We start from the raw sequence: 55,399 nt of genomic DNA on the forward strand, positions 1-55,399 counted from the left end.
TCCGCGCAAGCCCATGGTGATGGCCTACCTCTGGCTCGGCGCACTCCAGGAGACGCTCGTCGAGACCCTGATGCCGTAAGGGCTGTCCCGCAGGGCGCGTCCGGCGGATTCCGGGCGCGTTCCGACCGGGTTCGCGACGCCTTTTCCGTAGGCGGCCTCCGTTGGCACCGGGCCGCCCGTCACGTCGTGGCGGGCGGCCTTCGTTCGCTCAACGGACGCTCAGATCCGGGTAACGATCGCACCAAGTCATTCGGACTATTCGTCCCCCGCAGAGCCTCTTGCCCGCTTTTCCCTGTGGTGTGCGCCACAGAATGCCCCATGATGTCCCATGACGGCCGTGATAAATCTTCACGACCACCCGGGGGACGCCACCCCTGTTTCCCGGGGGCGCTACACACCGGCCGAACGCCGGTCGCACTCCATCCATATCCGGGGGGATCAGGACCTGATCCGCAGCCTTGTACGGCGCGGATCGGCGTGGAGAAAGGCGCACCACCATGACATCGGCGCACGTCGACGAGGGACAGGCCGACAAGGGGCGGCCCGGCGAGCATGCCGGGGACGCCGGGGCCGAGGGATACCAGCGTGGTCTCGGAGCCCGCCAGATCCAGATGATCGCCATCGGCGGAGCCATCGGGACCGGGCTCTTCCTCGGCGCGGGCAAGGCCATCGACCGGGCCGGACCCAGCCTCATCCTGGCCTACGTCATCGCGGGCCTGGTCATCTTCTTCATCATGCGGGCCCTGGGCGAACTTCTCATGTACCGCCCGGTCTCCGGTTCCTTCTCGGAGTACGCCCGGGAATTCATCAGCCCGTTCTTCGGATTCGTCACCGGCTGGACCTACTGGCTGTTCTGGGTCGTCACCGGAATCACCGAAGTCACTGCCGCCGCCACCTATATGACGTACTGGTGGGATATTCCGCAGTGGCTCTCCGCCCTGGTGTTCACCGTCATTCTCTACGGCGCCAACCTGATCTCCGTGAAGCTCTTCGGTGAGCTGGAGTTCTGGTTCTCCATGGTCAAGGTCACCGCCATCCTCGGCATGATCCTGATCTGCGCGGGCGTCCTCACCGTCGGATTCTCCGACGCCGGCGACACCGCGACCGTCTCCAACCTCTGGAACGACGGCGGATTCTTCCCCAACGGCATCACCGGCACCCTCATGACGCTCCAGATCGTCATGTTCGCCTTCCTCGCCGTGGAACTCGTCGGCGTCACCGCCGGTGAGTCCAAGGACCCCAAGACCGTGCTGCCCAAGGCCATCAACACCGTGCCGTGGCGCATCGCCGTCTTCTACGTCGGCGCGCTGATCATGATCCTCTCGGTCGTGCCGTGGTCCACCTTCAAGCCCGGCGTCTCCCCGTTCGTGAAGGCGTTCGAGGAGATGGGGCTCGGCATCGGCGCCGCCATCGTCAACTTCGTCGTCCTCACCGCCGCGCTCTCCTCCTGCAACTCCGGCATGTACTCGACCGGGCGCATGCTCCGCGACCTCGCCCTCAACGGCCAGGGCCCCCGCGCCTTCACCAAGCTGACGAAGAACGGCCTGCCGCTGGTCGGCACCACCTTCTCCGCCGCGCTGATGCTCGTCGGCGTCTGGATCAACTACCAGTGGCCCGGCGACGCCTTCACCTACGTCGTCTCCTTCGCGACCATCTCCGGCATGTGGGCCTGGATCATGATCCTGATCAGCCAGATCCGCTACCGCCGCATGGCCGACGCCGGGATGCTCCCGCAGTCCTCGTTCCGGGCCCCGGGCGCCCCGTACACGAGCTGGTTCGCGCTGCTGTTCATCGGCATGGTCATCGTGATGATGGCGATCGACGCGGACGCCAGGATCTCGCTCTACTGCGCACCGCTGTGGGCGCTCGTCCTGTTCGTCTCCTACCGCGTCCTCCAGGCCCGCACCCCGGACGCCGGGAAGACCCCCGCCGACACCCGCTGACTCCGGCCCGGGGCCGCCCCACCGGCCCCGGCCATGCGGCCACCCTGAGGACCGGAACCCATCGGCCCCCAGGACCGGACACCCCCACCGACCCCGAGGGCGGGCCCCACACCGCCCCCTCCCCGGACCGCCCCGGCTGCCCCAAAGGCCGACGGTTGTCCAGCATGCGGGCCCCCGCGTACCACGCACCGGTACGCGGGGGCCCGCTCCCCGATTCCCGGTCGGTCTTATCCTGGCGCCATGCTGACCATCACCCAGGCGCTCCACGACCAGATCGTCGCCCACTCCCGCGCCGACCACCCCGACGAGGCGTGCGGAGTGGTCGCGGGCCCGGCCGGGACCGACCGCCCCGAGCGCTTCATCCCGATGCTCAACGCCGCCCGCTCGCCCACGTTCTACGAGTTCGACTCCGCCGACCTCCTCAAGCTCTACCGCGAGATGGACGACCGCGACGAGGAGCCCGTGATCGTCTACCACTCGCACACCGCCACCGAGGCGTACCCCTCCCGCACCGACGTCACGTACGCGAACGAGCCCGGCGCCCACTACGTCCTGGTCTCCACCGCCGACACCGACGACGCGGGCCCCTTCCAGTTCCGCTCGTACCGCATCGTGGACGGCGTGATCACGGAGGAAGACGTGCAGGTCGTCGAGGCGTACTGAGCCCGGCCGCCCCACGAAGCCGCCCCACGGGTCTGGCACACTGCACCCCAGAACCCGACACAAGAGGCGACGGGAACCAGGAAGCCGGTGCGAATCCGGCACGGTCCCGCCACTGTGACCGGGCCCCTCCCCGCGCGGACGACCCCCAGGGCGACGCCGCACCGGAAGGGGCCCGGAAGCCAGGAACTGGCCCGACGCCTTCTCCGCATCGACCAGGGGACGCGGAAATCCCCCGGAGAGGCCCCGCCATGTCCCGGCGCACCCCCGCGCTCATAGCCGCCGCCGTGCTGCTCCCGCTCGCCCTCACCGCCTGCTCCTCCGCCGAGAGCACCGACGCCGGGCCCGAAGCCGCCGCCAAGAGCGACGGCTTCCCGTACACCGTCAAGAACTGCGGTGTCACCACCACGTACAAGGCCCCGCCGAAGCGCGTGGTCACCATGAACCAGCACGTCACCGAGATCATGCTGGAACTGGGCCTGACCAAGTCCCTCGTCGGCACCGCCTACCTCGACGACAAGGTCCTCCCGAAGTACGCGAAGGACTACGCCTCCGTCCCCGTCCTCGCCAAGGAGTACCCCTCCTACGAGCAGGTCCTCGCCGCCAACCCCGACTTCGTCTACGGCGGCTACGGCAGCGCCTTCACCGCCGCCGACGGCCGCGGCCGCGACGCGTTCGGGAAGGCCGGCATCGAGACCCGCCTCAACACCGAGAGCTGCACCAAGGGCGACCAGCCCATGGACACCCTCTACGACGAGATCCGCGAGGTCGGCCGCACCTTCGGCGTCCCCGACCGCGCCGAAGCCTGGGTCAAGCAGGCCGAGGCCGACAACGCCGCCACCGCGAAGAAGCTGGCCGGCGTCAAGCCCGTCTCCGTCTTCGTCTACGACAGCGGCGACAAGACCGCCTTCACCGCCGGCGGCGAGGGCATCGGCAACGAACTGATCGAACGCGCCGGCGGCACCAACGTCTTCGCCGACCTCGACAAGCCCTTCGGCGACGCCTCCTGGGAGAACGTCGTCGCCCGCAAGCCCGAGGTCATCGTGATCTACGACTACGGCGCCACCACCGTCGAGCAGAAGAAGAAGCGCCTCCTCACCGACCCCGCCCTCGCGGACGTCCCGGCCATCAAGAACAAGCGCTTCGCCGTCATGCCGCTCTCCGACGCGGTCCTCGGCGTCCGCGTCCCCGCCGCCGTCGAGAAGCTCGCGGCCCAGCTCCACCCGGCGGGCGAGGCGGCCTCCGCCTCGTGACCTGCCGCGCCTCCGCACCGCGGCGGCCGCTCGGCTACGCGCTGGTGCTCGGCGTGCTCGCCGTGCTCCTCGGCGCCGCCGTGCTCGCCGCCCTCGCCCTCGGCTCCGTCCGCATCCCGCCCGGCCAGGTGATCGACATCCTGACCGGGCGGGCGGAGGCGAGCCCGTTCCGCACGATCGTCCTGGACGTCCGGCTGCCCCGGGTCCTCCTCGGCATCGTCGTCGGCGCCGGACTGGCCGTCATCGGCACCGTTCTCCAGGCCCTCGTCCGCAACCAGCTCGCCGACCCCTTCCTCCTCGGCGTCTCCTCCGGGGCCTCCACCGGCGCGGTCCTCGTCATCGTCCTCGGCATCGGCGCCACCCTCGCCACCACCGTCACCATCCCCGCCGCCGCCTTCGCCGGGGCACTGCTCTCCCTGCTCCTCGTCTACACCCTGGCGCGCGGCGGAGGCGGCCTCACCACCAACCGGCTCGTCCTCGCCGGAGTCGCCGTCTCCTACGTCCTCTCCGCCCTGACCAGCCTCATCCTGGTCACCTCCGCCCGCGCCGACCACCTCCAGGAAGTCCTCTACTGGACCCTCGGCGGCCTCGGCGCGGCCCGCTGGGACATGCTCGCCCTCCCCGCGATCACCCTGGTCGCCGGCACCGCCGTCCTCCTCACCCTGGCCCGCCCGCTCGACCTGCTCCTGGTGGGGGAGGAGGGCGCGACCGTCCTCGGCCTCGACACCGCCCGCTTCCGCGCCGCCGTCTTCGTCCTCGCCTCCCTGATGACCGGGGCGCTCGTCGCGTACAGCGGGGCGATCGGATTCGTCGGGCTGATGGTCCCGCACATGGCCCGGATGGTCGTCGGCGCCGCCCACCGCGCCCTGCTCCCCGTCGTCGCCCTCGGCGGCGCGGTGTTCCTGGTCCTCGCCGACCTGGCCGCCCGGACCGTCGCCGCCCCGCAGGACATCCCGGTCGGCGTCCTCACCGCGCTGACCGGCGGCCCCTTCTTCCTGTGGATGCTGCGCCGCAGGCCGGAAGGTGCACCGGCATGAGGTCCGCGCCGAGCAGCACCGGGACCGGACCCGCGCCGAGCAGCACCCGCATGAGACCCGCGCCGAGCAGCGCCGTTCCGAGCACCGGGACCGGGCCCGCCGGAAGGAGCGCGGGCCCGATCCCCGTACGCCCCCGCCGGGGGAGCACCGGCACGACGACGCCACGCCCCGAGGGAGCCCGCCCGTGACCACCCTGCGCACCGAAGGACTCTCGTACGGGACCGGCGAGGGCCGCCACCTCGTCAACGCCGTCGACCTCACCGCGGCGGACGGCGAGACCGTCGGCCTCGTCGGCCCCAACGGCAGCGGCAAGACCACGCTCCTGCGCTGCGTCTACGGCACCCTGCGCCCCACCCACGGCCGCGTCCTCCTCGACGGCGACGACCTCGCCGCCCTCCCCGTGAAGGCCCGCGCCCAGCGCGTCGCCACCGTCCCCCAGGACGGCCAGGCCGGATTCGAACTCACCGTCGGCCAGGTCGTCGCGATGGGCCGCGCCCCGCACAAACGGTTCTGGGAGGCGGACACCGCCGCCGACGCCGCCCTGGTCGACGACGCCCTCGCCCGGGTCGGGATCGCCGCGCTCGCGCCCCGTACCTTCGCCTCGCTCTCCGGCGGCGAACGCCAGCGGGCCCTCGTCGCCCGCGCCCTGGTCCAGCAGCCCTCGCTGGTCGTCCTCGACGAACCGACCAACCACCTCGACATCCGCTACCAGTTGGAGATCCTCTCCCTCATTCGCGGACTGGGCACCACCAACCTCCTCGCCCTGCACGACCTCAATCTCGCCGCCTACTACTGCGACCGCCTCTACGTCCTCAAGGACGGCGCCGTCGTCGCGTCCGGCGCCCCGGAGAAGGTCCTCACTGCCGAGCTGCTGCGCGAGGTGTACGGGGTCGCCGCCGAGGTCAGCACCCACCCGGTGACCGGCGCGCCCACCGTCGTCTACCTCCCGGAGGGGACGCACAGCCCCATCCTGTCCACATAGCGGTCGCTCACCATCCACCATGTGGGATCACACTCGGGTTTCCGCACAGGGAATCGATACGATGCCCGCATGGTTCCCCATGACGTGAGCATCAAGACGCCGGGCACGCTGCTCGTCGCGCGGCTGCACGTCGACCTGTGCAGGCTGTCCAGCGCGATCTGTCGCACCCCAGCCCGCCCGTGAGCCGCCCGGCCTGAGCCGCGGTCCGCGCGCCCACCCACCGCACCACCCCCCGCGCGGGGGGCAGAAACGCGCGCCCCACGCCACTCCACGCTTTCGACAGGAGCCCACGCCATGGCCATCGAGGTCCGCATCCCGACCATCCTCCGCACCTACACCGACGGCGCGAAGGCCGTCGAAGGCAACGGGGACACCCTCGCCGACCTCTTCGCCGACCTGGAGAGCCGCCACACCGGCATCCGTGAGCGACTCATCGACAGCGCGAACGGCGACCAGCTCCGCCGCTTCGTGAACGTCTACCTCAACGACGAGGACGTCCGCTTCCTCGACGGCATCTCCACCAAGCTCAGCGACGGCGACAACGTCACGATCCTCCCCGCCGTCGCCGGCGGCATGCGCTGATGCGGTACGACTCCCCGCTGGCGGCCGTGGGGAACACCCCCCTCGTCCGCCTCCCGCGGCTGTCCCCGTCCGAGGACGTCCGCATCTGGGCCAAGCTGGAGGACCGCAACCCCACCGGCTCCGTCAAGGACCGCCCCGCGCTCCACATGGTCGAACAGGCCGAGAAGGACGGCCGGCTCACCCCCGGCTGCACCATCCTGGAGCCCACCAGCGGCAACACCGGCATCTCGCTCGCCATGGCGGCCAAGCTCAAGGGCTACCGCATCGTGTGCGTCATGCCGGAGAACACCTCCCAGGAACGGCGCGACCTGCTCGCCATGTGGGGAGCCGAGATCATCTCCTCCCCGGCCGCCGGCGGCTCCAACACCGCGGTCCGCGTCGCCAAGGAGCTCAGCGCGGAACACCCGGACTGGGTGATGCTCTACCAGTACGGCAACCCGGACAACGCGGGCGCCCACTACGCCACCACCGGACCGGAGATCCTCACCGACCTCCCCTCCATCACCCACTTCGTGGCGGGCCTCGGCACCACCGGCACCCTCATGGGCGTCGGCCGCTACCTCCGCGAGAACCGCCCCGGCATCCGGATCGTCGCCGCCGAACCCCGCTACGACGACCTGGTCTACGGCCTGCGCAACCTCGACGAGGGCTTCGTCCCCGAGCTGTACGACGCCTCCGTCCTCACCACCCGCTTCTCCGTGGGCTCCGCCGACGCGGTCACCCGCACCCGCGAACTCCTCCAGCAGGAAGGCATCTTCGCGGGAGTCTCCACCGGCGCCGCCCTCCACGCGGCGATCGGCGTCGGCAAGAAGGCCGTCAAGGCGGGGGAGAGCGCCGACATCGTCTTCGTCGTCGCGGACGGCGGCTGGAAGTACCTCTCCACCGGCGTCTACACCGCTCCGACCACGGAAGCCGCCATCGAGACCCTCCAGGGCCAGCTCTGGGCGTAGGCCCCGAGGGCGGTGCCCCGACCGGGGCCGCGACGCCTGCCACGGCACTTCCGGGCGGGTGAGGGGCGAGGCCCGGCCCCGGGTGCCGTCCCTCACCCGGGCCCGTGCCCCGCCCGTCTCACCCCGGCCCCGGGTCCCGCCCGTCTCACCCGGCCCCGGGTCCCGCCCGCCTCACCCCGCGCCCAGCCCCCGCACCCGCTCCCACAGCGCCGCGTCCACCGTGCCCACCCGCCGCCGGAACGCGGCCAGCCGCACCTCCCGCAGCTCGTCCGTCTCCAGGAAGCTCTGCCGCCCCTGCCGGTCCCCGACCGTCCCCGCGGGCAGCGCGATCACCCCGGGCCGCTCCTCGTGATGCTTGCTGGTGATCTTCGCGACCAGCACCGTACCGCCCCGGCCCCGCCCCCGTACCGAGAGCACCAGGCACGGCCGGTCCTTCGACCCCGGCCCGTCCTCGTACGGCACATCGGCCCACCACACCTCACCCGCCCGCGGCGCACGCCCGTCCCCGCGCCCCGCCGGACCCGACGGCCGGGACGAAGGCCGCGACGGCCGCGACGGAGGCCGGGTACGGGACGCCCCCGCCGGCCGGCGCGACCGCGGACCCCGGTCCGAGCGCCCCCGCCCGTCCACCACCGCCGCCACGAGCGCGAGCAGGACCACGGCGACCAGCGCCACCCACCAGAACGTGTTCATCCCCCGACCGTACCGGTGGCCGGAACACGCACACCCGGACGGACGCGCCGGACCCCGCCGTGGACGCGCTTCCATCGAACCGGTGACAGAGCAGGTGAGTTCCCCCACAACGGAGGGCAGCGGAGGAGCGACGCGGAGTTTCGCGCCTTACGCTCGACGAACCGCAGAAACAATCCCGCAGGAATTCCACGTGGCTCCGGCGGAACCGCACGAACCCTCCCGTTCCCGCGCCCCGGAGGTTCACGCTCCATGAAGCTCACCGTCGTCGGCTGCTCCGGCTCGTTCCCCTCCAAGGGTTCGGCTTGTTCGAGCTACCTCGTAGAGGCCGACGGCTTCCGGCTGCTCCTCGACATGGGCAACGGCGCCCTCGGCGAGCTGCAGCGCCACGTCGGTCTCTACGACCTCGACGCGATCTTCCTCAGCCATCTCCACGCCGACCACTGCATCGACATGTGCGCGTACTTCGTCGTGCGCTACTACCCGCACGGCGGCGGCCGCCCCCGCCCCCTCCCGGTCTACGGCCCCGAGGGCACCGAGCAGCGCCTGACCGCCGCCCACGGCGACACCCCCTCCGACCGGGCGATGAGCGAGGTCTTCGACTTCCACACCCTCAAGGCGGCGACGTTCGAGATCGGCCCCTTCGCCGTCCGGACCGAGAAGCTCTGCCACCCCGTCGACACCTTCGGCATCCGGATCGAGCACGGCGGCTCCTCCCTCACCTACTCCGGCGACACGGGAACCTGCGAGGCGCTGGAGGACCTGGCCCGGGACACCGACCTCTTCCTCTGCGAGGCGTCGTTCGTCGACGGCAAGGAGGACATCCCCGACCTGCACCTCAACGGCCGCGAGGCCGGCGAGGCGGCGGCCCGCGCCGGAGCGCGCCGGCTCGTCCTCACCCACATCCCGCCGTGGACGGACGCCGACCGCAACGCCGCCGACGCCCGCGCGGCCTACCCTGGCCCGGTGGAACTCGCCGTCCCCGGCGCGGTGTACGAGCTCTGAGACCCGGCCGCCGAACGCGCGGCCGCCCTGCGAGACTGCCGGGATGATCACGATCAGACCCGCCCGGGAAGCCGACCTCGACGGCTTCCTCACCCTGGCCTCCGAGGTCGAGCACTGGTTCGGGCCGATGGTCCACGAGCCGGGTTTCCACCGGGCGGTACGCGCCCACATCCGTGACGGGGCGGCCCTGGTGGCCGAGGCCGCCGACCCCGCGACAGCCGCGGAGCCCGGCCTGGCGGGCGGCCTGCTGTTCGGGCCCGAGCCGCCGACGTACCACGTCCACTGGCTCGTCACCGCCGCCCGCCTCCGGGGCGCCGGCGTGGGCCGCCTGCTGATGGCGGAGGCGCTGCGCCGGTACGTCACCGGGCCCGGCACCGTCGAGGTGATCACCTTCGGGCCCGACCACCCGGGCGCCGTGGAGAGCGGCGCCCGCGTCTTCTACGAGCGGCTCGGCTTCCGCCCCGGCGAACCCGCCGACCCGGGACCGGAGGGCGGCTCCCGCCAGCTCTACCGCCTCGACGTGCCCGTACGGCGGGGATGACCCGAGCCGCACACGGGTGAGGGCACACGGGCGTACGGAGGCGAGCCCGCGCGGCCGCACCCGAACGGCCCGGGAAACGCCGGAGCCCCCGCACCCGGGCGACATCCTCGGGTGCGGGGGCTCCGGCGTACCGGCAGCGGGCGGAGGCTTACTTCGCCTCGGCCTTGCGGAGCTCGGCCATCTCCTCGTCCGACTCCCGGCCCGGGGTCGGCAGGTTGAACTTGGTGATCGCGAAGCGGAAGACCACGTAGTAGACGGCCGCGAAGCAGAGACCGACCAGGACCAGCAGCCACGGCTTCGACGCGATGCCGAGGTTCAGCAGGAAGTCGACCAGACCGGCCGAGAACCCGAACCCGTCCTTCATGCCGAGCGCCCAGGTCAGGGCCATCGAGACACCGGTCAGCACCGCGTGGATCGCGTACAGCACCGGGGCGACGAACATGAACGTGAACTCGATCGGCTCGGTCACACCGGTGACGAACGAGGTCAGCGCGAGGGAGAACATCATGCCGCCGACGACCTTGCGGCGCTCCGGGCGGGCACAGTGGACGATCGCGAGGCAGGCCGCCGGAAGCGCGAACATCATGATCGGGAAGAAGCCGGTCATGAACTGCCCGGCGGTCGGGTCGCCCTCCAGGAAGCGGGCGATGTCACCGTTCTTGCCGTTGTACTCGCCCGCCTGGAACCACGGGAAGGAGTTCAGCAGGTGGTGCATGCCGACCGGGATCAGCGCACGGTTGGCGACACCGAAGATGCCCGCGCCCACCGCGCCCGAGCCGACCAGCCACTCACCGAAGTTGTGCAGACCGGAGCCGAGGACCGGCCAGATCAGACCGAAGACGATGCCGATGACGAGACCCGCGAAGGCGGACAGGATCGGGACCAGGCGGCGGCCGCTGAAGAAGCCCGCCCAGTCGGGCAGCTTGGTGCGGTAGAACTTCTGGTAGAGCAGGGCCACCACGAGGCCCATCACGACACCGCCGAGGACCTTGGCGTCCACCGGCGCCTCGGTCATGACGATCTTGCCGTCGATGACCTTGGCGACCTTGTCCAGGTTCGGGTCCGTGAAGGTGGCCAGCACGTTCTTGAAGACCAGGTAACCGGTGACGGCGGCGAGGGCGGTCGAGCCGTCCGACTTCTTCGCGTAACCGATCGCGATGCCGACGGCGAACAGCAGCGCCATGTTGTCGAGGAGCGCGTTGCCGCCCGCGGACATGTAGCCGGCGAGCTTCGTGATGAAGGTCGGGAACGAGTCGCGGCCCAGCATGTCGTCGTTGCCGAGGCGGACCAGGAGGGCGGCGGCCGGCAGCACGGCGACCGGCAGCATCAGGCTGCGGCCGATGCGCTGCATGACGGCCATCGCGCCGGCGCCCTTCTTCTTCTCGGCCGCGGGTGCGGTCTCAGCCGTGGTCATCAACTTCCTCCATGGGGGCACGGTGCCGCCCAGGTCGTTGATGAAGGGAGGCGGCGACTCGACAGACGGCGGCAGAGAGCCGTGGTCTGGACCACTCAGTGGTGTAGACCAGTTTTAGCACGGTGAGGGTTAGATAAGGAACCTGCAATTCTCGCTTTGATTCGCAGTAGCAGATCCGGCACGTTCGGTGACACGGCGAAGGCCCCCGGACCAGGTGGTCCGGGGGCCTTCGGCGGGCCGAGGGGCGGTGGGCTCCAAGCCCCGCCGCCCTGCGCTCCGACGCTACTTCGTCAGATCCTTCTCCATCTCCTTCTCGATCTCCTCCGGTTCGCGCCCCGGTGTCTTGAGGTCGAACTTGGTGATCGCGAAGCGGAAGATCACGTAGTAGACGACGGCGAAGCACGCGCCGATCGGGATGATCAGCCACGGTTTCGTGTCCAGATGCCAGTTCACGACGTAGTCGATCAGCCCCGCCGAGAAGCTGAACCCCGCGTGCACCCCCAGCAGCCAGGTGATGCCCATCGACGCACCCGTGAGCACCGCGTGCACGCCGTACAGCAGCGGCGCGACGAACATGAACGAGAACTCCAGCGGCTCGGTCACCCCCGTCACGAACGAGGTCAGCGCCACCGACGCCATCAGCCCCGCCACCTCCTTGCGCCGCTCGGGCCGCGCGCAGTGCGTGATGGCGAGGGCGGCGGCGGGCAGGCCGAACATCATGATCGGGAAGAAGCCCGAGGTGAACTGGCCCGCCGTCGGGTCCTCGGCGAAGAACCGGGAGATGTCCCCCTGCACCGTCTTGCCGTCCGCCCCGGTGAACTCGCCCGCCTGGAACCAGAAGAACGTGTTCAGGAACTGGTGCATGCCGATCGGGATCAGCAGCCGGTTGGCGAAGCCGAAGATCGCCGCGCCCCACGAGCCGAGGTCGATCAACTGCTTGGAGAACCAGGTCAGCCCGTCGCCCACCGGCTGCCACAGCAGCCCGAACAGGGTGCCGAGGATGACGCAGAGGAACGCCATCAGGATCGGCACCAGCCGCCGGCCGTTGAAGAAGCCGAGCCAGTCGACCAGCTTGGTCCGGTGGTAGCGCTGCCACACGACGGCCGTCAGCAGGCCGATCAGGATGCCGCCGAGCACGCCCGGGTTCTGCGGCTCGCCGTCCGGCAGCTCGTCGGTCACCGTGCCGTCGATCGGGAAGGCCGTCAGCACCCCCCGGTAGACCAGGAAGCCGACGACGGCCGCCAGCGCGGTGGAGCCGTCGGCCTTCTTCGCGAACCCGATCGCCACCCCGATGCAGAACAGCAGGGGCAGGCCCAGCTCGCCGTCGAGGATCGCGCCGCCGCCGTTGAGCAGAACCTTGGAGGTCTTCTCCCAGAAGGCGCCGTTCAGATAGGAGTCGAAGAGATTGCCGAGGCTGACGAGCAGACCGGCGGCGGGGAGGACGGCCACCGGGAGCTGGAGGCTCCGCCCGACCTTCTGCAGGCCCTGGACCGGTCCGTTCCACCATTTCTGCCGCGGTGCGGCCGCAGCGGCGCTCGAACTCATGGGCGTCCTCCCGGAACACTTCACGTTTGGCGGTCGTTGCAAACTGGTGTAGACCAGTTGCGTCACGGTCCGGAGTCCGTACCGGAAGGCAGGGCACCGGTGATCGTCATCTTTCGGGATCGTCCGGTTACCCGCCCGCGAAGTTGGGCCAACCGTGCGTTACCGTGACGAAACGGACCCGCAGCGGGCGGCCGTCTGCGCGTGAAACAGGGAGAAGGACATGGCCACCAAGGCTGAGAAGATCGTCGCCGGGCTCGGCGGCATCGACAACATCGACGAGATCGAAGGCTGCATCACCCGCCTCCGCACCGAGGTCCACGACCCCGAGAAGGTCGACGAAGCCGCCCTCAAGGCCGCCGGCGCCCACGGCGTCGTCAAGATGGGCACCGCGATCCAGGTCGTCATCGGCACCGACGCCGACCCCATCGCCGCCGACATCGAAGACATGATGTGACCGGCTGACCCCCGCCGGACCCCACGGGCCCCGACCTCCCCCCACGGAGGCCGGGGCCCGCGCCGTACCCCCTCTAGGGAGACCGGGGCTCCTGCCGTACCCCCTCTACGGAGGCCGGGGCCCGCGCCGTACCCACCAGCACGGCCCCACCACCACGTCCCCGCCCACGGCGACCCAGCCCGGCGCACCCGAACGGAGCCACCCCCGCCAACGGATAAAGTCGCCCCCATGTCTCGCATCGACGGCCGCACCCCCGACCGGCTCCGCCCCGTCACCATCGAACGCAACTGGAGCAAGCACGCCGAAGGCTCCGTCCTCATCGCCTTCGGCGACACCAAAGTCCTCTGCACCGCCTCCGTCACCGAAGGCGTCCCCCGCTGGCGTAAGGGCAGCGGCGAAGGCTGGGTCACCGCCGAGTACTCCATGCTCCCCCGCTCCACCAACACCCGCGGCGACCGCGAAGCCGTACGCGGCAAGATCGGCGGCCGCACCCACGAGATCAGCCGCCTGATCGGCCGCTCCCTGCGCGCCGTCATCGACTACAAGGCCCTCGGCGAGAACACCGTCGTCCTGGACTGCGACGTCCTCCAGGCCGACGGAGGCACCCGTACGGCCGCCATCACCGGCGCCTACGTCGCCCTCGCCGACGCCGTCGCCTGGGCCCAGGGCAAGAAGATCGTCAAGGCCGGCCGCAAGCCGCTCACCGACACCGTCGCCGCCGTCAGCGTCGGCATCGTCGACGGCACCCCCCTCCTCGACCTCTGCTACGAGGAGGACGTCCGCGCCGAGACCGACATGAACGTCGTCTGCACCGGCGACGGCCGCTTCGTCGAGGTCCAGGGCACCGCCGAGGGCGCCCCCTTCGACCGCACCGAACTCGGCGCGCTCCTCGACCTCGCCACCGCCGGCTGCGTCGACCTCGCCGCACTCCAGCGCGAAGCGCTCGCGAGCACGCGGGACGCGTAGCGACGCACCCCTCCCGGGTAAAGAAGCAACCACATACGCACCGCACAGCGTCGTTACGAGCACGGGCGTACGGGTCGAACCGTACGCCCGTCCACGTACGCGACCCCCGGGGAGGGACCGCACCATGGCCTCGCGCCGCCACCAACGCCTCGCACTCGCCACCGCCGCCGCCCTGCTGACGCTCACCACCGCCGCGGGCTGCGCCGGCCTCGACAAGGCACTCGACTGCGTCCGCACCGCCGACGCCATCGCCACCAGCGTCAACAACCTCCAGCAGGCCGTCTCCAACGCCTCCGAGGACATCACCCAGGCGTCCGAGTCCCTCGACGAGATCGACCGCGAGCTGAAGAAGCTCGACGACACCACGGACAACGCCGACCTCTCCCAAGCCGTCGACGACCTCCAGGCGGGCGTCACCGAGGTCCGCAGGTCCATCGAGGCCGGCGACGCCACCCCCGACATCACCCCGGTGACGGACGCGGCCACGGAGATCGGCAAGGTCTGCAGCCCGTAGCCCCGGGAGAGAAGTGGGGGCCGGGGCCCCCGCCCGGCGCGGGCGGAGGACCGTGCCGGGAAGGCCGCCGGGCCCGGCGATAATCGCCCCATGAAGCGCCTGATCCTCGCCACCCGCAACGCCGGGAAAATCACCGAACTCCACGCCATCCTCGCCGACGCGGGACTCGACCTCGACCTCGTCGGCGCGGACGCGTACCCCGACATCCCCGACGTCAAGGAGACCGGCGTCACCTTCGCCGAGAACGCGCTCCTCAAGGCCCACGCCCTGGCCCGCGCCACCGGCCACCCCGCCGTCGCCGACGACTCCGGCCTCTGCGTGGACGTCCTGGGCGGCGCCCCCGGCATCTTCTCGGCCCGCTGGTCCGGCACCCACGGCGACGACGAGGCCAATCTGAACCTGCTCCTGGCCCAGCTCGGCGACATCGACACCCCGCACCGCGGCGCCTGGTTCGCCTGCGCCGCCGCCCTGGCCCTCCCCGACGGCACGGAACGCGTGGTCGAGGGCCGCCTCAACGGCACCCTCCGCCACACCCCGTCGGGTACCCACGGCTTCGGCTACGACCCGATCCTCCAGCCCGAGGACGAGACCCGCACCTGCGCGGAACTGACCCCCGCGGAGAAGAACGCGATCAGCCACCGCGGCAAGGCGTTCCGGGCGCTGGTGCCGGTGGTGCGGGAGTTGGTGGGGTGACACGAGCGAGAGCGGCTGCTCTCTTCGTTTCGAAGGGAGCAGCCGCTCTCGACCTGTGGGCCCGGTGGGACTCGAACCCACGACACACCGGACCTAAACCGGCGCCCTCTTGGCCAGCTGGGGTACGGACCCGCGTGCCCCACTCTACTGTGCGAGGTGGCGGCGATTCGAGAAGGTTTGCGTCTGGCTGTGGCATGAGGGACACAGGTAACGGAGGTTCTCCCGGCGGTTGTCGAGCCGGTCGCCGTTGATGTGGTCGATCTCCAGGACGAGCCGCCTGCCGTGCCAGGTGTCTCCGGTACCGCACGTCACGCAGACATGCGGAACCCCGAGATCGTCCAGGGCCCGTCGCAGCCGAGCCGTCTTCGCCCGAGGAGTTCCGGGGGCCAGGCGACGGAGTGTCTCCGCCGCGGACCTGCGGTTCGGTGAGCGCGTTCCGCGACTGTGCCCCTGTCCGGTGAAGTGCTCCACGGACAAGCCGTAGGCATCGATGTCCCGCTTCACCCGGGCGCGAGCGGCGTTGTTCTTGTCGCTCAGGCCCAGGGCTCTCAAGACACCGGCCAGGCTGTGGGACGCGGCGACCGCCCGCGACAGGTCGGCGCGTGGAGTCGAGGGAGTTCCGTACCGGCGGCCACTGGTGAAGTGGGAGGTGTCGATGCCGAGCCGGTCCATCCTTTTGCGCAGGTAGCCGTAAGGGCTGTCGGTCGGCGGAAGGCCCAGGTACGTGAACATCTCCCGGATGCTCTGCGACCGGGCGGCGGCTTCGGCGAGGAGTTCACGCGGGTAGGCGCGTCGCGCTCGCGGAGGGAGGTCTTCGTCCACGAAGTGGGACGTGTCGACTCCGTAGTGCGCGAGCCGCGACCGGACGTAGCGCAGGGATCGGCTGCCCAAGGGGGCGCCGAGGCGGCGCAGGAGATCCACGAGGCTGCCCGATTCCGAGGCCGCGCGCGCCAGCAGGTCTCGTGGGTAGGCGGCGCTCACGCCGCGCTCCCGCGCTTGCGGCCACGGTAGGTGTCGGTCGCCGCATGGCAGTTGTGACAGAGAAGGCGCAGATTCTCCGGACGGTTGTCCCACCAGTCGCCGTTGACGTGGTCCACTTCGAGCCGGAGCGGCTGCCCCATCCACTCCCCGGTGTTGCCGCATCCGTCGCACTTGTCCTCGACACCCCTGCGTACGAGCTCTCTGCGGAGCCGTTCGCCGGGGACTCTGCCGTCCGCGGGAGTACGGAGAGCCAGGCGGTCGACGGCCGGGCCCGAGGCCCTTCGGCTGCCGAGCGACCCCGTGGTGAAGTGTGAGGTGTCGATGCCCAGAGCGCTGATGCGGCGGCTGATGTGGGCGTGGTTGCCGCCCACCGGGCTGATGCCCAACCTCCGTACGACCTCGGCGACACTTGTGGAGCATGCGACCAACTCGCGCAGTCTCTCTTCCGTGTGGCGTACTGACAGGTCGGCGAAGTGCGTGATGTCCACGCCCGCCTCGGACATCTTCTTGCGCAGATAGCTCCGACTGCCCGGTGTCGGTTTCCCGCCGCACCACAGCACGGCCTCGGTGGAGTTCGTCGTCATGCGCGCCGCTTCCTCCAGCAGCTCGCGCGTGTAGCGAACCGTCCCCATGCCCCCTCCGATCCCCGCCGCGCAAACGTTCGCGGCCCCGTACGGAGTAACGAACCGTCTATCGGACGGTCACGCGCGAAAAGCGGCGAGGGTGGTGGGGAGCCCGTGCAAAGCGGAACGGCCCGCGCCGCTCGACGCGAGCAGTGCGGGCCGTTCCGCCGAGGGTGCGGGCCGTTCCTCCGGGGGAGGGGCGGGAGGGGTCAGAACTTCGGTTCTGGGGCCTGGGCCTGGATCAGTTCCGCCGCTTCCTCGTCCGTCTCCACCGACGGCGGGGAGCCGATCAGCGGCTGCTGGGCGGTCTCCTTCATGCAGGCCACCGCGATCACGCCGATCAGGGCCGCAGCCATCGCGTAGTACGCCGGCATCAGGTTGGAGCCGGTCCAGCTGATCAGGGCGGTGATCACCAGCGGGGTGGTGCCGCCGAAGATCGACGCGGAGAGGTTGTAGCCGACCGACAGGGAGCCGTAGCGGACGTTCGTCGGGAACAGGGCCGGGAGCGCCGCCGACATCGTGCCGAGCATGCAGACCAGGGAGAGCCCCAGCATCAGCATGCCGATGGTGATCGGGAAGATGCCGTCGATCCGGATGAGGAGGAACGCGGGGAGCGAGAGGAAGAGGAAGCCCAGCATGCCGGCCATCAGCAGCGGCTTGCGGCCGAATCGGTCGGAGAGCTTGCCGACCTGGGCGATGATCAGCATGAGGAACACCATCACCGCGAGCAGGATCAGCAGCCCGTGCGTCTCGCTGTAGCCGAGCTCGTCGGAGAGGTACGTCGGCATGTACGACAGCAGCATGTAGTCGGTGATGTTGTACGCGCCGACCAGGCAGATGCAGAGGATCAGCGTCGGCCAGTACTGCCGGAAGATCTTCGCCAGGTCGCCCTTGGCCGTGGCCTCGACGCTGTCCGCCGCCTCCGTCGCGTGGGCGATGCCGCCCTCCAGCTTCTGGAACGCCGGGGTCTCGTCCAGCTTCAGTCGCAGGTAGAGGCCGACCAAGCCCAGCGGGCCCGCGACGAGGAACGGAATCCTCCACCCCCAGGCTTCCATCTGGGCGTCGGTCAGCAGGGCGTACAGGGCCGTGACCAGGCCCGCCGCGCCGACGTAGCCGGCCAGGGTGCCGAACTCCAGGAAGCTGCCGAAGAACCCGCGCCGCTTGTCGGGGGCGTACTCGGCGATGAACGTCGAGGCGCCGCCGTACTCACCGCCCGTGGAGAAGCCCTGAAGCATCCGGAAGAAGATCAGCAGGACCGCGGCCCAGACGCCGATCGTGTCGTACGAGGGGATCAGGCCGATCGCGAACGTGCCGACGGCCATGAGGATCATCGTGAGCGCGAGGACCTTCTTGCGGCCGAGCTTGTCGCCCATCGGTCCGAAGAACATGCCGCCCAGCGGGCGCACGAGGAAGGCCACGGCGAAGGTGGCGAACGAGGAGAGGAGCTGGGTGGTGTCGTTCCCGGAGGGGAAGAACACGTGCCCGAGGGTGACGGCCAGGTAGGAGTAGATGCCGAAGTCGAACCACTCCATGGCGTTGCCGAGCGAGGCCGCCTTCACGGCCCGCTTGACCGCGGCGTCGTCGGTGACCGTGATGTCCGTCCGGCGCAGCGGAGGGTTCCGCCGCTTGCGGATGGCCCGGAAAAGGGTGGGGTGGCGCTTGACCGCATCGGGGTCGGCCGCCTGGTGCGGGTCGGAGGCCGCCATGGCCGGGTCCTTTCCTCGGAGTGTGTTCCAGGAAAGGCTTCTGCGCGGATGTGACGGTCGCAAACCGACTTTGTGGGCTGATGCGATCTCCGTCACACGATCTCGACAGGTTCTCCGGGCAGGAGAGCATGTCGAGACCGTATGCGGAGCGGGTGATTCCCGGCGGGCGGTCAGGGAGCGGTCAGATGCCCAGGTCCCTGATGATCTTGGCCACGTGGCCGGTCGCCTTCACGTTGTAGAACGCGTGTTCGACCTTGCCCTCCTCGTCGACGACGACGGTGGAGCGGATCACGCCCGTCACCACTTTGCCGTAGAGCTTCTTCTCGCCGAAGGCCCCGTACGCCTCCAAAGTTTCCTTGGCCGGGTCGCCCACCAGGGTGACCTTGAGGTTCTCCGTGTCGCGGAACTTCGCGAGCTTCTCCGGCTTGTCGGGGGAGACGCCGATGACGTCGTAGCCGGCCTGGGCCAGGAGGTCGAGGTTGTCGGTGAAGTCGCAGGCCTGCTTGGTGCATCCGGGGGTGAGCGCGGCCGGGTAGAAGTACACGATGACCTTGCGGCCCTTGTGGTCGGCGAGCGACACCTCGTTGCCGTCGGCGTCGGGAAGGGTGAAGGCGGGAGCGGGGTCGCCGGGCTTCAGTCGCTCGCTCATCTGGTTCTCCTCGGGTGGTGCGCGGGTCGGACGGGACCGAGGGTAATAGGGGTGCCGCCGGGTGTGCGGACGTTCGAGCTGACAGACTGTCGACGAAGGATCCAGACGAAGGTTTACCGGACGACGACCACGGAGGCGGCGCAGTGTCGGATGCCAGGACCCCTGCGCAGATCGAGGCGGACATCATCAGCAGGCGCAAGCAGCTCGCGGTGGTGCTCGACGAGATCGGGGTGCGCGTACACCCGAAGACGATCATCGGAGATGCGAAGGCGAAGGCGGCCCAGTCCGTGGACCGGACGGCCGGCCGCGCGTTCGTCGCGGTGAACCGCTCGGTGTCGGAGGTGAAGGCGCAGTTCGTCGCGGAGGACGGCTCGCCGCGACTGGAGCGCGTGATTCCCGCGGCGCTGCTGGTGGTCGGCGTGGTGGGCCTGATCGCCGTGTCGAAGCGCCGGGGCAGGTAGCGGCACCCGGCCGGCCGGTGGCGCGAAGGCGTCGCGGTGTACGGGGCGGGGCCGGGCGTACCGCCCCGTCGGGGCCGTGCGCCTTCCGGGTGCCCCCGGAAGCGTGCGGTCCGGGGCCCGGCAGGTAGGTTGCGGGCGTGAGCGAGAACACCCACGACACCACGCACGACGACAAGCTGCCGATCCGGATGCTGCACGACCGGGTCCTGGTGCGGAACGACACGGCCGAGGGCGAGCGGCGCTCCGGCGGCGGCATCCTGATCCCGGCGACGGCCGCGGTGGGCCGGCGGCTGGCCTGGGCCGTCGTCGTCGCGGTCGGGCAGAACGTGCGGACGGTCGAGCCCGGTGACCGGGTGCTGTACGACCCCGAGGACCGCGCCGAGGTCGAGGTGCGGGGCGTGGCGTACGTCCTGATGCGGGAGCGCGATCTGCACGCGGTGGCCGCCGACCGGTTCGAGGGGTCGGTGGACTCGACGGGGCTGTATCTGTAGCGACAACGGGGCTGTATCTGTGGCGCGACATCTGTAGCGCGACGCGATCCGCGGCTCGACGGGCCGGTGCCCGTCGTCGGCCGCCGGTGGCCGTGCCGGTCGGCCGGTGTGGTCGTGGGGCCTGGTGACGGTGGTCACCAGGCCCTTTCCCTGTTTTTGCTACGGTGGTGGCACCCGACGAGACGCGCCGTACCGGGCTGGCAAAGACGACGCACCCCGTTTCTGTTCGCGTGGTTCTCGTCGGAGGTGCCTGTCATGGCCTGGGTTCTGTTGATCGTCGCCGGTCTGCTCGAAGTGGGCTGGTCGATCGGGATGAAGTACACCGAGGGGTTCACCCGGCTGTGGCCGAGCGTGTTCACCGGTCTCGGGATCGTGGCGAGCATGGTCCTGCTGTCGCATGCCGCGAAGACGCTGCCGATCGGTACGGCGTACGGGGTGTGGGTCGGCATCGGCGCTGCCGGTGCGGCGATCCTCGGCATGGTGGTGCTGAACGAGCCGGTGACCGCCGCCCGGATCTTCTTCGTCTGTCTGCTGCTGGTGTCCGTGGTCGGCCTGAAGGCGACGTCCGGGCACTGACAGCGCGTCGTCGCCGGTGGCGGGCGGGTCAGCGGGGCGCCCGGGTGCCCCGCGCGCCCTCGCCCGCCGGGCCGCCGTCCGTGCCGCCGCTGTCGGCGTCCGTACCGCCGTCGTTCCCCTCGGTGCCGCCGCCGTCCGTGCCGCCGGTCTCTCCGCCGCCGTCCTCACCCCCGTCCCCGCCTCGGTCCGTGCCGCCGGAGTCGTTGCCTCCGGTCTCGGTGCCGGGGGTGGGCGGGGTGCCGGTGCCGGAATCCGTGGGGGCGGACGGGTCGGGGGTGCCGTCGTCGTCCTCGTCGAGCGGGGCCTCGTCCTCGTCGGAGCCGGGGGCCGGGCGCAGGTCGAACTCCTTGGCCGGGGAGGAGCGGAGGGCCGCCTCGGTGTAGGCGGCCCAGGTCTCGGCCGGTGCGCCGCCGCCGTTGATCCGGGCCTGGCCGAGGGCTCCGTACAGCGGGGCCTGGGCGCCGGTGTCCGGGTTCTGGCCCATCACGGCGACGACGGTCGCGAGGTCCGGGGTGTAACCGGCGAACCAGGCGGCCCGGTCCTCCTCCGCCGTGCCGGTCTTGCCGGCGGCGGGGCGGCCCACCGCCTGGGCGGCCGTGCCGGTGCCGCCCTCGACGACGCCGCGCAGGACGGCGGTGGTGGTGTCGGCGGCCTCGCGGGTGACGGCCTGGGTGGTCGTGCGGGTGGGCAGGTCGACCTCCGTGCCGTCCTTGGTGATCTTGTCGACGAGGACGTGGCGGCCGTGCCGTCCGTGGTCGGCGAGGGTGGCGTACGCCTCGGCCATGTCGAGGACGCTGGCGTTGGCGGTGCCGAGGGCGATGGAGGGGGAGGCGGTGAGGTCGGGGGTGTCGGCGGGGATGCCGAGGGCGACGGCGGTGGCGCGGACCTTCGCGGGGCCGACGTCCTGGGCCATCTGGGCGTACACGGCGTTGACGGACTTGTCGGTGGCGGCGCGCACGGTGATGTCGCCGTAGTCGGCGTCGTCCTCGTTGGCGGGGGCGTAGTCGGTGGGCCCCTGGGGGCCGGTGACGGGGCGTTTGTTGGTGCCGTCGTAGACGGTGTTGGGGGTGATGGGCCGGCCGTCCTGGGTGGCGGAGTGGTTGACGACGGCGGAGGTGAGGACGAACGGCTTGAAGACGGAGCCGACCTGGTAGTCGCGGCGGGTGGCGTTGCTGACGTACTGGCGGGTGTAGTCGATGCCGCCGTACAGGGCGACGACCTCGCCGGTGTCGGGGGCGATCGAGGCGCCGCCGACGCGGACGTTGCGGTCGGCCTTGCGGTCGGGGCTGGTCCGCGTGGTCACGTGGGTGTCGACGGCTTCGACGAAGGCGTCCTGCTTGGCCTTGTCGAGGGTGGTGGTGATGCGGTAGCCGCCGGTGGCGAGGGTCTTGCCGTCGAGGATGCCGCGCTGGTCCAGGTAGTCCTCGACGGCCTGCACGATGTAGCCGCGCTGGCCGGAGAGCCCGGTGGAGGGCCTGGCCTTGCCGGGGGTGGGGAAGCGGCTCTCCGCCCGTTCGGCGGGGGTGAGCCAGTCCTCCTTGACCATGCCGTCCAGGACGTAGTTCCAGCGGTGCCGGGCGGCGGGCCGGTTGTCGGGGTGGGCGACGACGTCGTAGGCGCTGGGGGCGTTGAGCAGGGAGGCGAGGTAGGCGCCTTCGGAGGTGGTGAGGTCCTCGACGTTCTTGCCGTAGTACGCCTGGGCGGCGGCCTGGATGCCGTACGCGTTGCGTCCGAAGTAGCTGGTGTTGAGGTAGCCCTCGAAGATCTGGTCCTTGGTGACCTCGCGGTTGAGCTTGACCGCGATGATGAACTCCTTGGCCTTGCGCAGGAGGGTGCGTTCCTGGCCGAGGTAGTAGTTCTTCACGTACTGCTGGGTGATGGTGGAGCCGCCCTGTTTGCCCTTGCCGGTCGCGGTGTTCCAGCCGGCGCGGGCCATCGCCTTCACGTCCACGGCCCGTTCGGAGTAGAAGTCGCGGTCCTCGGCGGCGAGCACGGCGTGCTGCACGGTCGGGGGGACCTGGGAGAGCTTGACCTTCTCCCGGTTGACGTCGCCGTCGCGGGCGATGACGCTGCCGTCGTTGTAGAGGTAGACGTTCGACTGGGCGGTGGCGGCGGCGTTGGCGGCGGGGATGTCGACGAGCTGGTAGGCGGTGAAGATCGCGGCGCCCAGGAGGAGGGCCAGGCCCAGGAAGGTGCCGAGGGCCGTCCGCCAGGTCGGGATCGCGCGCCGCCAGCCGGTGCGGCGGGGGCGTTTCTTCTTGCCGCCGCCCTTCTTCCCGGATGCCGGTGCGGAACCGTCCGGCTCTGCGGCTGCCGCGCCCGAGGGGTCGCGGGGGGCCCATTGCTGTGGCGCGTCGCTCATGTGGGTGGGACTCCTCGGGCGGGGTCAGTGCCCCCATACTGCCCGTTTGGTCATGGAATCTACGGATATGGCGTCGCGTTCCCTCCTCCGGTCGTCGCCGTGCCCCGGGCCGTGGCGGCGGGGCGTCCGGATATTCGGTCGCGGCGGTCTCCGGGGCCGCACTAGGCTCACGTGCTTTGGTGTCGGGAGCCGGCGGCGGCGGGGGAGAGGGGACGGGTGTGCGGCTCTACGCGGTGGTCGCGGCGGGCGGATTCCGGCGCTACGCCACCTACCGGACGGCGACGGCCGCGGGGGTGTTCACCAACACGGTCTTCGGTTTCATCGTGGCGTACACCTACACCGCCCTGTGGGACGCGCGTCCGCGGCTCGGCGGGTACGACGCGTCCGAGGCGCTGACCTACGTCTGGCTCGGGCAGGCCCTCCTGATGGCCTGCGCCATGATGGGCGGCGGCTTCGAGGACGAACTGGTGGAGCGGATCCGCACGGGGGACGTCGCCGTCGATCTGTACCGGCCCGTCGACCTCCAGCTGTGGTGGCTGGCGGGCGACCTGGGCCGGGCGGCGTTCCATCTGCTGGGCCGGGGCGTCGTGCCGATGGTCCTCGGCGCGCTCGCCTTCGATCTGGCGCTGCCCGGTTCGCCGTGGACCTGGGCGGCGTTCCTCGGCTCGGTGTTCCTGGGCGTGGTGGTCAGCTTCGCGGTGCGCTATCTGGTGGCGCTGTCGGCGTTCTGGCTGATGGACGGGGTGGGCGCGATGCGGATCGTGTCGCTGGCCGGGCTGTTCTTCTCCGGGATGCTGCTGCCGCTGAACCTCTTCCCCGGGCTGCTGGGCGAGGTGGCGCGGGCGCTGCCGTGGTCGTCGCTGCTCCAGGTCCCGGCCGATGTGTTCCTCGGCAAGCACACGGGGTGGGGGCTGGTGGAGGCGTACGCGTTCCAGGGCGGCTGGGCGGTGGTGCTGCTGGTGGCGGGCCGGCTGGTGCAGACGGCGGCGACCAGGAGGGTGGTGGTGCAGGGTGGTTGAGGACGTGGCACGGGCGGACGGGCCGGGTACGGGGACGGCCGCGGTGGACGGGGGCGGTGGCCGGGCTTCCGGGGAGGCCGTGGTCGCGGCCGAGGTGTTCCCCTTCCCGTTCCCGGAGCGGCGCCGGCTGCTGGAGGGCGTACGGGCGTACGGGCTGATCATGGCCATGTGGGTGCGCTCGACGATGGCCTACCGGGCCTCGTTCGCCATGACGGTGTTCGGGGACTTCGCGGTGACGGCCTTCGACTTCGTGACGATCCTGCTGATGTTCTCGCACGTGGACGCGCTGGGCGGCTACAGCCTGCCGGAGATCGCCCTGCTGTACGGGCTGTCGGCCACCGCGTTCGGCCTGTGCGATCTGCTGCTGGGGTCGATGGACCGGGTGGGCCGCCGGGTGCGGGACGGCACGATGGACACCCTGCTGGTGCGGCCGGTCCCGGTGCTGGCGCAGGTCGCGGCGGACCGGTTCGCGCTGCGCCGGGTCGGGCGGATCACCCAGGGGCTGCTGGTGCTCGGGTACGCGCTCGTCACGCTGGACATCGCGTGGACGCCGCTGAAGGTGCTGATGCTGCCGACGATGGTGGTGAGCGGGGCGGCGATCTTCGGGGCGGTCTTCGTGGCGGGGGCGGCCTTCCAGTTCGTCGCCCAGGACGCCTCGGAGGTGCAGAACTCCTTCACGTACGGCGGGACGACGCTGCTCCAGTACCCGCCCACGATCTTCGCGAAGGACCTCGTGCGCGGGGTGACGTTCGTGGTGCCGCTGGCCTTCGTCAGCTGGCTGCCCGCGCTGTACGTGCTGGGCCGGGAGTACCCGGTCGGCCTGCCGCAGTGGGTGGCGTTCCTGCCGCCCCTGGTGGCGGCCGGCTGCTGGGGGCTGGCGGGCCTCGCGTGGCGGACGGGACTGCGGTCGTACCGGAGCACGGGCAGCTGAGGGGGCGGGTGTGAGCGAGAGGGAGACGGACGTGGCGGATACGGCGGGTGAGGCGGGCGGGATGGGGGAGGCGGGCGTGATGGGAGAGGCGGACACGGGGGGAGAGACGGGTGTGGCTGAGGTGGGCGCGGCGGGTGAGCCGGGCTCGGCGGACGTGGCGCGTGGGGTGACGCGGCGGGCGCAGGGGGGCCCGTTGGGGGCGGGTGTGGACGAGGGCGGCTTCATCACCCTCGACGGTGTGGAGAAGGTCTTCCAGGTCCGCCGCCGCACCGGGCTGCTGCGCTCCGAGCGCCGCGAGGTGCGGGCCGTGGACGGGATCAGCTTCCGCGTCGCGCGCGGTGAGGTGGTCGGCTACATCGGTCCGAACGGGGCCGGGAAGTCGACCACGATCAAGATGCTGACCGGCATCCTCACTCCGAGCGGCGGCCGGCTGCGCGTCGCCGGCATCGACCCGTCCCGGGAGCGGACCCGGCTGGCGCACCGCATCGGCGTCGTCTTCGGCCAGCGCACGACGCTCTGGTGGGACCTCCCGCTGCGCGACTCGTACCGGCTGATGCACCGCATGTACCGCATCCCTGACCGGCGTTACCGGGAGAACCTGGACCGCTGCGTGGAACTCCTGGACCTGGGAGAGCTGTTGGAGGTCCCGGTACGGCAACTCTCGTTGGGGCAGCGGATGCGCGGCGACATCGCGGCCGCGTTGCTCCATGATCCGGAGGTGCTGTACCTGGACGAGCCGACGATCGGGCTGGACGTGGTCTCCAAGGTCAAGGTGCGGCAGTTCCTCAAGGACCTGAACGCCGAGCGCGGCACGACGGTCCTGCTGACGACCCACGACCTCACCGACATCGAGCAGTTGTGCAGCCGGGTCATGGTGATCGACCACGGCCGCCTGATGTACGACGGTTCGCTGGCGGGCCTCCACGAGGTGGGGGAGAGCGAGCGCATGCTCGTGGTGGACCTGGAGCGTGAACTCCCGCCGATCCGCCTGGAGTCGGAGGGGGCGGACGGCCGGCCGCCCGTGCGGGTCGTCAAGGTGGAGGGGCCGCGCCAGTGGCTGGCTTTCCCCGCCGCGGCGTCGGCGGCTCCGCTGGTGGCGCGGATCGCCGCGGGGTATCCGCTGGTCGATCTGTCGGTGCGGGAGCCGGACATCGAGGCCGTGATCGCGAGGATGTACGAGTCCGCGCCCTGAGGGGCGTGGCCCGCCACGGGCGGGGCGGGGCGGGCCGGGTCCGGGTTGGCCCACCCGGGGGCGGCTCCGGACGGGCCTGGCCGGTACCGGGTGGGTCCGCGGCCGGTACTCGGCGGTTCCGGGTGTGGCGTGGCTGGCTCGGCGTGGCGCGCGGTGGGTTGCGGGCCGGTAACTCTGGGCCTGGGACAGGTGTGTTCAATAGGCTGCGGGTATGACAAGTGAACGTCCGGACATGCGCGCCTCCGATACCGAGCGCGAGCGGATCGCGGAGCTGTTGCGCGAGGCCGTGGCCGAGGGCCGACTGGATATGGACGAGTTCGACCAGCGCCTCGAAACCGCCTACAAAGCCCGTACGCACGGGGAGTTGGAACCGCTGGTCCATGACCTCCCGGCGCCGGGGTCGGCCGTCGCCCCGGTGGGCTCCACCGCCCCCGCCCCGCTGCGGGGCTCCGCCGCGAACTGGCCCGCGCGGATCGGCGGGACCGCGACCTCGAAGGGCGCCTTCGCCCTCTGGGGCGGGTTCAACCGGAAGGGCCGCTGGACGGTGGGCCGGATGTTCACCGCGTTCGCGATGTGGGGCGGCGGCGAGATCGACCTGCGCGAGGCGAACTTCGAGGACCGCGAGACCGTGATCCGCTGCATCACGATCATGGGCGGGATCCATGTGACCGCGCCGCCGGAGCTGAACGTCGAGGTCCGGGGCATCGGCATCATGGGCGGCTTCGGCGAGGGCTCCAACGAGGAGGGCGAGCCCGCCCCGGAGGCCCCGCGCGTGCGGATCACCGGCTTCGCCCTGATGGGCGGCGTCGGCGTGGACCGCAAGCGGACGAAGGCGGAGCGCCGCCGGCTGAAGGAGGCGCGGGAGGCGGAGCTGGAAGCACGCAGCCGCAGTGGGCTGGAGGGCCCCCGGGACGGCTTCCGCAAGGAACTCTGAGGGGGCCGGCGGGCCGACGGGCCGGGGCCGGGCACCTGGGGCGCCGAGTCGCAGGGCGGCGAGCGGGAGACAGGCACCTGGGGCGGCGAGCGGGGGGGGGCAGGCATGAGGGAAGCCGGCCGCAGGGCGCCGAGCGGGAACCGGGGCGGGGAGCCGGCGTCCGTGCCCCCGACGCCCCTGACGCGGCCGACGCCCCCGACGCCTCCACGGTCGACGCCCCCGAGACCGCTGCTCCCGAGCCGGTCTGCGGTCCCGCTGCCCGGTGCGCCGCCCTCACCGTTCGTCCCGGTCAGAGCTCGTCGGTGCGGGGCGCCCCGGCCCGGTCCAGCAGCTTCAGGTCCACGTGGTCGCCCAGCGCGCGGTAGCCGTCGTCGTTGAAGTGCAGGTGGTCGCCCGAGTCGTACGCGGGGAGGACGCGGTCGGGCGCGGCGGGGTCCCGTACGACCGCGTCGAAGTCCACGTACGCGTCGAACACCGCGCCCGCCCGAATCTGTTCGTTGACGGCCAGGCGGACGGCGTTGCGCTGGGGCGTCCAGGAGCGGTAGCCCTCGAACGGGGTCAGCGTCGCGCCGATCACCGTGAGCCCGCGGGCGTGCGCCCGGTCGGTGAGGGCGCGCAGGCCGTCCACGATGCGCTGCGCGTCGGTCTCCTGGGGGGACTGCTGCACGTCGTTGATGCCGAGGGCGATGACGACCGTCCGGGCCCCGGCGACCGACAGGACGTCGCGGTCGAACCGGTCGGTGGCCGACTGGCTGGCCGAGCCGAGGCCCGTGCCCGCGATCCGGTTGCCCGCGATGCCGGCGTTGGCGACCCCGTACCGGCCGCGCAGCCGGTCGGCGAGGACGTCCGGCCAGCGGGTGTTGGCGTCGGTGGTGGATCCGCTGCCGGCGGTCAGCGAGTCGCCGAGGGCGACGACCGCGCCGTGCGTGCGCTCGCTGCGGACGTCCACGGCGGTGAGGTAGCGCCAGTTGGTGGTGGTGAAGGTGCCGCGTCCGTCGATCAGGTACGAGGTCTGGTGGGAGTTGGGGTGGTAGGTGACCGGGCCGCCTCCCTGCGGGGTGCGGAAGCCGACCTGGAGGTCGGAGTCGGGGGCGACGGGTACCGCCACCGGATCGCTGACGACCCGTCCGCCCGCCGCGACGGTGACGGTCGCGGCGCCCTTGAAGGTCACCGGCCTGGTGTTGACCGTGGCCTGATCCACCACCAGGGGGGTGGTTCCGAAGAGGTTCGACAGCGTGATGCGGGCGACCTCGCCGCCGATGCTGGTGTGCACGACGTTACGGATGGTGCTTCCGGGGAACCCGTTCTCGGTGCCCGGCTCGGCGCGGACGGGCGCGGTGGTCCAGGTGGCGACCCAGGCGCCGCCCGAGGCGGCGGGAGCGGCCGGGTTGCGGGCCGCCGCCTGCGTCTCGGCGGACGGCCGCGGTGCGGAACGGGGGCCGGAGAGCAGCGTCGTGCTGAAGGCGACGGCGACGGCGAGCATGGCGGTGCCCGCCACGAGGGCGATGAGCAGGGCATACCCCTGGCGCCTGGGCATCTGCGGTGATTCTCCTTGTGATGGTCGTACTGATCCCATGATGCGGCAGGTCGTCGGGAACTCGACATGCGGGCCGGGAGTAGGTGAGGCAGGGACAATGCGTACGGCACGGGGGCGAGACGTACGCGGACGGGTGGAGCGGATGGAACGGACCGGATCCGGCGGGCAGGGCGAGGACGGCCACGCGGCAGGCGGCGGGGCCGGGGACGAGACGGGCGACGAGGCCGGCAACGGGGCCGGGAACGAGGGCGAGGGCGCGGTGCGGAACGGGGAGCGGTCGCAGGAGCCGTCGGAGGGCACGCCGGGGCGTGCGCCGGAGCTGGGGCCGGGCACGGGCTCGGCCGGTGATCCTGAGAGGGAAGGTGAGCCCGTGCGGGCCGGTGGGCCTGACGCGGCCATGGGGTCCGGTCCCGGCTCGGGGCCCGCGGCGGGGTTCGGCGCGTTCGGGCGGCGGCCCGAGGGCGGCGGGGCGTCGGCGCGCGGCGCGGGGCCGCTGGCCTCGTTCGCGTACACCGCCGCCGACGAGGAGAAGCAGCGCGGCGTACGGCGCATGAAGCTCACGGCCACCGGCCTCCTTCTGTTCGTCGCGGTCGTCTACGTCCTGGCCACCTGGGCGAAGAGCTCAGGTGTGGGGGGCTGGCCGGGCTACGTCGCGGCGGCTGCCGAGGCGGGGATGGTGGGCGCGCTGGCGGACTGGTTCGCCGTGACTGCGCTGTTCCGGCGCCCGCTCGGCCTGCCCATCCCGCACACCGCCATCATCCCCACCAAGAAGGATCAGCTGGGACAGTCCCTCGGTTCCTTCGTTGGCGAGAACTTTCTGTCCGGAGAGGTCATTCGTGACCGAATTCACGCGTTGGGCGTCGGCAGGAGGCTCGGTGTGTGGCTCGCGGAGCCCGCGCACGCCGACCGGGTCACCGCCGAGCTGGCGACGGCCCTGCGCGGCGCGCTGACGGTCCTTCGGGACTCCGACGTGCAGGCGGTGGTGGGCGAGGCCATCACCCGCCGGGCGAACGCGATGGAGGTCGGGCCGGGGCTCGGCGCGATGCTGGAGAAGGTCGTGACGGACGGCGGCCACCGCAAGGTCGTCGACCTCGTCTGCGCGCGGGCGCACGACTGGCTGGTGGAGCACGGCGACTCGGTGATGAACGCGGTGCAGGGCGGGGCGCCCGGCTGGACCCCGCGGTTCGTGGACAAGCGGGTGGGGGAGCGGGTCTACAAGGAGCTGCTGCGGTTCGTCACGGAGATGCGGGACATGCCGGAGCACCCGGCGCGCGGCTCCATCGACACGTTCCTGACCGACTTCGCCGCCGACCTCCAGAACGACGCCGACACCCGGGCCCGGGTCGAGCGGCTGAAGTCGGAGATCCTGGGCCGGGGCGAGGTCCAGGACGTCATCGCCTCGGTCTGGTCCTCCGTCCGCACCATGATCCTCTCGGCCGCGGAGGACGAGCGCAGCGAACTGCGGCTGCGGGCGCGCGCGTCGCTCATGTCGCTGGGCGCGCGGCTGGCGGGCGACGAGCGGCTCCAGGGCAAGCTGGACGGCTGGCTGGAGGACGCGGCGGTGTACGTGGTGACGACGTACCGCGCGGAGATCGTGTCGCTGATCAGCGACACGGTCGCGAGCTGGGACGCGGACCAGACCTCGAAGAAGATCGAGGCGCACATCGGGCGCGATCTCCAGTTCATCCGGATCAACGGCACGGTGGTCGGCGCGCTGGCGGGCCTGGCGATCTACACGGTGTCGCACGCGCTGGGAGGATGAGGAGCGGGCACCCACCGGGGCTGAGGGACGGTAGCCCACCGGGGCCGAGGCGGGTCGGACCGGTGCCCCGCGCGCGGTCTGCCGTGCGCGGGTCGGCCCGGCGCCGGGCCGCCTGCGCCTTGCTTCGTACGCGGCTCCGCCCGGTGCCGGGCCGTCCGCGTCTTCCTTCGTACGCGGCTCGGCCCGGCGGGGGTCAGTCGGCGCGGCGGGTGACGGCCCAGGAGGCGGCGGCCATGCCGCTCGCCACGGCGAACACGGCGGGCCAGGCACCGGTCTTCTTCGCGAGCGGGTGCGATCCGGCGAAGGCCGCGACGTAGGCGGCGGTCAGCCCGGCGGCGGCCCGGGGGCCCGCCTGGCGGTTCCACTCGTACGCGGCGAGGGAGCCGGCCGCCGCGAGTGCCGCGCCGCCGAGCGGCCGCTTCCCGGTCCACCGGGCGACGCCGTATCCCCCGATGAGCCCGCTCGCCGCCACCACCGCCGCCGGTACCTTCGCCATCCCCGCCACCATCGCCTTCCGTGAACCGAGCCGTTCGCGGCCGTTGAGGCCGTGAGACGTCCGAGGCTAGCGTTCGGGGCGACGCGGCCGGCGGGCGGGACGGCCGTACGACGGTGGGAGCAGGGGGTACGGGGTGGGTACGGCGAGGACGCGCACGGTGACGGTCGAGGTGCGCGGCGGCGGAGCGGGAGACAGGGCCGGGAGCGGTACGGAGGACGGGACGGCGGGCGAGTCGGGGAGCGGTGCTGGAGGCGGGACGGACGGCGGTGCCGGGAGGGGCCGGGCCCGTCCCGTACGGCTCGTCTGCACCGACCACGGCGGGGACGGCCCGCCGCTGCTCCTGCTGCACGGGCTGGCCGGCCACCGCGGCGAGTGGGACGCGTTGGCGGCCCGGTTCTCCGCCACCCACCGGGTCGTCGCGTTCGACGCGCGCGGCAGCGGGGAGAGCACCCGTCGGCCCGGGGACGTGACGCGGGCGGCGCACGTACGGGACGTCCTGGCGGTCGCGCGCCGGTTCGGTCTGGCCGGACAGGACACGGTGCTGGCCGGCCAGTCGATGGGCGGTCTCACCGCGCTGCTGACGGCGGCCGCGCACCCCGAGGTGTGCCGGGCGCTGGTCCTCGTCGAGGCGGGCCCGGCGGGGCCGAGCCCCGGCCTCCCGGAGCAGATCGGGGCGTGGCTCGACTCCTGGCCGGTGCCGTTCCCGGACGCGGCGGCGGCCGAGGCGTTCTTCGGCGGTGGGCCGGCGGGCCGGGCGTGGGCCGCCGGACTCGTACCGGGTCCCGGCGGACTGCACCCCCGTGTCGACCGTGACGTGATGGTGGCCACGGTCCAGGAGAACGCGCGGCGGCACTACTGGGACGCGTGGGACCGGGTGCGCTGCCCGGTCCTGGTCGTACGGGGCGGGAACGGCACGATGAAGGCGGACGAGGCGGACCGGATGCGTGCCCGGCACCCCGCGACGCGGATCGCCGTGGTCCCGGGCGCGGGCCACGACGTCCACCTGGACAACACGGCGGCGCTGTACGGGGAGATGGCGGCCTTTCTCACGTGAGGGCAGGTCGCGACGGGTGGCGCGTGTATGGTCTGCACCTTCCGACGAGGGGGGCTTCATGCTGTTCCGTGAGACTGCTGGGACGAACGCGGGCCGTGCTGCGGCTGACGGTGGTACGGACGTCCGGCCCGATGGCCGTGGCCGTACGTACCGGTCGGCCCGAACGGGGCTGCGCGCGGGCGTTGTTGTCGCGGCCGTGGCCGCCGCGCTGGTGTCGTGCACGCAGGCGTCGAGCGGCGGCGGTCCCGGCGCGGATGTGCCGGGTACGTCGGCGGAGCCGGCCGCTGACCGGGCCCGGGGTGCGGAGAGCGCCGGGGACGCGGACCGGGCCGGGCGGGAGGCGCCCACGCGGGAGGACACCGCCGTGCCCTCACCCGAACCGGCCCTGGTCCGGGACGCCTTCGCGACGCTCCAGGCGACCCTGGGCGAGACCTGTACGCCGGGCGCGGGCGACTGCGCCTACTTCCTCGGCCGGGTCACCCAGGAACTCACCGAACTGGACGCGTCGATGCGGGCGGACAGCAAGGGGCCCGGCCACTTCGCGAAGCCGCTCGCCGACATGAAGGCCCTGTTCGCCACCCTGGGCGAGGACCGTACCGAGGCGCATCTGGAGAAGCACTTCTCCGCGATCGTCGGCACCCGCGACGGCATCAACACCTGGATGCAGGACCACCCCGACGACTACCGCTGACCGGGTCCGGGCGACCCGGGTCCGGGCGACCCGGGTTCGGGACCACAGACCTGGGCGGCACCGGGCCCGGGACCACAGACCTGGGCGACACCGGGTCCGGGCGACATCGGGCGGGGCGACATCGAGCGCGCGCCGGGCGCCACCGATCCCGGGAGCCCGGTCGGGGCGGCGTCAATCCATGGGCGACGCCGGGTCGAGCGCCCCGCCCGGCGTCATCCCGACCCGCGTCATCCCGCTCGGCCTCGTCCAACCCGGCGTCGTCCAGCCGCGCGTCACCCAGCTCGGCGTCGTCCAACCCCGCGTCATCCCGCCCGATGCGAGCGCCCCGCCCGGTTGTATGCGGTTCCCGGTCCGTACCGCGCGTTCTGTGACGGCCTTCACACGTTTCACCAGCGTTGATTCTGCCCGTCCGGATGGCGGGAAATCAGCACCGAGGGGTGCTCCCAGGGCCCCCGGAGGCAGGCTCCGAAAGGGCGTGGAGGGGCTGTTCACACTGTTCATCCGCTCGTCATCCGGGGACGTACGGGCAGCTCACACGGGTAAACAGCAAGGGGCGGCCGGGCCTGCACCCCTTACGTACCGGTCCATTGTGCCTGCTTGGGTATGAGATGACCGGTTGGGTCGATTGTTCGTGATTGCCCGAGTCGTCGGCGCGGAAGGTCACTGTCCGAAAGCGATTGTTGACGGAAAGATTCCGCCCGGGTTACGTTTCCCGGCGTAATAGCCAATGCTGCACGTGGAAATCGGTGAGAATCATGAGAATGGCTACCCAGGCTCTGAACGCATACCGATTAAGCGAGCCGGAGGCGGAGAAGCTGGGCGAGTTGTCCTCGCTCGCCGCCCACCTGTCCGACTCGGTTCCCATCGTTCTTTCGGGACTTCTCCTGGATCTCCCCGAAGGAATGCGCAAAACCATCCTCGACTTCGGTGCGGACGTGGAATCCAACGGATTCTGCCTGCTGCGCGGAGTTCCGGTCGGGGAGCTGCCCAAGACGCCCGGCACGCACGAGGCCCATATCCTCGACGGCCACCCGACCAACGGCACCCTGATGCTGGTCGCGGATCTCCTCGGTTCGCTCACCGGATATCAGGACGAGAAAGCCGGCGCCCTCTTCCACGACGTGCATCCCGTGCACGGCGAGGAGACCCGGATCGAGAACAGCGGATCGGTCGCGTTCGACTTCCACACCGAGAACGTGCACCATCCGCTCCGCCCCGACTACCTCGGTCTGCTCTGCCTGCGCCAGGACCACGAGCAGATCGCCGCGACCCGCGTCTCCTCCGTGCGCGACGCGCTGCCCCTGCTGGCCGAGGAGGAGGTGGCGGAGCTGCGGAAGCCCCAGTTCCACAGCCTGTACCCGACCTCCTTCGCCCGGAACATCCCGGGCCCCCGCCCCTCGGCCGGCCCCCACCCGGTGATCTTCGGCCCGGCGGACCGCCCGTTCATGCGCTTCAACTCGCACAACACGCAGGCCGACGACCCCCGAGCGCAGGCCGCGCTGCGGGCCCTGTCCTCGGCACTGGAGCGGGTCTGCCGCGACCTGGTGCTCGCGCCGGGCGACCTCGTCGTCCTCGACAACCACGTTGTGGTGCACGGCCGCACCGCGTTCACCCCCCGGTACGACGGCCAGGACCGCTGGCTGCGCCGCTTCTACTCGCTGCGCAGCGCCCCTCTGTGGGCCCAGCGCATGATGCGGCACCCGCGCGTGCTGCCCGCGATGACGGAGATCCGCGGGGTCGTCTGACCCTGCGGCGGCGAGAACCCGGCCCCGGGAGCCGGGGCCACGTCATGTGAATGAGGAAGAGTGGAACTGTACGAGGTGCTCGGCCTGCTCCTCGCCGCGACGGCGGCGGGCTGGGTGGATGCGGTTGTCGGAGGGGGCGGGGTCCTGCTCATCCCCGTGCTCCTGCTGTCCTTCCCCCAGTATTCGCCCGCGGTGGCCCTGGGCACGAACAAGATCGCGGCGGTCATGGGGACCGCGACCGCCGCGTACATGTACCAGCGGCGCACCACGCTGGACCGCTCGGTCCTGCTGCCCGCCGCCGGCCTCGCCGTTCCCTTCGGCGCGCTCGGCGCACTGTCCGCGTCGAGCGTCCCCACGAGTTATTTCCGCCCGGTCATCATGGGGCTGCTCATCTCGGTGGCGCTCTTCGTGGCCTTCAAGCCCAGTTTCGGCGTCCAGCAGCGCGACATCGTCGTCACCCCGCGCCGCCGCAATGCGGCGATCGTCATCGCCGGGGTCGGCATCGGTTTCTACGACGGCGTCTTCGGGCCCGGCGTCGGCACCTTCCTCATCATTTCCTTCACCACACTCCTCGCGACCCAGTTCCTGGAGAGCGCGGCCATGGCGAAAGTCATCAACGCCTCGTCCAATCTGGGAGCCCTGGCCGTCTTCGCCTGGCAGGGAAACGTCCTGTGGGCCCTCGGTCTCGGCATGGCCGTCGGAAACATCACCGGCGCCATGATCGGGTCGCGTACCGCAATGAAAAGGGGATCCGGATTCGTTCGGATCGTCCTGGTCCTCGTGGTCACCGGAATGGTGGCCAAGATGGCGTTCGACCAGTTTGCCTGACGGGCCCGCGGGCCCAAGGAAATTCATCCGACGACGGAAGAGGATCCATGGCAAGGGAATTATCCGGGCTGTTGACGCTGGACGACTACGAGCAGGCAGCCGCGTCCGTCCTCGACGCCGCCACCTGGGCGTACGTGGCGGGCGGCGCCGACACCCAGCTCACCGTCCGCGCCAACAGGGAGGCGTTCGACCAGGTCTGGCTGCGCCCCCGCGCCCTCGGCGGCACGGGCGCCAAGCCCGACACCTCGGTGACCGTGCTCGGGCGGCGGCTCGCCCTGCCCGTCCTGCTCGCCCCGACCAGCCCGCAGCGCCTCCTCCACGAGGACGCCGAGATCGCCACCGCCCGCGCGGCGGAGGCGACGGGGACCGTGTCGATCGTCAGCACCGACAGCCACTACGCGCTCTCCGACGTCACCGGAGCGGTGGGCAGCGACAGTTGGTTCCAGCTCTACGCCTACCGCTCCCGCGAGGACGTCGCCGCCACGGTCTCCCTCGCGGAGGACGCCGGCGCGACCGCGATCGTGGTCACGGTCGACGCCAGCTACGCGGCCCGCCGCATCACCACCCGCCGGGCGGGCTTCCGCACCCCGGTGCAGGTCGACTTCGGCAACCTGCGCGCCCTGGGCGTGCTGACCGGCCCGATCCCGGACGGCGCACGCATCGAACGCCTGCCCCTGACCTGGGACGACCTGGGCTGGATCCGCTCGCTGACGCAACTGCCGATCGTGGTCAAGGGCATCCTGCGGGCCGAGGACGCCGAACGCTGCATCGCCCTCGGCGCGGACGGCGTCATCGTCTCCAACCACGGCGGCCGCCAACTCGACGGCGCGGTCCCCAGCCTGGTGGCCCTGGAGCAGGTGGCGACCGCGGTCGCCGGCCGCGGGCTGGTCCTCATGGACGGCGGCATCCGCAGCGGCGTCCACGTCGTCAAGGCCCTCGCGTACGGCGCGGACGCGGTGTGCGTCGGCCGCCCCTACCTCTGGGGCCTCGGGCTGGCCGGGCAGCAGGGCGTGGAGTCGGTCCTCGACCTCCTCCGGAGCGAGATCGAGGACACGCTGCTCCAGCTCGGCGCGGACTCCGTCGCCGACATCGGCCCCGACTTCGCCCTCGACGCCCGCCGCGCCACGGGTTCGGCGGCGGGCTGACCGCCGCGCGACGGGACCGGCGGCGGGCTCACCGCCGCCCGCTGCCTCTGCCCCATCGGGGTCCCGGGGCCCGGGGTCCCGGGCCCTCTGCCCCTGCCGCACCGGCCCACCGGCGTACGGCCCACCGGCGTACGGCCCACCGGCCCCGGCCTGCCGCCCTCCCCCTCCCTCTCCGCCCTCCTCCCTCTGCAAGGAGCCTCTGTGACTGCTGTGTCCGACGCGACGTCCGCGAAAGTCCACTTCTCGCGCGGCATCCCGCCGCTCGAAGCGATCCCGTCCGCCGAGATCGCCGAACTGACCGGCTCGCTGCTCTCCGCCGAAGCCAGCCGCCTCTTCCAGTACGCGCCGATCGGCCTCCACGCCGGTGACGCCGAACTCCGGGAGCAGCTCGGGGCGTTCCACGCCGTCGACCCCGACCGGATCTTCGTCACCAACGGCTCGCTCCAGGCCCTCGACCTGCTCGCCGGCCACCTGCTCAAGGATGCGCCGCGCAAGAAGGTCCTCGCGGAGGCGCCGACGTACGACCGGGCCGTCCAGATCTTCGAGCGGCACGGCGCGCAGGTCTCCGGCATACCGCTGCGCCACGACGGCCTCGACCTGGACGTGCTGCGGGAGCGGCTGCGTACGGAGGTGCCCGCCTTCGTCTACGTGATCCCGGACTTCCAGAACCCGGCCGGGGTCACCACCAGCGAGGAGAAACGACGCGAACTCGTGGCGCTGTCGGCCGAGTTCGGCTTCACGATCCTGGAGGACATCCCGTACCGGGAACTGCGCTTCGCCGGTACGGCCCCGACACTCATCGGCGACCTTGCGGACGGGGTCGAAGGCGCGAAGGTGCTGACGATCGGCTCGCTGAGCAAGGTCGTCAGTCCCGGTCTGCGCGTCGGCTACGTCATCGCCCCGCTCGGCACGCCGAAGGACCTGGCGGCGCTCGCGGAGAGCACGTACCTCTCACCGGCCCCGCTGCTCCAGGCGGTTGCCGCGCGAGCCTTCGCGAGCGGGCTGGTCCGGCGGAACATCGACGAGGTGCGCACACTGCTGCGGCCGCGCCACGACACGGCGGTCGAGGCGGTACGGAAGGCGCTCGGCGACGCCGCGCTCTGCGTGCCCGAAGGCGGCTACTACATCAGCGTGCATCTGCCGGTGCGGACCACGGAGGAGAAGTTCCTCGCGGCGGCGGGCGCGGCGAACATCGCGCTCACGCGCGGTTCGGCCTTCTACCCGGCGGACGCGGCGCCGCCGTCCGGGACGGTGTTCCTGCGGCTGCCGTTCCAGGCCCTGAGCGCCGAGGAGTTCACCGAGGGCGTGACCCGCCTCGCGGAGGTCGCGCAACGGGCAGAGTAGGAACGCACGAGCGGCCCGGTGAACGACGTTACCGGGCCCGGGAGTTACGGAGCGGGGAGAGGGCGGCACGGATGGCCACGGCCGAGCAGGGCGCCGGGAGAGACACGACGGACGAGGCGCCCGGGACGACAGCGTCCCACCCGGCCCCGGAGCCGGCGGCCGACGCCCACCACGGCGGAGGGCCCGTAGAGGAACCAGGCGGGGCCGGGAGCGGGCCCCCGGCCGCGCCGCGCCGGCGTCTCCTGGCGGACGCCTCGCTCTCCGCCGTCCTCGCGGGCCTGATCACCGTCGTGGTCTCGTGCTCCGGCCCCCTCCTCGTCGTCCTGGCGGCCGCGGCGGCGGGCCGGCTCACCGACGCGCAGACCGCATCGTGGGTGTGGGCGGCCTGCGTGGGCAGCGGTGTGACCTGCGCCGTACTCAGCTGGTGGACGCGGATGCCGGTGATCACCGCGTTCTCGACGCCGGGGGCCGCCGTCCTCGTCGGCAGCCTCGGGGACTACACGTACCCCGAGGCCGTCGGCGCCTTCCTGGTCAGCGGCGTCCTCATGGCGCTGACCGGACTGACCGGCGTCTTCGGGCAGATCATGCGCCGCGTACCGCCCGGCATCGTGGCGGCCATGCTGGCGGGCGTGCTGTTCTCCTTCGGCGTGGACCTCTTCGCGGCCCTGGACGGCGCGCCCCTCCCGGTCCTGGCCGCGCTCGCCACCTATCTGGCGGTCAAACAGCGGTCGCCGCGCTACGCGGTGGCCTGGGCCCTGGTCGCGGCGGTGCTCGCGACCGCCGTCGCCCCCGGACTGCACGCCCCGTCCGTCGCCGTCGGGCTGACCCTCCCCGTCTTCACCGCACCGGAGTTCACGGTCTCGGCGGTGGTGGGACTGGCCGTGCCGCTGGCCGTGGTGACGATGGTCTCGCAGAACGCGCCCGGTCTCGGAGTCCTGGCGGCCTGCGGTTACCGCCCGAACGACCGGCTGCTGATCACCGCCACCGGGCTCGCCTCCACCGCCCTCGCCCCGCTGGGCGGCCACGCCGTCAACCTGGCGGCGATCACGGCCGCGATCAGCACGGGCGAGGAGTCCCACCGCGACCCCGACCGCCGCTATGTGGCCGGACTGGCGTGCGGCGTCTTCTACCTGCTGGCCGGCGTCGGCGGTGCGGCCCTCGTCGGCCTGTTCGCGGTCCTGCCGCCCCAGCTCATCGCCGTCATCGCCGGAGTGGCCCTCCTCGCCACGTTCTCCAGCAGCCTCGCGCAGGCGGTGGCGGACGAACGGGGCCGGGACGCGGCGGTGGTCACCTTCCTCACCACCGCTTCCGGCGTCACCCTCGGCGGTATCGGCTCCGCGTGCTGGGGCCTGGTCCTGGGCCTGGTGACACACCTGGCCCTGAACGCCCGACGCGACCGCCGCGACCGCGACAGCCGGAACGACCGCGACGACCGGGACACCCGACGCGACCGGGACGACCAGAGCGACCGCGACGACCGCGACACCCGAGGCGACCGGGACGACCGCGACGACCGGGACCGCGCCCGTCAGGACCGGGAGAAGACGGCGTGACGGACCCGGACGACGTCTCAGGTCACGTGGGAAGCCTGTGGGGCAGGCCGGTTCCGGCGGCGGCATTCTCGATGTGTGCGCGATAGGTCCGCAGCCACTCCTGACGCTCCGTATCCGCACCGGAGTTGGAAAGAAGCCGGCGGTTGTGGTTCACCTTTCGTACAGCCCGGAAGCGCCGCCGCCGGTATCCGAACCGGTGGACAGCGGGCGCCGACGTACGCACTCGGAAGGTCCTCCATGGCCCGCACCACCCCGCCGCGTCCCGTCGATGTCGAAGGAGTCTTCCCCGCGCTGGCCTCTCACCGGCGCACGGCCACCCGGCTGCACCCCCGGCACGGTGTGCCCGGTACGGGGGACAGCTCGGTGGCGGGGCCGCTGCTCTGGCCCGCCGGCGAACCGTGGCCGGTGTGCACCGCCGCGCACCCGAAGGGCACCGGTCACCTCCTCTCCGACGTGCGATCGCGCCGCCGGATCCAGGACGGCGCACGGGGACGGGACTTCACCGAGGATGAACAGCGCAGACTGGACGCCATGAGGGCGGCCGACCACGTTCCGGACCTCCGCGACGACGAGGCGCTGCCGATGCTGGCCGTCGCGCAGTTGTCCACGCGGGACGTCCCGGATCTGGTGGGGCCGGAGGGCAGGGACCTGCTCCAGGTCCTCTGGTGCCCGTTCGAGGCCCACGGGCCCGACCGCACGATCGACGTCGTACTGAAGTGGCGGCGCTCGGCCGATGTCACTGCCGTCCTCACGCCACAGCCCGAACCCCCGGTCGCCGGCCGTGAGGAGTGCGTTCCCACCATGTGTGTCGTGCATCCGGAGCAGGTGGTGGAGCACGAGTATCTCGGCCTGCTGGACGAAGGGCTTCAGGAAGAGGTCTCCGCATGGGAGGAGGGCCTCCTCGACGAGGACGACGCCGAGGACGGCCCCTCACCGGCGGCGAGCTACGCGACGTACGAGGAGTACGAGGCGGCGATGGCCGCAGCGCGTGCGGAGCAACCGGAAGAGATCGACTACATGAGCGACCTGTCGATCGCCCCCGGCTGGAAGGTCGGAGGCTTCGCCTCCTGGCATCTGACGGACCCCGCTCCGGTCGACTGCCAGGTGTGCGGGACAGCGATGCCGCCCCTGCTCACCGTGGACAAGTGGGAGGGCGGCGGCGCCTCGCGCGGCTGGCTGCCTCTTGAGGACCGGGATTCCGCGAACGACCCGCGGGTGCTCGCCCCGGTCGATGTCCACCTCGGCCGCGGCCTGATGCGCGTGCACACCTGCCCGACCGACCCGCTCCATCCGCACCGGCTGAGCTTCCAGTAGAACGTCCCCTCCGCCGTCAAGACGTCCGGCCCGGCCCCGGCCCCGCCCCGCTGCCGATGCCGCTGCCCGTGGCCCGGGCTCCGGAGCCGGTGCACGTGCTCGGCGGCGTAGTACACCGGTGCCGGGGCGGCCGTCATCGGCCCGGGGCCGAGGGGGCCCGCGAGGGCCGAGGCCCGGTCAGGGGGCGGGCGCGGTGACGGTGATGCGGACGACGGCGGTGGCGGCGGGAACCCGGGTGCCCTTCACCCGGACCTCGTACGTCAGCTCGTCCTTGCCGGTGTACCCGTCCCGGGCGGTGTACGTCACCGTGGCACCGGACACCGATGCGGAACCACGGGCGGGCTCCTCGTCGATGCTCAGGGTCAACTCGGCGGGGTCGTACGCGTCGAGCAGCGCCGCCCGCTCGCCGCTCTCCAGGGTGACGGAGTCGTTGTCGAGGACGTCCAGGTCGAGGCTGTCGCCCGCGTCCACGCTCTGCTGGTCGCCCATGAGTTCCAACCCCCGTTCGACGGAGCCCTTCCCGTCCTTCCCGCCCTGACCGTCCGCATCGCCGCCGTCGCCCCCGCACCCGGTCAGGACCAGAGCCAGCGCGCCCGCTCCCACCGATATCCGCACGCGGAGGGCCCCGCGCATCAACCGCCGTGACTGCTTCCTCGTCTGCATGTGCTGCCCCCAAGGCCGAACTAGGTGCGGTGGAGCAGCCGATGCTCGCAGCGCGCAGGGACGTACATCAGAGACATACGGGAAGCGAAGCGGAATTGTGATGAGAGCGTGTACAAGACGTGGAGGGCGGACCTCAGTCGGCGGACCGGGGCCGCCCCAGCAACCGGCCCTGCGCCGCCTTCAACGCGGTGAATCCCCCGCGTGCGTAGTCGGCGAGTTCCTGGCTCGGGAACGGCACGACGGACAGGTGCTGGTCGAACTGCCCCTGGGCCCATCGGGCGACGGTGATCTCGTAGCCGGACACGTGGGCGCACAACTGGAGCAGGATCGGCGGCATGTGGGGTTCGCGCAGCAGATCGGCGTGGGTGACCACGAGGTCGCGCATGGTCCGGATGTTCGGCAGGAAGACGGTCGTCACCCACAGCCGCCATTCGGCGAGTTCCTCGTCGGTGGGCGGTTCCTCGTGGTCGAAGGGTGAGCGCCCGTCGGGGCGCAGGTGGTGCTGGGCGAAGGCTTCGAAGGCGCGGCTGTTGGCTTCGGTGATGGCGAACAACGGACCGTAGAGATCGCTGAGTTGCCGGTTGACCCGCGCGAGCCGCTCGCCGCGCTGGGCGAGCCGCAACCCGTTGAGGTAGGCCGCGACGTACCCGACCAAGGCCAGAGCGATGGTGACGACCAGAGCGATCATGGGGGAATGCTACGGACGCCGGCGTGGTGTGGGGGTGATCCGGCGAACGGATCTTCGATCTGGCGATGCGTCAGATCTCTGCGATACGGTGACGATGACATCACGCTCGGTGCGCGCTCGCGCGCAAAGGGCGGCCCCCGGAGGTGCGCTAACACCCACCCGAGGGCCTACATCGCCAGTGGTCAGGAGCCACCAGAAATGCTGCGCCATGTTATCGCGCCCTCTACGGGCTGGACCAAAGCCCCGCACACGGTCGTACGCGACCGGCGGATCGACAGCAACGCGAAGATCCTCATCCTGTACGTCCAGGGCCTCCCCGAATCCGCCACGAACCGCCCGCTCGGCGAACTGGCGCGGAAGCTGGACATGAAGGGCCGCCCGTACCAGCAGGCCAAGAAGCAGTTGGTGGAGCACGGTTACGTCCACGAGTGGCGGACCCAGCGCGAGGGCGGGAAGTGGGCGACGGACCAACTGTTCACGAACACACCGCTGACGGGCGCGGAGGCCAGGGCGGTCTGGGCGAGGCTGGAGCCGGACGCGGGACGCTCACCGGGTGCGCGGTGTCCGGCGGTCGGCGGGCCGACTCCTCGGGCGGTCGGTGGCTATCAACCCGAGGAAGACCACGGTGATAAGACCACTCCCCACCCACCCTCCGAAGCGGAACGGGGGCTGCTGGCTGACCAGGGCGCCGATCTGAATCCGGTGGCGGCCCCCGACACGGGCCTGGACGCGGACCCGAGGGGAGCCCCGGTCAAGGCGGCACCGAGTCCCGAGCGGGCGGCGGAACCGAGCTCGGAGCGGACGGCGGCACCGAGCTCGGAGCGGGCGGCGGCACTGAGCCCGGGGCGAGCTGCGGCGCCAGCACCGGTACCGGCACCGGTACCGCACCCCACCGGCCAACTGGCGCGGGCCGAAAGCCTGCTGCTGTCCCTGCGCCACTCGCGCCGGGATCTGCTGCTGGGCGTCCAGGAGGCGCGCGTACTGGCGGTGGAGGCGGTGAAGTGGCTGGAGGGCGGCCTGCCGGAGGGGGATCTGCGCCAGGCGCTCCTGTCCGATCCCCCGGAGAACGGCGTGCGCTCGGCGGTCGGCTTCCTGCGTCACCGCCTGATCCAGAAGTGCCCGGTGACTCCGGCGGCCCCGGCGACGCCTCCAGCGACTCCGGCGATCCCGGCGACTCCGGCGGTCCCGCTGTCGACTCCATCTCAGCTGCCCCCGGTCAGGGAGCTGGTCAGGGAGCTGATCGCGTGCGCGGGCCCGGGGGAGGAGCATGTCTTCCGCCCGCTGGGCGACGAGCCCGAGTGCGCGGACTGCCGCAGGGCGACGGCGTACGCGAGCTGGATGGTCGCCACGGACACGTACGAGTTCCCCGACGACATGACCTGGCGGCAGCGCGTGGCGGCCGTGCACAAGGCGGACGCGCTGCGGGCCGGGCCCTCACCGCAGGGTGACGCGGGCGACGACGGGCAGGTGGTCGCTGCCGGTGGCGGGCAGGGTGCGGATGCGGCCCACGGTGGCGGAGCGGGCCATGACCTGGTCGATGCGGGCCACCGGGAAGGCGGCGGGGAAACTGAAGGCGAACCCGCTCTCGGCGACCTCCAACTGTGAGGTGAGCGGCCTCAACCCCCGGTCCTCGACGACCCCGTTGAGATCCCCGAGCAGAATCAGCGGCTCGACCCCCTCGGCCGCGACGGCCCGCCCCAGCAACGCGGCGCTCTCGTCGCGCCGTTGGGAGGAGAGCCCGCCCACGCCCACCCGGACGGAGGGCAGATGGGCGACGTACGCGGCGACGTCCCCGTACGGAGAGTGGACCACGGCCCGTACGCCACGGCTCCACTCCTCCGCGATGCTCGGGGGCTTGATGTCCACCACCTGCTCACCGCTGAGCGGGTGCTTGGACCAGAGCCCGACGGTGCCCCGGACGACGTGATGCGGATAGGCGCCGGCGAGGGCCTTCTCGTACACCGCCACCTGCGGATCCACCAGCTCCTCCAGCGCGACGAGATCGGCCCCGGACCTGATCAGCGCACGCGCGGTTCCTGCGGGATCCCGGTTCTCGTCGCTGACGTTGTGCTGCACGACGACCAACTCCCGCCCGCCGCTCGGCTCACCGGGCAGGAGCAGCCCGCCGAAGGTGTCCACCCACACGCCCACCGGCAGCAACAGGGCGACGAGGGCGACGGCGGACCGCCGCACAAGGGCGACGGCCAGCAGCACGACGACGAGGACCCCACCCCAGGGCAGAAAGGACTCGATGAGACTCCCGATCCGCCCGGGCCGGTTGGGAACCAGACGATGAAACGCCAGCACCCCACCCAGAACGACGGCGCCCCCGCCAACCACCCACCCTTGCCCCCGCCAACCGGCCTCAGGTGCCACCACCACCACCACCGCCGCCGTCGTCGCCGCACCAGGCTCTGCCCGCTTCCCCATGTCTTCCCATCCGCTCGACCCCGCTCCACAGGACGACCGACACGGCCAAGCGGGTTCCGATCGCCGGTTCATCATGGCGCGCCCTATCGAGAATCGATAGATTACTATCGTGAGTCGATGGAGGGGAATGGGTCATGGGAAAGCTGGCAGTGAGGGCGCTGCGTGCCGTGCTCGTGGTGGTGCTCGCCGGGACCGTGTTCGTGCAGGCGTTGATGCTGTGGGCGCTGATCAGCGGGAATGACCCGGAGGACGGTTCGCTCCCGCTGACCCCGCTGCGCGTGATCACGATCCTGGGCATCGGGGCGGCCCAAGTGGCCATGGTCTGCGTGTGGCGACTGGCGGCGATGGTGCGGCGCGGAACCGTGTTCTCCCACGCAGCCTTCCGCTATGTGGACGCCATCATCGGCGCGATCGTCGCGGCCGCTCTCGTATGGTTCGCGGCCACGGCCCTGAACGCACCCGGCCAGCGGGACGACCCGGGCGTCACCCTCATGATGGGCGGGGTGGGCCTGGCCATCCTGGGGGTCGCGCTCATCGTCCTCGTCCTGCGGGCGCTGCTCGCCCAGGCCGTCGCCCGCGACGCCGAAGCGGCGGAGATGCAGGCCGAGTTGGACGAGGTGATCTGATGCCGATCGTCGTCGACATCGACGTGATGCTGGCCAGGCGGAAGATGTCCGTGGGCGAACTCGCGGACCGCGTGGGGATCACCCCGGCCAACCTGGCGGTACTCAAGAACGGCCGCGCCAAGGCGGTGCGCTTCTCGACGCTGGCCGCACTCTGCGAGGTGCTCACGTGCCAGCCGGGGGACTTGCTCCGCTGGGAGGCGGAGGGCGCCGAAGGCGAGATGGATACCGAGGACGCGGCGGGTGCCGGCCGGACCGTGGGTGCCCCGGGCGAATGAACCCGTAGCTGTCGGCGGCCCCGGGGCGTACGCCGACCGGCCGAGGCCCTGGGCGCGCAGGGGCACGGGCCCCCTTCAGGTCGGCCGGTCGGAGGGTTCCGGGCTACTCCTGCGGTGGGCCGATGACGGACTGGCCGACCTGCTCCGCCAACCAGGATGCGTGTCGTAGCTCTGACCCGTCGCGATTCGCGCGGCGCACATGAACGAGAACGGTGTGGTCGCCGGAGTGCTCGTCCAGTTCCAGGCTGTGGGAGTTGAGCAGCAGCGAAACCCGGGCGCTGTTGGCTTCGCGATGGATCTCGCGATCCGGTACGTCGGGCCAGACCAAGCTGGACCACAGGATCTCGCCGATGTTCGGTCCGACCACAGCAGTGAAATCTTCCTCGATGCTGTCTGGGGGTTGGTCCAGCATGGACGCCCAGAGCGGCAGATGGGATGAGAGGAACCCTGGATCGCTGGAGAGCTCGGGCGCGTGGACACCCACGTGCAGACCCGTCGGGTCGGAAGGGTCCCGCGTCCAGTCCTCGACATCCTCTTTCCGGAACCAAGCGTCCGGCAGCGCTTCGCGTATCCGCAATACTTCTGGGACGGTGCGCAGCTCGATATCCACCGACACCTCCGCGTACTGCACGTCCCCCACTGCCACAAGCTGACGTGCCACACGCAGGGCCAGTACCGGGTCCGCAGTGCGGAAGACCGGGTACCCGATGGAGTTGGACATGCGAGCACCCTGCCAGAGCGCCATCGGGCCAAGACCTGCATTTCCTCGGTCAGGCGGGCGGGCGGGGACACGGAAGCCCCGGATGATGGTGGTTGAGGCAGCAGACCACCGAGAAGGAGATCAGGCTCTGGGACTTCGTGTAGTGCACCCAGCAGACGTCGACGCCTCGGGGGAGAGCGTCCATCGCGTACACGATCTTGTCTTTCAGGGAGATGTGGGCGCGGCCGCCGCCGTCCCTGTCGGCGGGCGGATTCGCCTCGTACGTGTTCTGCAGCCAGGTGACGGCGCCCGCCACACGAGTCCAGGTGCGCTCCGCCGAGGTCTGGTCCCGCCGCAGGAGCCAGTGCCCGGTCATGAGGGGCGGCAGCGTCGAGGCGACGAACGCGCGGGTCTGTTCGGAGTCGGGTTCCGCACCTGGACGGCGTAGGGCCTCCCGGCCGTACGCGTTCCTGCTACCGGTCCACGGACCGTATCCGTGCCAGTGCCCTGACCAGGCCATCTGCGCCCTTCATTCGGGGAGGCGGGCCGGCCCGGAGAACGTCCCGGTCCGGCCCTCTGCGTGGTGTTTCGTGCTCAGGAAGAGAGGCAGGCTAGAGCGCCAGACCCCGGGTCCTGACCCACCCGGTGGCGAAGACGTCGAGCTCGCTCCCGGTGAAGCGCAGCTCCTTGCCGGCGCCCTCGGGCTTGCTGTCGCGGATGACGAAGGAGGCATCCGTGCCGGGGAGTGCGGCGAGGCTCACGCAGGTCTCGTGAGGGCCACCCGCGTTGCCCCCGCAGAAGTCGGAGAAGGCGTCGGCCGTGGGGGCCGACAGGGCGTAGAGGTTCCCGTCCATGGGAAAGTCCCTTCCGGTGCTGGTGTCGCGGAGATTCGTTCTCCGAACCGTCGTGCTCCTGCACCCGCCCGGCTGCCGACCGTCCATGGAGACAGCCGGGCGGGGGTCTGTGGCTGCGGCAGGCGGCGCGGAAGTCACGGCCGGTGCTTCTCGCCGTGTTCCGCCTCAGTGCCCCTGAGGGTGCCGCCGCAGCAGCACGTTGCAGTCGGACACCGTGGTCATGTCACCGACTGCGCTGGCCCGGTCTCGTACGGCCGAGAGTTCTGCGCAACCCGCACAGCCCTCCTCTGCTGAGGGATCGGAGAGATCGCCTTCCGCGCGTAGCGAGAGCGCCACGGGAGGCATGCTGTGCCTGGTCGGTTCGGTCATGCCGTTCATGGTCGGGCGACCGGTCCGATGGCCATGGCTGCTATTCGCGAATATTCTCGTGCGCGGCCCGGTGATCCCTCGACATGCACGCGGACCAGCGGACAACCTTGGAGCAGCGAACGGAGAATCCTCCGAGGTGAGAGGCGGCTGGTTATGGCACGTCAGTTACGGTTCAACGGCACGGGTAGTGGCGGAACGGGGTGCCCCTCCGTCCATGAGGACACGGAGAGCGGAGAAGTCATCGTTCACGGGCCGCCGTTGACCGACCCCACCGACATCGCCCAATTGCGCCACCTCTCCGAAGGTGAGGTGGCGGTAGTCGTGCCACGTGAGCTGCTGGTGGACTGGACGCCGAAGAACGCGACTCGGCAGGCCCGGATCATCGACCTGGACGAGTTTGAGGGGCTGTTCCGGACGTTCAGCCACTCGGCCTGGCGATTGGAGACCCGGCGACGCTACGCCAGTGACGAAGCCACGGACACTTACCGCCAGTTCGTCGAGACCGGCCGAGTCGAATGGGACGAGAACGATCCGTACTGCGAGCTGATCCGGTCCCAGACCGCACAGGGCAAACGTGTCGGACGAGTGAGGATCGTCGATCAGCCCCCGACCACGGGACAGCTCTACCTCCTGAACAACGCCAAGCGGAACAGCCGTCTGGGGGAGGACATTCGCAACCTGTGGCGCGCTGACGCCGATCGCCTCCAACTACCGGCTGAGGATCTCTGGTTGTTCGACAGCCGACTTGCCGCCAGGCTGCGATTCGACGACGGTGACCACCTCGTAGACGTCGAGTTGATCACTGAGCCGGCCGAGATCGTCCGGTACTCCGTCATCCGTGACGCGGCATGGCATCACGCCGTACCGCACGAAGATCTCGCGGCGAAGCTGAGCAGCGGGTAAGGGCAGAAGGAGCAGATACGTACCGGTGAGCACTGATTTTCAGAAGGCTCGTGAGGATCTGGGGCGACGGTTGAGGACGCTCCGAACGGAGAGCCCTCGCGGCCCTCTCACCGGTACCGCTCTGAGTGCCTCCCTCGGCTGGGCGCAGAGCAAAGTGAGCAAGCTGGAGAACGGCCGCCAGACACCTACCGCGGAAGACCTCCGGGCGTGGGCCGACGCCACCGGCCACCCCGGAGCCTATGACGAGCTGCACGGACGGCTGAAGGGCTTCGAGTCGCACATCCGGTCGTGGCGGCGGCAGCTCTCGTCCGGTCACCGCCCGGTGCAGGAGACGTGGAACGAGGTGACGGCGGCGGCCCGCGTACTGCACGTGTGGGACTCCTTCGCCGTCAACGGTCTGCTGCAGACCCCGGACTACGCGCGGCATGTGTTCGAGAGCTACGCGACGCTCCAGAACTCCCCCTGCGACACCGAGGACGCGGTCCGGGCCCGCATGGAACGCCAGCGTTGGCTGTACCAGCCCGGCCGGCTTCTCAACCTCCTGATGTGGGAGGGCGCGCTACGGGCGAAGGTGTGCCCTCCCGAGGTCCTGGCCGGGCAGTTGGACCGCCTGCTGGGCGTCATCGGCATGGACACCGTCCGGCTGGGGATCGTGCCGATGAGCGCCGCTCTGCGTGTTCCTCCCGCCAACGCCTTCTGGATTGTCGGTGAGCGCCTGGTGATCACGGAGGACTGGCATGCGGAACTCTGGTTGGACGGCTCCGACACGGTCGCCTTGTACCGGCGGGTATGGGAATCCCTCTGCGCTTCAGCCGTGTTCGGTACCGAGGCGCAGCACGTCATCGCCCGGACCCGGCAGGCGATGGTTGCGTAGAGCTGCGGCCCCTCCCGCGGTTTCGCCTAGGGGGAGGGGCGGGCCGCGGGGGTGAAGGATCAGGTGCGCATCCCGTGGCAGCGGCCCCGCCTGAGGGAGCCGTGCCTCACGGAACCGGCGCTTCGGTGGCCGCCACCTCCTCCCCCCCCCACATCCGCGAAGGTGGGGTGACTGCGGCACCTCGCGCTGAGGTAGTCAGCCGGCGGCGATTGCCGAGTAGGTCAACACGTCGGCCGGGATCTGATGGAAGAGCTTCCACTCGATCGCCATCGGGTTGCTGCCCGTGTGCTTGACGTACTCCGCCGGCCCCAGAAGCATCCACGGCTGAGGTCCGCCGATATCCGTCTGCTTGTATCGGCGGACGAAGAGCAAGACGTGTGTGCCCTTCTCCTTGTGGGTCTGGTAGCGGACACCGGTGGGCGAGCGCTCCGAGGTCTGGTTCTGCGACTCCCAGTGGAACAAGGAGTCATTGAGGGCGTAGTCCTTGTAGCGCGTCTCCGGTGAGAAGTCCTTCTCGTCCTTCTCCAGCGTGACGAGCAGGGCATCGGTCTGGATGTTCTCGCACCACTTCACGCCTTCGCGGAAGTGCCCGGGCTTCTGGCCATCCACTGAGACTTGGCCCAGTGCGGGGAGAAGTTCTTCACGGCTGTACGAAGCATGGATGGTCAGCGGGATGCCAGCGTGCGCTCCGAGGAGCGGCACGGGTACGTGGTCGGTCTGCTGCAGCACATGAGCAAGCACCTGGCACAACTCGTCCCGGAACGCGTGCTGGTGGCGCAGTGAGTCCAGTCCAGCTTGGTAGCTCGGGAAGTCTCCACCCAGCGGCCAGAGAGAGAAGAAGAACATGCGGGCGTAGCCCTGTTCCTGCTCGCTGAGCTCGCCATAGGGAGGAGCGTCATCGGCCAGCAACTTGCTGTACGCCGCAACCCGCAGCGGGTCATCGACGTGCAGGAAGGCCGAGACCCGCTTGAGGAGGGGCGACTCCCCCTCAGGGCCGACCGCGTCCAGGAGCTTCGCTCGCCGCAAGAGGCCGGTCCACGAGTTGCCGTTGCCTCGGTAGAGCTCCTTGAGCTCCCGGCCGCTCTCCTTGAGGAAGTCCGCAAGGCGGGGTTCGGCATAGGAGGCGACTTCGCGGGCCAACTGCGTCACGTTGACCGCGATCTGCGCGCGGATGTTGCCAATGATCAGGTCCTTGGCCTTCGTCTCCAGGATGATCTGGCAGCCGGAAGGAAGCTGAGGAAAGTCCTGCTCGATGCTGTCGAGGAGGCGGTTGCGCGTCAGATTCGTCAGCGCGCGGAACTGTTCTTCGAACCGGAACTCCTTACGGTGCTGGCCGATGAAGTCCAAGACGGTGAGGACCGCCTTGTCTTCGGTACGACGCAATCCCCGCCCCAACTGCTGGAGGAAGACTGTGGCACTGGAGGTGGGGCGGAGTAGGAGCAAGGTGTCGACGTCGGGAATGTCGAGTCCCTCGTTGAACAGGTCTACGGAGAAGATGACTTGAAGTGCTCCCGAGCGCAGGTCATCCAGCGCTGCCTTGCGGTCGGGTGCTGGCGTCTCACCGGAGAGGGCGACTGCGTTGAGGCCTGCCCGTCGGAAGAAGTCGGCCATGAAGTGTGCGTGCGCGACCGACACGCAGAATCCCAGGGCGCGCATCGAGTCGGGGTCGGTGACCTTGTCCTTCACCGCTTGCACGACGAGCCGAGCCCGTGCGTCGTTGCCTGTGAACAGGTTGCTCAGCGCTGTCGAGTCGTAGGCTCCACGCTTCCATGTGACAGCACTCATGTCCGTGTTGTCGGTGACGCCGAAGTAGTGGAACGGGCTGAGGAGTTCGTTCTCCAGCGCCTCCCAAAGCCGCATCTCCGCGGCGATGCGACCGCCGAAGAACTCGTCCTGGATGTTCGAGCCATCCATGCGTTCCGGGGTCGCCGTCAGCCCCAAGAGCTCCCGGGGCTGGAAATGATCGATGATCTTGCGATACGTGGGTGACGTGCCGTGATGAAACTCGTCGATCACGATGACGTCGAAGTGATCCGGGGCGATGTGGTCCAGAGCCTGCGTCGTGAGCGATTGGACGCTGGCGAACACGTGGGTCCACCGGTTGGGGATCTCGCCGCTGAACAACAACTCACCGAAGTTCGCATCGATGAGAACGTTCTGGTAGACGCGCAAGGACTGCTCCAGGATCTCCTTGCGATGCGCCACGAAAAGCAGGCGCGGATCGCGGCCGAGAGTCTGACGCAGATGCTTGTAGTCCAGCGCCGCCATGACGGTCTTTCCGGTACCCGTTGCTGCGACGAGAAGATTGCGGTGTCGGTCGTGCACCGTGCGCTCGACTTCGAGGCGTTCGAGCATGTCCCGCTGGTGCGGGTACGGGCGTACCTCCAGGCCGGAAAGGGTGAGGTTCGTAGATCCGGGGCGACCACTTCCACCGGCGCGGGACAGGGCATCGTCCAGCCGCTGGGCATCTCTTTCCGGGTCGTACGACTCGAAAGCCGGCTCACTCCAGTAGGCGTCGAAGGTCGCCTCGAACTTGCGGATCACCGATGGCGTTGCGACTGAGGAGAGGCGGACGTTCCATTCGAGACCGTCCAAGAGCGCAGCCTTGGAGAGGTTCGAACTGCCGACGTATGCCGTGTCGAATCCGCTGGCGCGGCGGAAGAGCCATGCCTTGGCGTGGAGGCGTGTCGAGCGAAGCTCGTAGTTGACCTTGACCTGGGCGCCGAAGTCCCGCACCAGCCGGTCCAAGGCGCGGCGCTCGGTGGCGCCGATGTAGGTGGTTGTCAGAACGCGGATGGGAACGCCGCGCTCGCGCGCCGCGTGAAGGGACTTTTCGAGGACGCGTAGGCCGTGCCATTTGACGAAGGCGCAGAGGAGGTCGACGCGGTCAGCAGTGGCCAGCTCAGCGCGCAGTTCGAAGCCGAGGCTGGGGTCCTCCGGGGAGTTCGTGATCAACGCCGTTTCGGACAGTGGCGTTGCCGGACGTATGGCGTAGACGCCTGGTGCCTCCTGCTCGGCCACTGCCAGCAGTTTCCGCGGCCCATCGGTGACGAGATCGATCCACTCTGCGGCACCCTCGATCGTATTGAGCGATTCGAGGATGTGGTTGGCCGCAACTACCTGCTCGGTAGGGGTGAGGCCCTCGAAGACCCGCCGCACTGTAGTGCCGATATGGCGGGCAAGTACATGGGGCGCTGACTCTTTGCCCACCGAGGAGTCGATGGAGTGCCAACCGGCGTAATCCAATTGCTTCATCCGCTCGGCAAGCCGATGGGTGATGAGCGACTCGTAAAGCCCTGCAACTGGCGCATCGCCCGAAATGTCGTTCGCCATGCCCCGACCCCCCTTATCTGACAGCGTTCTGCATAGGTAGTTGTATCAAGCAGTGCTGACAGCCAACGCCTGGGGAGAAGCGGTAGGGGGCGCCCGCGGTCCGCGGACGCCCCCACCGAATGCGGGTGGACGGGCTGGATCTCATTCCGCCCCGTGGCACCCGCCGTACGTCTCGCCCGAACCGCACCAGCAGGTGGCTGTGCGGGACGGGGGCCAGGGGGTGGCGCGGCCTCGGGCGGCGAGGGTGGTGGCGTACTGGGGGAGCAGGTCCGGGGTGGCCGGGGGTGTGGCCTCCGAGGCGGCGAACGCCTCGTACGAGGGGACCGTGCCCGTCACGATGCCCAGGTTCGGGGCGCCCGCCGCGTGGAGGTCGCGGAGTGCGGCCTCCACGTGGTTCAGGTGGGTGGCGTGGTCCACGTATTCCTCGGTCAACTCCGGGTACGCCGTGAGCAGTTCGCGCAGCTCGTCGGCCGGCCAGTGCAGGACCGCCACCGGGAACGGGCGGGACAGCGCCGTACGGTACGTGCCCAGCTCCGCGCGGAGGCGGGCGATCTCGGCCTGCAGCTCGGCCGGGTCCGAGGAGCCCAGCGACCACAGGCGCTTCGGGTCGTGTAGCTCGTCCAGGGGCACCGGCGCCGTGTGCAGCACGCCGGCCAGCTCGTCCCACGCGTCGTGGTCCAGGCCCATCAGCCTGCGCACCCGGTGGCGGCCGGTCAGCAGGGACTGCGTGGCGTACGGGACCTCCTCGCCCGGGGCCAGCAGCAGCGTCAGCGCCGTGGAGAAGAAGTCGTGCGCCGACTCCAGCTCGTCGTGCGCCTCCAGGGTCTCCGCGGCGATCTGCCAGGGTGCGGCGGAGAGCGGGCCGGCCGCGCGGATTCCGTCGATGATCGCCCTGGCCTCGGCCTCGTGGCCGTACTCCCAGAGGTTCGCCGCTTTGAGGGCCTTGATCAGGTGCGGGTTCTCGGCGCCGGCCTCGGGGGCGGCGAGCAGGTCGTCGTAGAGCGTGCTCGCGCGGGCGCGGTCGCCCGCGAGTTCGAGGTGGGCCGCGGCCTGGAGGACCAGCGGTTCGCGGTCCTCGGGGTACTGCGCCGCGGTGCGGAGCAGACGCTCGGCTTCGGTGGTGTGGTCGGCAGGCGTGTCGGGGCGCATGGACCACACGGTACTGCCGCCCGGTGACGGCCGGGAGGAGAGGTCGGGGCAGGAGAAGCGGGAGAACTCTGGAGAGTTGTGGAGTTTGCCCCTATCGTGCCCGCCGCACGCTGTGTTCGGGGGCGTGCGTCCTGTGCCGGGGCGTGTGCGTTGTGTCCGGAGCGTGCGTGCTGTGTCCGGGCGTGCGCCTGCGCCGGGCGTGTGCGCTGTGCTCGTGTGCCGTGGCGTGCGCGCCGTGCCGGGGGCGCGCGCCCCTGGGCGGAGAGCGGAGGAGGGGGCCCATGCGGGTGCGTGGAACGGTGCGGAGGCGGGTCCCTCCGGGTGCCCGCTCGACCCGCCCGGCCCTTCGACTTCGCCAGTTCCGCCAGTTCCGCCTGCTCCGCCAGTTCCATCCGACCCGCCGGCCCCGCCTGCTCCGCCAGCCCCGCCCGGCCCGTCCGCCTCGTCAGTTCCGCCCGCCGCTGCCGCGCGGTGGTGCGGCGCGGCTCCTCGCCCGCGGGCTGTGGGGAGCCGCCGAACTCGTCGTGACCCTCGGTCTCGTGCTGCTGCTCCTCGTCGCCCACCAGCTCTGGTGGACCAACCGCGAGGCCCGCGCCGAGGCCGGGCGTACGGTCCAGAGCCTCCAGCGGGAGTGGGACGAGGCGCCGGCCGCCGAGGACACCGCCCCGGACGGGAGCCCCCGCCCGTCCGGCACCGGTCGCGCCCCGGCCCCTTCGCCCGCCGCGATCGCGCCGCCGGACCCCGCGACCGGACCGCCCCCCGCCCGCGCCGCCCCCCACTGGGACCAGGCGTACGCCGTCCTGCGCATCCCGCGCATCGGGCTCACCGCGCCGGTCGCCGAGGGCGTCAGCAAGGGCGGGGTGCTCGACCGCGGGTACGTCGGGCACTACACCCGTACCGCACAGGCCGGGCGGGCCGGGAACTTCGCGCTCGCCGGACACCGGAACACCCACGGCGAACCCTTCCGCCGCATCGACCGGCTCCGCCGCGGCGACCGGATCACCGTCGAGACCCGGGACGCCGTCTACACGTACACCGTCGGCAAACGCCTCGCGCGGACCGCGCCCTCCGACAGCGGGGTCATCGCGCCCGTGCCGCGCAGCAACGTCACGCCCTCCGTCGGGTACGGCGCACCGGGCTACTACCTCACCCTGACCACCTGCACCCCCGAATTCAGCTCCCGCTTCCGCCTCGTCGTCTGGGCCGAGCTCACCGCCATGCGCCCCCGGTGAGCCGCGCCCCGCGCCCCCGCCCCCGCCCGGTGAACGGCGCGTACCCGGCTCGGGGGCGTAGGGTCCCTGGGTGCTCGGTGTGATCAGACGACGTCCCCAACTGCTCTGGCTGCTCGTCCCCTACGTCCTGTACCTCGGCGTGCTGCCCCTCGTGAACCGCGTCACCCCGCTCGTGCTCGGTGTGCCGTTCCTTTTCGTGTGGCTCCTCGGCGCGACCCTCCTCACCCCGGTCGCCGTGTGGCTCACCAGACGGGCGGACCGGAACGCACCGCGCGGCCGGCGGCGGGGCGGGCGCGCGTGAACGCCGCCGTCGCCACCTCCGTCTTCGGCGTCTTCATGGTCGCCACCGTCGCCCTCGGCCTCCTCGCCCTGCGCGGGCGCGGCGGCGGGGGAGGCGGGCTCGCCGAGTGGTCCGTGGGCGGCCGCAGCCTGGGGCCCGTCTTCATCTGGGTGCTGATGGCCGGCGAGGGCTACACCAGCTTCAGCTACCTCGGCGCCGCCGGCTGGGGCTACAACTACGGGGCGCCCGTCCTGTACGTCGTCGCGTACATGTCCTGCGGGTACGCGATCGGGTACGTCGTCGGGCCCATGCTCTGGAGCTACGCCCGCCGCCACGGCCTCGTCGGCATCACCGACATGGTGGCCCACCGCTTCGGCCGGCCCTGGCTCGGCGCGGTCGT

57 protein-coding genes, 1 tRNA gene and 2 riboswitches (2 of these 60 only partly in view) are annotated in these 55,399 nt (G+C 71.1%); of the genes, 38 read left to right on the forward strand and 20 right to left on the reverse strand.

Annotated features, from left to right (window positions below):
• The 9 genes from IF19_RS0125885 to IF19_RS0125920 all read left to right on the forward strand — a co-directional run.
• A protein-coding gene (locus IF19_RS0125885) for a DUF2017 domain-containing protein (protein ID WP_030113231.1) crosses the window boundary here: on the forward strand, window positions 1–79 show its final stretch. Its footprint begins 533 nt before the window's first position; the window shows 79 of its 612 coding nt (coding positions 534–612); the start codon falls outside the window, past its left edge; its stop codon occupies window positions 77–79.
• 418 nt (window positions 80–497) lie between these two features.
• A complete protein-coding gene (locus IF19_RS0125890; RefSeq protein WP_030113230.1) occupies window positions 498–1,943 on the forward strand; it encodes an amino acid permease in 1,446 nt (481 codons plus the stop codon).
• Window positions 1,944–2,183: 240 nt separating this feature from the next.
• Window positions 2,184–2,606: a M67 family metallopeptidase gene (locus tag IF19_RS0125895; RefSeq protein ID WP_030113229.1), complete on the forward strand. Its 423-nt coding sequence runs from the start codon at window positions 2,184–2,186 to the stop codon at window positions 2,604–2,606.
• A 16-nt stretch (window positions 2,607–2,622) separates the two neighbouring features.
• Window positions 2,623–2,815: riboswitch (cobalamin riboswitch) on the forward strand.
• A 39-nt stretch (window positions 2,816–2,854) separates the two neighbouring features.
• A complete protein-coding gene (locus IF19_RS0125900) occupies window positions 2,855–3,856 on the forward strand; it encodes an ABC transporter substrate-binding protein (protein ID WP_030277213.1) in 1,002 nt (333 codons plus the stop codon).
• The gene (locus IF19_RS0125905) at window positions 3,853–4,893 is read left to right on the forward strand and encodes a FecCD family ABC transporter permease (protein ID WP_030113226.1); all 1,041 of its coding nucleotides are present in this window, start codon (window positions 3,853–3,855) and stop codon (window positions 4,891–4,893) included. Before IF19_RS0125900 ends, IF19_RS0125905 begins: the two co-directional genes overlap by 4 nt.
• A gap of 184 nt (window positions 4,894–5,077) precedes the next feature.
• On the forward strand, window positions 5,078–5,875 hold the full coding sequence (locus IF19_RS0125910; protein ID WP_030113225.1) for an ABC transporter ATP-binding protein: 798 nt from the start codon (window positions 5,078–5,080) through the stop codon (window positions 5,873–5,875).
• Between the two features lie 69 nt (window positions 5,876–5,944).
• Window positions 5,945–6,058 (forward strand): putative leader peptide, encoded by a 114-nt coding sequence (locus tag IF19_RS1000000138840; protein WP_317992288.1) that lies wholly within the window; start codon window positions 5,945–5,947, stop codon window positions 6,056–6,058.
• A gap of 111 nt (window positions 6,059–6,169) precedes the next feature.
• Window positions 6,170–6,457, forward strand: coding sequence for a MoaD/ThiS family protein (locus IF19_RS0125915; RefSeq protein WP_030113224.1), 288 nt, complete (start codon window positions 6,170–6,172; stop codon window positions 6,455–6,457).
• Window positions 6,457–7,407: a PLP-dependent cysteine synthase family protein gene (locus tag IF19_RS0125920; protein ID WP_030113223.1), complete on the forward strand. Its 951-nt coding sequence runs from the start codon at window positions 6,457–6,459 to the stop codon at window positions 7,405–7,407. Before IF19_RS0125915 ends, IF19_RS0125920 begins: the two co-directional genes overlap by 1 nt.
• A 171-nt stretch (window positions 7,408–7,578) precedes the next feature.
• Here IF19_RS0125920 and IF19_RS0125925 read toward each other — a convergent pair whose 3' ends face one another.
• Window positions 7,579–8,100, reverse strand: a complete 522-nt coding sequence (locus IF19_RS0125925) for a type II toxin-antitoxin system PemK/MazF family toxin (RefSeq protein ID WP_030113222.1) — start codon at window positions 8,098–8,100, stop codon at window positions 7,579–7,581.
• A 249-nt stretch (window positions 8,101–8,349) separates the two neighbouring features.
• Here IF19_RS0125925 and IF19_RS0125930 point away from each other — a divergent pair, with 249 nt between their 5' ends.
• The gene (locus tag IF19_RS0125930; RefSeq protein ID WP_030113221.1) at window positions 8,350–9,102 is read left to right on the forward strand and encodes an MBL fold metallo-hydrolase; all 753 of its coding nucleotides are present in this window, start codon (window positions 8,350–8,352) and stop codon (window positions 9,100–9,102) included.
• A 43-nt stretch (window positions 9,103–9,145) separates the two neighbouring features.
• Entirely contained in the window at window positions 9,146–9,643 is a 498-nt protein-coding gene (locus tag IF19_RS0125935; RefSeq protein WP_030277215.1) for a GNAT family N-acetyltransferase, read from the forward strand.
• 148 nt (window positions 9,644–9,791) lie between these two features.
• On the opposite strand, the gene IF19_RS0125940 is transcribed toward IF19_RS0125935, so the two are convergent.
• A complete protein-coding gene (locus IF19_RS0125940) occupies window positions 9,792–11,057 on the reverse strand; it encodes a PTS transporter subunit EIIC (RefSeq protein WP_030113218.1) in 1,266 nt (421 codons plus the stop codon).
• 282 nt (window positions 11,058–11,339) lie between these two features.
• Window positions 11,340–12,602: a PTS transporter subunit EIIC gene (locus tag IF19_RS0125945; RefSeq protein ID WP_030113217.1), complete on the reverse strand. Its 1,263-nt coding sequence runs from the start codon at window positions 12,600–12,602 to the stop codon at window positions 11,340–11,342.
• 220 nt (window positions 12,603–12,822) lie between these two features.
• Here IF19_RS0125945 and IF19_RS0125950 point away from each other — a divergent pair, with 220 nt between their 5' ends.
• The 4 genes from IF19_RS0125950 (at window position 12,823) to rdgB (ending at window position 15,229) form a co-directional block, all read left to right on the forward strand.
• Entirely contained in the window at window positions 12,823–13,056 is a 234-nt protein-coding gene (locus IF19_RS0125950; protein ID WP_003968866.1) for a PTS sugar transporter subunit IIB, read from the forward strand.
• A gap of 228 nt (window positions 13,057–13,284) precedes the next feature.
• Window positions 13,285–14,022 (forward strand): ribonuclease PH, encoded by a 738-nt coding sequence (rph, locus tag IF19_RS0125955; protein WP_030113216.1) that lies wholly within the window; start codon window positions 13,285–13,287, stop codon window positions 14,020–14,022.
• A gap of 124 nt (window positions 14,023–14,146) precedes the next feature.
• Window positions 14,147–14,536 carry a hypothetical protein gene (locus IF19_RS0125960; protein WP_030113215.1) on the forward strand — a complete coding sequence of 130 codons (390 nt, stop codon included), beginning with the start codon at window positions 14,147–14,149 and terminating at the stop codon, window positions 14,534–14,536.
• 90 nt (window positions 14,537–14,626) lie between these two features.
• Window positions 14,627–15,229 (forward strand): RdgB/HAM1 family non-canonical purine NTP pyrophosphatase, encoded by a 603-nt coding sequence (gene rdgB / locus IF19_RS0125965; protein ID WP_030113214.1) that lies wholly within the window; start codon window positions 14,627–14,629, stop codon window positions 15,227–15,229.
• Between the two features lie 56 nt (window positions 15,230–15,285).
• Here the strand turns inward: rdgB and IF19_RS0125970 are convergent.
• From IF19_RS0125970 to bcp, 5 genes are all read right to left on the reverse strand, one after another.
• A tRNA-Leu gene (locus tag IF19_RS0125970) sits at window positions 15,286–15,361 on the reverse strand.
• A 12-nt stretch (window positions 15,362–15,373) separates the two neighbouring features.
• Complete coding sequence (locus tag IF19_RS0125975) at window positions 15,374–16,210, reverse strand: HNH endonuclease signature motif containing protein (protein WP_030113213.1); 837 nt, start codon at window positions 16,208–16,210, stop codon at window positions 15,374–15,376.
• Window positions 16,207–16,842 carry an HNH endonuclease gene (locus IF19_RS0125980; RefSeq protein WP_030113212.1) on the reverse strand — a complete coding sequence of 212 codons (636 nt, stop codon included), beginning with the start codon at window positions 16,840–16,842 and terminating at the stop codon, window positions 16,207–16,209. Before IF19_RS0125980 ends, IF19_RS0125975 begins: the two co-directional genes overlap by 4 nt.
• A gap of 200 nt (window positions 16,843–17,042) precedes the next feature.
• Entirely contained in the window at window positions 17,043–18,539 is a 1,497-nt protein-coding gene (gene proP, locus IF19_RS0125985) for a glycine betaine/L-proline transporter ProP (RefSeq protein ID WP_030193220.1), read from the reverse strand.
• 181 nt (window positions 18,540–18,720) lie between these two features.
• Window positions 18,721–19,188, reverse strand: a complete 468-nt coding sequence (gene bcp, locus IF19_RS0125990) for a thioredoxin-dependent thiol peroxidase (RefSeq protein ID WP_030113210.1) — start codon at window positions 19,186–19,188, stop codon at window positions 18,721–18,723.
• Window positions 19,189–19,331: 143 nt separating this feature from the next.
• Between bcp and IF19_RS0125995 the strand changes: the two genes are divergently transcribed.
• The 3 genes from IF19_RS0125995 (at window position 19,332) to IF19_RS0126005 (ending at window position 20,716) form a co-directional block, all read left to right on the forward strand.
• Window positions 19,332–19,649, forward strand: coding sequence for a DUF3618 domain-containing protein (locus IF19_RS0125995; protein ID WP_030113209.1), 318 nt, complete (start codon window positions 19,332–19,334; stop codon window positions 19,647–19,649).
• A 137-nt stretch (window positions 19,650–19,786) separates the two neighbouring features.
• On the forward strand, window positions 19,787–20,140 hold the full coding sequence (locus IF19_RS0126000; protein ID WP_030113208.1) for a GroES family chaperonin: 354 nt from the start codon (window positions 19,787–19,789) through the stop codon (window positions 20,138–20,140).
• Between the two features lie 153 nt (window positions 20,141–20,293).
• Window positions 20,294–20,356, forward strand: a riboswitch (guanidine-III (ykkC-III) riboswitch).
• A 39-nt stretch (window positions 20,357–20,395) separates the two neighbouring features.
• Complete coding sequence (locus tag IF19_RS0126005; RefSeq protein WP_030113207.1) at window positions 20,396–20,716, forward strand: DMT family transporter; 321 nt, start codon at window positions 20,396–20,398, stop codon at window positions 20,714–20,716.
• Between the two features lie 28 nt (window positions 20,717–20,744).
• On the opposite strand, the gene IF19_RS0126010 is transcribed toward IF19_RS0126005, so the two are convergent.
• Entirely contained in the window at window positions 20,745–23,078 is a 2,334-nt protein-coding gene (locus IF19_RS0126010) for a transglycosylase domain-containing protein (protein ID WP_030277217.1), read from the reverse strand.
• Window positions 23,079–23,296: 218 nt separating this feature from the next.
• Between IF19_RS0126010 and IF19_RS0126015 the strand changes: the two genes are divergently transcribed.
• The 4 genes from IF19_RS0126015 to IF19_RS0126030 all read left to right on the forward strand — a co-directional run bounded on the left by IF19_RS0126015 (window position 23,297) and on the right by IF19_RS0126030 (window position 27,154).
• On the forward strand, window positions 23,297–24,097 hold the full coding sequence (locus IF19_RS0126015; protein ID WP_030120190.1) for an ABC transporter permease: 801 nt from the start codon (window positions 23,297–23,299) through the stop codon (window positions 24,095–24,097).
• A gap of 79 nt (window positions 24,098–24,176) precedes the next feature.
• Entirely contained in the window at window positions 24,177–25,028 is an 852-nt protein-coding gene (locus tag IF19_RS0126020) for an ABC transporter permease (protein WP_030113203.1), read from the forward strand.
• Window positions 25,029–25,107: 79 nt separating this feature from the next.
• On the forward strand, window positions 25,108–26,220 hold the full coding sequence (locus IF19_RS0126025; RefSeq protein WP_420833651.1) for an ABC transporter ATP-binding protein: 1,113 nt from the start codon (window positions 25,108–25,110) through the stop codon (window positions 26,218–26,220).
• Between the two features lie 232 nt (window positions 26,221–26,452).
• Window positions 26,453–27,154 (forward strand): DUF1707 SHOCT-like domain-containing protein, encoded by a 702-nt coding sequence (locus IF19_RS0126030; RefSeq protein WP_030113201.1) that lies wholly within the window; start codon window positions 26,453–26,455, stop codon window positions 27,152–27,154.
• Window positions 27,155–27,443: 289 nt separating this feature from the next.
• Here the strand turns inward: IF19_RS0126030 and IF19_RS0126035 are convergent, their stop codons facing one another.
• Entirely contained in the window at window positions 27,444–28,691 is a 1,248-nt protein-coding gene (locus IF19_RS0126035; RefSeq protein ID WP_030277221.1) for an SGNH/GDSL hydrolase family protein, read from the reverse strand.
• Window positions 28,692–28,833: 142 nt separating this feature from the next.
• Between IF19_RS0126035 and IF19_RS0126040 the strand changes: the two genes are divergently transcribed.
• On the forward strand, window positions 28,834–30,453 hold the full coding sequence (locus IF19_RS0126040; protein WP_234313254.1) for a DUF445 domain-containing protein: 1,620 nt from the start codon (window positions 28,834–28,836) through the stop codon (window positions 30,451–30,453).
• Window positions 30,454–30,646: 193 nt separating this feature from the next.
• Here the strand turns inward: IF19_RS0126040 and IF19_RS0126045 are convergent, their stop codons facing one another.
• On the reverse strand, window positions 30,647–30,949 hold the full coding sequence (locus tag IF19_RS0126045) for a hypothetical protein (RefSeq protein WP_030120195.1): 303 nt from the start codon (window positions 30,947–30,949) through the stop codon (window positions 30,647–30,649).
• A 157-nt stretch (window positions 30,950–31,106) separates the two neighbouring features.
• Between IF19_RS0126045 and IF19_RS0126050 the strand changes: the two genes are divergently transcribed.
• From IF19_RS0126050 to IF19_RS0126085, 8 genes are all read left to right on the forward strand, one after another.
• Window positions 31,107–32,003 (forward strand): alpha/beta fold hydrolase, encoded by an 897-nt coding sequence (locus IF19_RS0126050; protein WP_234313255.1) that lies wholly within the window; start codon window positions 31,107–31,109, stop codon window positions 32,001–32,003.
• Window positions 32,004–32,199: 196 nt separating this feature from the next.
• A complete protein-coding gene (locus IF19_RS0126055; protein WP_097900642.1) occupies window positions 32,200–32,694 on the forward strand; it encodes a hypothetical protein in 495 nt (164 codons plus the stop codon).
• Between the two features lie 761 nt (window positions 32,695–33,455).
• Window positions 33,456–34,439, forward strand: a complete 984-nt coding sequence (locus IF19_RS0126060) for a TauD/TfdA family dioxygenase (protein ID WP_223857922.1) — start codon at window positions 33,456–33,458, stop codon at window positions 34,437–34,439.
• Between the two features lie 60 nt (window positions 34,440–34,499).
• Complete coding sequence (locus IF19_RS0126065) at window positions 34,500–35,267, forward strand: sulfite exporter TauE/SafE family protein (protein WP_030113194.1); 768 nt, start codon at window positions 34,500–34,502, stop codon at window positions 35,265–35,267.
• A 47-nt stretch (window positions 35,268–35,314) separates the two neighbouring features.
• Window positions 35,315–36,412: an alpha-hydroxy acid oxidase gene (locus IF19_RS0126070; RefSeq protein WP_030113193.1), complete on the forward strand. Its 1,098-nt coding sequence runs from the start codon at window positions 35,315–35,317 to the stop codon at window positions 36,410–36,412.
• A 201-nt stretch (window positions 36,413–36,613) separates the two neighbouring features.
• Entirely contained in the window at window positions 36,614–37,756 is a 1,143-nt protein-coding gene (locus IF19_RS0126075) for an aminotransferase-like domain-containing protein (protein WP_234313256.1), read from the forward strand.
• A 71-nt stretch (window positions 37,757–37,827) separates the two neighbouring features.
• Window positions 37,828–39,309 carry a benzoate/H(+) symporter BenE family transporter gene (locus IF19_RS0126080; protein ID WP_078580828.1) on the forward strand — a complete coding sequence of 494 codons (1,482 nt, stop codon included), beginning with the start codon at window positions 37,828–37,830 and terminating at the stop codon, window positions 39,307–39,309.
• A gap of 237 nt (window positions 39,310–39,546) precedes the next feature.
• Window positions 39,547–40,623: a hypothetical protein gene (locus IF19_RS0126085; protein ID WP_030113190.1), complete on the forward strand. Its 1,077-nt coding sequence runs from the start codon at window positions 39,547–39,549 to the stop codon at window positions 40,621–40,623.
• A gap of 177 nt (window positions 40,624–40,800) precedes the next feature.
• Here IF19_RS0126085 and IF19_RS0126090 read toward each other — a convergent pair whose 3' ends face one another.
• From IF19_RS0126090 to IF19_RS0126105, 3 genes are all read right to left on the reverse strand, one after another.
• Entirely contained in the window at window positions 40,801–41,286 is a 486-nt protein-coding gene (locus tag IF19_RS0126090) for an Ig-like domain-containing protein (RefSeq protein WP_050493969.1), read from the reverse strand.
• A gap of 133 nt (window positions 41,287–41,419) precedes the next feature.
• The gene (locus tag IF19_RS0126095; protein ID WP_030113188.1) at window positions 41,420–41,974 is read right to left on the reverse strand and encodes a hypothetical protein; all 555 of its coding nucleotides are present in this window, start codon (window positions 41,972–41,974) and stop codon (window positions 41,420–41,422) included.
• Window positions 41,975–43,408: 1,434 nt separating this feature from the next.
• On the reverse strand, window positions 43,409–44,314 hold the full coding sequence (locus IF19_RS0126105) for an endonuclease/exonuclease/phosphatase family protein (RefSeq protein ID WP_030113185.1): 906 nt from the start codon (window positions 44,312–44,314) through the stop codon (window positions 43,409–43,411).
• A 224-nt stretch (window positions 44,315–44,538) separates the two neighbouring features.
• Here IF19_RS0126105 and IF19_RS0126110 point away from each other — a divergent pair, with 224 nt between their 5' ends.
• Window positions 44,539–45,030 (forward strand): DUF2975 domain-containing protein, encoded by a 492-nt coding sequence (locus IF19_RS0126110; protein WP_030113184.1) that lies wholly within the window; start codon window positions 44,539–44,541, stop codon window positions 45,028–45,030.
• The gene (locus IF19_RS0126115; RefSeq protein WP_030113183.1) at window positions 45,030–45,305 is read left to right on the forward strand and encodes a helix-turn-helix domain-containing protein; all 276 of its coding nucleotides are present in this window, start codon (window positions 45,030–45,032) and stop codon (window positions 45,303–45,305) included. The genes IF19_RS0126110 and IF19_RS0126115 overlap by 1 nt, the downstream gene beginning before the upstream one ends.
• Before the next feature lie 103 nt (window positions 45,306–45,408).
• Here the strand turns inward: IF19_RS0126115 and IF19_RS0126120 are convergent, their stop codons facing one another.
• The 4 genes from IF19_RS0126120 to IF19_RS1000000138465 form a co-directional block, all read right to left on the reverse strand.
• Complete coding sequence (locus IF19_RS0126120) at window positions 45,409–46,026, reverse strand: hypothetical protein (protein WP_136975148.1); 618 nt, start codon at window positions 46,024–46,026, stop codon at window positions 45,409–45,411.
• 49 nt (window positions 46,027–46,075) lie between these two features.
• Window positions 46,076–46,525 carry a hypothetical protein gene (locus IF19_RS0126125; protein WP_030113181.1) on the reverse strand — a complete coding sequence of 150 codons (450 nt, stop codon included), beginning with the start codon at window positions 46,523–46,525 and terminating at the stop codon, window positions 46,076–46,078.
• Window positions 46,526–46,616: 91 nt separating this feature from the next.
• Window positions 46,617–46,859 carry a DUF397 domain-containing protein gene (locus IF19_RS0126130; protein ID WP_030113180.1) on the reverse strand — a complete coding sequence of 81 codons (243 nt, stop codon included), beginning with the start codon at window positions 46,857–46,859 and terminating at the stop codon, window positions 46,617–46,619.
• Window positions 46,860–47,024: 165 nt separating this feature from the next.
• Window positions 47,025–47,228, reverse strand: coding sequence for a hypothetical protein (locus tag IF19_RS1000000138465; RefSeq protein ID WP_078580829.1), 204 nt, complete (start codon window positions 47,226–47,228; stop codon window positions 47,025–47,027).
• A 153-nt stretch (window positions 47,229–47,381) separates the two neighbouring features.
• Between IF19_RS1000000138465 and IF19_RS0126135 the strand changes: the two genes are divergently transcribed.
• Window positions 47,382–48,131: a DUF6879 family protein gene (locus tag IF19_RS0126135; protein ID WP_030113179.1), complete on the forward strand. Its 750-nt coding sequence runs from the start codon at window positions 47,382–47,384 to the stop codon at window positions 48,129–48,131.
• Window positions 48,132–48,156: 25 nt separating this feature from the next.
• Window positions 48,157–49,005 (forward strand): helix-turn-helix domain-containing protein, encoded by an 849-nt coding sequence (locus IF19_RS0126140; protein WP_030113178.1) that lies wholly within the window; start codon window positions 48,157–48,159, stop codon window positions 49,003–49,005.
• A 195-nt stretch (window positions 49,006–49,200) separates the two neighbouring features.
• On the opposite strand, the gene IF19_RS0126145 is transcribed toward IF19_RS0126140, so the two are convergent.
• Both IF19_RS0126145 and IF19_RS0126150 read right to left on the reverse strand, forming a co-directional pair.
• Window positions 49,201–52,338 carry a DEAD/DEAH box helicase gene (locus IF19_RS0126145; RefSeq protein ID WP_030113177.1) on the reverse strand — a complete coding sequence of 1,046 codons (3,138 nt, stop codon included), beginning with the start codon at window positions 52,336–52,338 and terminating at the stop codon, window positions 49,201–49,203.
• A 141-nt stretch (window positions 52,339–52,479) separates the two neighbouring features.
• The gene (locus tag IF19_RS0126150) at window positions 52,480–53,487 is read right to left on the reverse strand and encodes an SEC-C domain-containing protein (protein ID WP_030113176.1); all 1,008 of its coding nucleotides are present in this window, start codon (window positions 53,485–53,487) and stop codon (window positions 52,480–52,482) included.
• A 461-nt stretch (window positions 53,488–53,948) separates the two neighbouring features.
• On the opposite strand from IF19_RS0126150, the gene IF19_RS0126155 reads away from it, so the two are divergent.
• From IF19_RS0126155 to IF19_RS0126165, 3 genes are all read left to right on the forward strand, one after another.
• Window positions 53,949–54,719, forward strand: a complete 771-nt coding sequence (locus IF19_RS0126155; protein WP_030113175.1) for a class E sortase — start codon at window positions 53,949–53,951, stop codon at window positions 54,717–54,719.
• A 70-nt stretch (window positions 54,720–54,789) separates the two neighbouring features.
• A complete protein-coding gene (locus IF19_RS0126160; protein WP_030113174.1) occupies window positions 54,790–55,020 on the forward strand; it encodes a DUF3311 domain-containing protein in 231 nt (76 codons plus the stop codon).
• Window positions 55,017–55,399 carry the beginning of a sodium:solute symporter family protein gene (locus IF19_RS0126165; protein WP_030113173.1) on the forward strand. The gene runs 1,174 nt beyond the window's last position, so the window shows 383 of its 1,557 coding nt (coding positions 1–383); the start codon lies at window positions 55,017–55,019; its stop codon lies off the right edge, out of view. The genes IF19_RS0126160 and IF19_RS0126165 overlap by 4 nt, the downstream gene beginning before the upstream one ends.

This window comes from Streptomyces californicus (assembly GCF_000717645.1).
GTDB classification, from domain to species: Bacteria; Actinomycetota; Actinomycetes; order Streptomycetales; family Streptomycetaceae; genus Streptomyces; species Streptomyces californicus.

Bases quoted from the DNA above. Each gene is read 5' to 3' on its own strand.
- IF19_RS0125890 (WP_030113230.1), top strand. From the start codon at position 498: ATGACATCGGCGCACGTCGACGAGGGACAGGCCGACAAGGGGCGGCCC.
- IF19_RS0125895 (WP_030113229.1), top strand. From the start codon at position 2,184: ATGCTGACCATCACCCAGGCGCTCCACGACCAGATCGTCGCCCACTCC.
- IF19_RS0125900 (WP_030277213.1), top strand. From the start codon at position 2,855: ATGTCCCGGCGCACCCCCGCGCTCATAGCCGCCGCCGTGCTGCTCCCG.
- IF19_RS1000000138840 (WP_317992288.1), top strand. From the start codon at position 5,945: ATGGTTCCCCATGACGTGAGCATCAAGACGCCGGGCACGCTGCTCGTC.
- IF19_RS0125915 (WP_030113224.1), top strand. From the start codon at position 6,170: ATGGCCATCGAGGTCCGCATCCCGACCATCCTCCGCACCTACACCGAC.
- IF19_RS0125920 (WP_030113223.1), top strand. From the start codon at position 6,457: ATGCGGTACGACTCCCCGCTGGCGGCCGTGGGGAACACCCCCCTCGTC.
- IF19_RS0125925 (WP_030113222.1), bottom strand. From the start codon at position 8,100: ATGAACACGTTCTGGTGGGTGGCGCTGGTCGCCGTGGTCCTGCTCGCG.
- IF19_RS0125930 (WP_030113221.1), top strand. From the start codon at position 8,350: ATGAAGCTCACCGTCGTCGGCTGCTCCGGCTCGTTCCCCTCCAAGGGT.
- IF19_RS0125935 (WP_030277215.1), top strand. From the start codon at position 9,146: ATGATCACGATCAGACCCGCCCGGGAAGCCGACCTCGACGGCTTCCTC.
- IF19_RS0125940 (WP_030113218.1), bottom strand. From the start codon at position 11,057: ATGACCACGGCTGAGACCGCACCCGCGGCCGAGAAGAAGAAGGGCGCC.
- IF19_RS0125945 (WP_030113217.1), bottom strand. From the start codon at position 12,602: ATGAGTTCGAGCGCCGCTGCGGCCGCACCGCGGCAGAAATGGTGGAAC.
- IF19_RS0125950 (WP_003968866.1), top strand. From the start codon at position 12,823: ATGGCCACCAAGGCTGAGAAGATCGTCGCCGGGCTCGGCGGCATCGAC.
- rph (WP_030113216.1), top strand. From the start codon at position 13,285: ATGTCTCGCATCGACGGCCGCACCCCCGACCGGCTCCGCCCCGTCACC.
- IF19_RS0125960 (WP_030113215.1), top strand. From the start codon at position 14,147: ATGGCCTCGCGCCGCCACCAACGCCTCGCACTCGCCACCGCCGCCGCC.
- rdgB (WP_030113214.1), top strand. From the start codon at position 14,627: ATGAAGCGCCTGATCCTCGCCACCCGCAACGCCGGGAAAATCACCGAA.
- IF19_RS0125980 (WP_030113212.1), bottom strand. From the start codon at position 16,842: ATGGGGACGGTTCGCTACACGCGCGAGCTGCTGGAGGAAGCGGCGCGC.
- proP (WP_030193220.1), bottom strand. From the start codon at position 18,539: ATGGCGGCCTCCGACCCGCACCAGGCGGCCGACCCCGATGCGGTCAAG.
- bcp (WP_030113210.1), bottom strand. From the start codon at position 19,188: ATGAGCGAGCGACTGAAGCCCGGCGACCCCGCTCCCGCCTTCACCCTT.
- IF19_RS0126005 (WP_030113207.1), top strand. From the start codon at position 20,396: ATGGCCTGGGTTCTGTTGATCGTCGCCGGTCTGCTCGAAGTGGGCTGG.
- IF19_RS0126010 (WP_030277217.1), bottom strand. From the start codon at position 23,078: ATGAGCGACGCGCCACAGCAATGGGCCCCCCGCGACCCCTCGGGCGCG.
- IF19_RS0126025 (WP_420833651.1), top strand. From the start codon at position 25,108: ATGGGAGAGGCGGACACGGGGGGAGAGACGGGTGTGGCTGAGGTGGGC.
- IF19_RS0126030 (WP_030113201.1), top strand. From the start codon at position 26,453: ATGCGCGCCTCCGATACCGAGCGCGAGCGGATCGCGGAGCTGTTGCGC.
- IF19_RS0126035 (WP_030277221.1), bottom strand. From the start codon at position 28,691: ATGCCCAGGCGCCAGGGGTATGCCCTGCTCATCGCCCTCGTGGCGGGC.
- IF19_RS0126040 (WP_234313254.1), top strand. From the start codon at position 28,834: ATGGAACGGACCGGATCCGGCGGGCAGGGCGAGGACGGCCACGCGGCA.
- IF19_RS0126045 (WP_030120195.1), bottom strand. From the start codon at position 30,949: ATGGCGAAGGTACCGGCGGCGGTGGTGGCGGCGAGCGGGCTCATCGGG.
- IF19_RS0126060 (WP_223857922.1), top strand. From the start codon at position 33,456: ATGGCTACCCAGGCTCTGAACGCATACCGATTAAGCGAGCCGGAGGCG.
- IF19_RS0126070 (WP_030113193.1), top strand. From the start codon at position 35,315: ATGGCAAGGGAATTATCCGGGCTGTTGACGCTGGACGACTACGAGCAG.
- IF19_RS0126080 (WP_078580828.1), top strand. From the start codon at position 37,828: ATGGCCACGGCCGAGCAGGGCGCCGGGAGAGACACGACGGACGAGGCG.
- IF19_RS0126085 (WP_030113190.1), top strand. From the start codon at position 39,547: ATGGCCCGCACCACCCCGCCGCGTCCCGTCGATGTCGAAGGAGTCTTC.
- IF19_RS0126090 (WP_050493969.1), bottom strand. From the start codon at position 41,286: ATGCAGACGAGGAAGCAGTCACGGCGGTTGATGCGCGGGGCCCTCCGC.
- IF19_RS0126095 (WP_030113188.1), bottom strand. From the start codon at position 41,974: ATGATCGCTCTGGTCGTCACCATCGCTCTGGCCTTGGTCGGGTACGTC.
- IF19_RS0126110 (WP_030113184.1), top strand. From the start codon at position 44,539: ATGGGAAAGCTGGCAGTGAGGGCGCTGCGTGCCGTGCTCGTGGTGGTG.
- IF19_RS0126115 (WP_030113183.1), top strand. From the start codon at position 45,030: ATGCCGATCGTCGTCGACATCGACGTGATGCTGGCCAGGCGGAAGATG.
- IF19_RS0126120 (WP_136975148.1), bottom strand. From the start codon at position 46,026: ATGTCCAACTCCATCGGGTACCCGGTCTTCCGCACTGCGGACCCGGTA.
- IF19_RS0126125 (WP_030113181.1), bottom strand. From the start codon at position 46,525: ATGGCCTGGTCAGGGCACTGGCACGGATACGGTCCGTGGACCGGTAGC.
- IF19_RS0126130 (WP_030113180.1), bottom strand. From the start codon at position 46,859: ATGGACGGGAACCTCTACGCCCTGTCGGCCCCCACGGCCGACGCCTTC.
- IF19_RS1000000138465 (WP_078580829.1), bottom strand. From the start codon at position 47,228: ATGACCGAACCGACCAGGCACAGCATGCCTCCCGTGGCGCTCTCGCTA.
- IF19_RS0126135 (WP_030113179.1), top strand. From the start codon at position 47,382: ATGGCACGTCAGTTACGGTTCAACGGCACGGGTAGTGGCGGAACGGGG.
- IF19_RS0126145 (WP_030113177.1), bottom strand. From the start codon at position 52,338: ATGGCGAACGACATTTCGGGCGATGCGCCAGTTGCAGGGCTTTACGAG.
- IF19_RS0126150 (WP_030113176.1), bottom strand. From the start codon at position 53,487: ATGCGCCCCGACACGCCTGCCGACCACACCACCGAAGCCGAGCGTCTG.